Raw genomic sequence first — 57,671 nt, forward strand, 5'->3', positions numbered from 1 at the left:
CGCTATTCGAAAGCAGCAAAGCTCATCTTCAATCAGTTCCAGACCATGCCACGCAATGCAGTAGGTGGTTACTGGCACAAGCAGATCTATCCCAACCAGATGTGGCTCGATGGCGCTTATATGGGCGAACCGTTTCGCGCGGGTTATGCGAAGACCTTTCACGTCACGGGAGAGTTTGACGATATCGCGAAGCAGCTTTTGCTGATGGATGAACACATGCGCGATCCAAAGAGCGGATTGTTGCGCCACGGCTGGGACGCCAGCAAAGAACAACAGTGGGCTGATAAGACCACAGGGCTTTCGCAGGAAGTGTGGGCACGTGCGCTGGGTTGGTACGCAATGGCATTGGTCGATACCATCCCGTCATTTCCTGCGAACCATCCGCAACGAGAAAAGCTGATTGCGGTGTTGCAGCACGTTGCTGATGGCGCCGCGAAGTATCAAGACGGAGAGAACGGCACCTGGTGGGACGTGATGGACAAGGGCGGTCAGGCCGGCAACTTCCGTGAGGCATCGGCGAGTGCGATGTTCACCTATGCACTCGCAAAGGGAGTGCGCCTAGGCTATCTGCCGGAGAAGTATCGCGCGAATGCTGTGAAGGGCTGGCTCGGTATCGAGAAGGAGTTCATCACCACGGATAGCAACGGTAAGGTCACATTGCACGGAACAGTAAAAGTCAGCGGTCTTGGCGGCAAGCCTTATCGGGCTGGTGATTACAACTACTATGTACACGAAGCTGTAGGCGATAACGACGCAAAGGGCGTAGGTGCCTACCTTCTTGCAACAAGTGAAATTCAACAGATCGGAAAGAAAACGGCCCGCACGAAGTAAGTGCGGGGCCGTTTTCGAATCGTTAGTTCTGCTTACTTGAGATCGGCAATACTGACGCCGTCCATGTCGTCGTATGCCTGATTCTCGCCGCCCATGCTCCAGCAGAAGCCGTAAGCGCTGGTGCCCGCGCCTGCATGAATGCTCCATCCCGGTGAGACAGCTACTTCGCGATTGGCAACAACAAGATGCCGAGTTTCCTGTGGTGGTCCCATCAGGTGCAACACGCGGTGCGCTGGATCAACGTCGAAGTACATGTACACCTCAGAACGACGCATGTGCGTATGCGGTGGCATGGTGTTCAGGTTTGATCCTGCATCGAGCAACGTGAAGCCCATCACAAGCTCGCAGGAACGAATGCCGTCGCGATATATGGCCTTGTAGATGGTTCGTTTGTTGCACGTCTCGACCGTGCCAAGCTGCAATCCTTGCAGGTCTTTAAAGGCGACTGACTTCGTGGGATAGTCCGCGTGTGCGGGATAACTGAGTAGATAAAACGCAGCAGGAGCATCTGATTTTTCGCTCTCAAAAGAAACATTCTTGCTGCCGCGACCAACGTAGAGACAGCTTAGTTTCTCCATGGAATAACGCTCGCCATCAACGGTGATGAAACCAGCACCGCCGACATTGAGTACGCCAAGTTCTCTGCGTTCACAGAAGAAATCGGCACGTAATTCCGGCTGTGTTTCCAGCTGAAGAGGAGTTGCCATTGGGACGGCAGAGCCAATCACAGTACGGTCCAGATCGACATAGACCAGATCGATTGCGCCTGCGGTGAAGAGGTTTTCAAGCAGGAAGGTCTCGCGCAATTCTGCAGTGGTCATGCGGGGAAAGCGCACCGGATCGGACATTTGAAGCAGCTTCATGTGTGCAGTATAGCGAGCCGTAATGATGTAGCCGCAAGTGCAAACGCGCATGTATGCTTCACACACCATGGCTATGACATCCACTCGCCGCAGCTTTCTTTCCTCTGCATCGCTTACCGCACTGGCGCTTCCATTGCTGGAGACGCAGGCACAAGCGGTCCCGCATCCAGAGCCTTTTCAAGTGTTCTCTGACCAAAAGCTTGAAGCTTCTAAAAAGAATCTGAACGCTGCTCCGGGCAACGACAACCTGTTTAAGGGAGCAGCAGGTCTGACCATGGTGATGACCGTGGAAGAGAAGAAGGCGGCAAAGGAATTTGAATGGCATGAAGGCCGCGACCACATCCTCCAGGTGTTGGAAGGCTCTACGGTCTACGAACTTGGCGGTACTCCAAAAGAGGGTCGCAATGTGAAGCCAGGAGAATGGCTCGCTCCATCGGCAGACGGTGCAAGCCGTGTGGAGTTGAAGAAAGGCGATGTTCTGGTCATCCCGCGAGGGACTCTGCACAAGCGCACCACGGCTGACAAAGTGACGTTTTACCTGATCTCATCTGAGGGAACTGCCCACTAATTTCGCCGCGCTTTATCGAAACGTATTTGCAGAGCGTGGCTTTGGACGCATAGAGTGACATCCAGCTATGTCTACCTCTGTTTCTTCGCTCGATCTGTTTCGTTTGGATGGAAAGGTGGCACTGGTGACAGGCGCCGCCAGCGGCCTTGGTGCGGCCATTGCCATGGGGCTCGCTCAGGCTGGCGCAACCGTTGCAGTACATGGAAACCGTCGTCCAGCCGACGAAACTGCATCCGGTATCGGCGATAACGCTGCGTCATTTCAGGCTGATTTATCCGAAACGGACGGTGCGCGCACGCTCTTTGACCAGGTGAAGGCAAGGTTCGGTCATGTCGACATCCTGATCAACAACGCGGGGACGATTCATCGGAACGAAGCGGAGAACGTGCTGCTGGAGGACTGGCAACGCGTGCTGCAGGTGAATCTGACGAGCGTTTTTCAGCTGTCGCAACTCGTGGGGCGTGACCTGATCAACCGTAGTGCACGCGGCAAGATCGTGAACATTGCGTCGCTGCTTAGTTTTCAGGGTGGGATTCGCGTGCCTGCCTATGCAGCGTCGAAGGGCGGCGTGGCGCAACTGACAAAGGCGCTTGCGAACGAGTGGGCTGCCAAGCAGATTCAGGTGAATGCCGTTGCTCCGGGGTATTTCGCAACGACGAACACGGAAGCGTTGCAAGCTGACGAAACACGCAACCGGCAGATTCTGGAGCGTATTCCGGCAGGCCGTTGGGGGCAGCCTTCGGATCTGGTGGGTGCAACGCTCTTTTTATCGTCTGCGGCAAGCGACTATGTGACCGGAACCGTCCTGACCGTGGACGGGGGATGGATGGCACGATGAAAAATAATCTTGCTCGTTTGGCGCTTTTGTCTGCACTCACGCTATCGGCATTACATGCCCAAGTGGAGTCACCGAGTGCCGCACAGAAGCCCGCGATTGTTGGCATTGCCCATGTGGCGATGCGTGTGGCCGACTTGCGGGCATCTCGGGCGTTTTATGAAAAGCTCGGATTCGCGCAGCCGTTCGAAATCACGAAGGATGGCAAGGTGACGGAGGCATTCATCAAGCTGAATGATCGCCAGTATCTTGAGCTATATCCAGCGGATACCGGGCAGACGGCGGCGTTTTTGCATGTTTGCTTCGAGGCGGTGAACCTGCCAGGTTTGTATCCCATTTACACAGCGAATGGCATTGTTGCGCCGCCAGTGCGCAAGGCCGGAGCAGGGAACATGCTGCTGGCATGGAAGGGGCCTGAGGGGCAGACCGAAGAGATCACCGAATACCTCCCGGGTTCCAAGCACAGCAACGATTTCGGCCAACATCTGGGCACTGACCGCATCGCAACGCATCTCGCGGCCGCTGTCGTTCCCATGAAAGATCCGGCGGTAACCGCTGAGTATTTCATCCAGAAGATGAACTTCGTGGACGGTGGAATACGGGAAGGCGCCCGCGTGACATCTCCTGCTGGTGAGAAGGACAGTTCATTCGCGTTTCTTCCAGAGGCTTCGCCGGAGAAGCTCGTGCTGGTTTTTACCGGTGTGAGAGAAAACGAAACGTTGCGAAAACTAAAAGAACGTGGACTCACTGCCGTCGTGCAACAGCACCGAGTTCTCGTTCGCGATCCGGACGGAAATCTAATCGTGTTCACTTTGCGTTAGACGGCGGTACGTCAGAATACGAAACGTTTCGATAATCATTGACGACAGTTAATGCGGCCTCCTATAGTTGCGGTGCATCGATCGAATCCGCATCCAGACTGGAATCCTTGTGAAACGTTACGCAACCGCGGCGGTTTTGTTGTTTGGCTCGCCTCTTTTCCTCTCCGCGCAGGACACGCGGCATGTCACAGAGCCGACGATTCCTCCCGCCTGTACGATTCTCAAAGCGCAGCTTAAGGCTACGAACAATGCGTTGCGCGACGAAGACGAGAAGAAACTCGACTCTGGCCGCATTCAAGATGCGATGGATCATTGCGGTGAAGGCAAGGCCGTGGTGCTCAGAGCGGACGGCGCGTCCAACGCGTTTCTCAGTGGGCCACTGGACCTGCGAAGCGGTGTGATACTGCTGATTGAAAAGGGCGTGACGCTGTACGCATCACGCGATCCGCGGCTCTTTGATTCGACGCCTGAGACTTGCGGCGTCACGGGGCCACAGGCAAAGAACTGCCTTGCACTAATCAACGTCCGGGATGTGAAGAACGCCGCCGTAATGGGCGATGGCGTCATTGATGGGCGCGGCGACAAACAGATCCTCAGTAAGTCGTTTACGTGGTGGCAGCAGTCACGCGCCATGGAACCGACGAACACCAAATATTCAGCACCGAGACTGATCGTTGCGAATCATGCAGACGGATTGATCCTGTATCGCATTCGTCTACATAACTCGCCGAACTTCCATGTGACCGTGAGCAATACAAATGGCTTTACTGCGTGGGGTGTGCACCTGCTGACACCTACGGTGCGAGGCACGGATGCGCGCAACACTGATGGCATCGATCCAGGTTCCTCAGAGAACGTAACCGTCGCCAAAAGCTGGATTGATAACGGTGATGACAACATTGCAATTAAAGCCAGCGTGCACCACATGAGCGTGCTGGATAACCACTTCTATAGCGGTCATGGGATGTCCATGGGGTCCGAGGCACGCGATGAGTCGGACATTTACGTGGACACATTGACGCTTGACCACACCACCAGCGGTATTCGCATTAAGAGCAACGTGCAGCGCGGTGGCATGGTGCGCGGTGTGGCCTATCGCAATGTGTGTATGCGTGATGTGGCTATGCCCATTTCCATTTCGCCGTTCTACACCGGACAGACAACCGATGGCATTGAAGACACCGGTCTGAAGGGTGATATGACGCCGGATTACAAGGGGATTCGCATCGAAGATGTTTTGAGCGTTACTCCCGGCATTGTGCAGGTTGCGGGCTTGAACAAAGACCACGTCAGCGAAGTGACGCTGAATGGTGTGGAAGTACGCGGCATTCAACCTGCTCAAATGCGTGCGCGATTCGCTGCATTCACTTATGGGACGAAGGGTGCGAATATGAGCTTCTCTGGCGAGGGGGTAACGAGCAATCCAGCGACGACGCCTGCAGTGAAATCGGTAATTTCTTGCGATGGCAAGTTTGTTCCTTATGAGGATTAACGCGATCATGTCGTTGCATAAGCATTCCCTCTCTGTAGCGCTTCTGGTTGCAGGCACGATGAGTGCATTCGGACAAGATGCGTATGTTGGCAACAATCCCGCGCAGCGTAAGCCTGGTACTTCTATACGTGTCGAGCTGATCGGCGACTCTACGCAAACCGACAATGCTGGATATGGTCGCGGCTTCTGCGCGAACCTGATGCCGCAGATCGACTGCCTGAACATGGCAAAAGGCGGTGCAAGCACCAAGACGTACCGTGAGCTTGGATTGTGGGATCGCGCTCTCGCTACCAAGCCGGATTACATGTTGATTCAGTTTGGCCACAATGACATGGAATCGGCCGAGCACAATGATCGCCAGGTTCCTATCGACGTTTATGAGCAGAATCTGCGGAATTTTGTCACCGAAGCTCGAAGCCACAGCATCAAGCCGGTGTTAGTGACTCCTTTAACGCGCCGTTACTTTCAGGCGGATGGAAAGATTCATAGTGATCTGCTGAATCACGCCGCAGTGATGAAGCGTGTCGCTACAGATATGCATGTATCGTTGATCGATCTGCAGAGCGAAAGCATAGCGTATCTGGATAGCATCGGCGAGACCGCGGGTAGCAAGCTTGGTATTGCGAAGAAGGACGCGCAAGGAAAGACTGTTCCTGACAAGACACACTTGAACTGGCAGGGGAGCTACGTCTTTGGGCGGATGGTCGCAGTAGATCTTGGAGATGTAGTTCCTGCGTTGAAGAAGTTTGTTCGGCCGCAAGCCGCAACTCTTCCTGCGGAAGGGCAGCTTGCCATGCGTGTCATCCAGCAGCAGCCATTCAAGATAGTCCTCACAGGAGACTCCACTGTTGCCACAGAAGGTGGCTGGGGACCAGGCTTCTGCGCCACGCTGACTTCTAACGTCGCGTGCGTGGATGTAGCCATGAACGGCCGCAGCACGAAGAGCTACATCGACGAAGGCTTGTGGCAAAAGGCATTGAACGAGAAAGGGAATTACTACTTCATCCAGTTTGGCCATAACGATCAGAAGCCAGATCCCAAACGCCATGCGGATGCCGATGGGCTCTATGCGGAGAATCTGCGACGTTTCATTCACGATGTCCGTGCCATTGGTGCGATTCCCATTCTGGTGACTCCTCTGTCTCGCCGCAACTACAAGGACGGGGTGTTAGTGAAGGATGGCCTGGAAGAGTACGCGGCCTCCGTTCGCAAAGTAGCAGCCGAAGAGAAGGTGACTGTTGTTGATTTGTTTAGTGTGTCGCAGAAGTATCTCAGCGGCATCTCGCAGGAACAGGCAGACACTTATGACATGGTTGGCCATCCGGACGAGAAGGCAGAAAATGCCAGCGCAGCTAAGCCGGACCGCACGCATTTGAACGACAAAGGCAAAGCTCTCTTTGGTCGCATGGTTGCCGACAACGTGATCCGCATACAGGTGGAGCTGGGACCGAATGTGAACGGGCTTCCGGACGGTGCGATGGCCGTATTGCAGGCTTCTCCCACCGATGGGCACTAAGACTTACTGACTGATCTTCGAAAAAGGATTTGCCGTGCGCCGAGTTCCTCTTGCATTGCTTGCTGCTCTAACTTGCGTGACGACCTGCCATGCGCAGGTATTGAAGCGTGTCACCGTATCTCATGAAGGGAAGTCCGACTTCCATACGCTGCAGGAGGCGGTTGATCATGCGCCTGCCGATGGAGAAGAGATCCGCGTTGCACCGGGGACGTACCGGGAAAAGATTCACATTAGTACTCCAAACATCCATCTGATTGGCACCGGAAAGAAGCCGCAGGATGTGGTGCTGAGCTGGAATGATTCCGCGAAGAGCGCTGGCGGCACCGGCAAGAGTGGCAGCGTGAGCGTTGATGCCGATGGCTTCATGGCGGAGAATCTGACCATCGAAAACACCTGGGAGCTGGAACACACCCGCACCGAAGAGGGTTCGCAGGCGGTGGCGCTATTGATGAGCAGCGACCGCGCAGTGCTAGACAATGTGCGTCTGATCGCAGCGCAGGATACGCTGTACGCCAACAGCCGCACCTGTCACGAGAATCTGCCGAAGGATGGCAGTCCGCCTCCTCCGGGACGCGCGGCATGTCAGGCGTCAAGACAGTACTTTCGCAACTGTTACATCGAAGGCCACGTGGACTTCATCTTTGGTGACGCTAAGGCTGTCTTCGATCACTGTGAACTGCACGCGCGACACAACAACAACGTGATGTTCACGGCGCAAAGTCGCCAGTTTCCGGAAGAGGATTCGGGCTATTACTTTCTTCACTCTCGTATCACCGGAAACCCGCAGCCCGGCGACAAGCTGGTTCTCGGAAGACCCTGGCGCACGTACGCGACGGTGTTGTTTTATGACACGGATATCCAGCCGAAGCTTTCGGCTGATGGCTGGTCAGAGTGGGGCGGCCGGCTGAAGACCAGCACCTATCGCGAATACCGATCGCATGGGCCCGGGGTGAACGGCGGACAGCGCATCGTGACGTATCCGCCGCTGTCCCGAGAAGAAGAAAAACGGCTTACGCCCCGAGCGCTTCTTGCGGGAAGCGATGGATGGGATCCCATCCATGCGGCCGATGGGCTTCGATCCAGGCGGTGATCAAAACCGCCACCTTCTAACGCTCCAGTCCCTGACCTTCAGGGTGCTTCGTCGCGTATGGCGAGAAGCTAGCGCAGTTGTTGAGAGAAATCGAAACGGTTCGGTGAAACGTCTCAAACGCGCAAATGCCCAAAAAAACGGCGAAATATAAGGGCCATATTGTGTTGTTTTCCTCTGATTTTCACGGCCTCGTAAAAAGGGTTTGACGAAAGTATTTCTTACCGACTAGTATTCGCCCGTTCTCGCTAAAAACCGAGATGCACCGTACAGGTATGGCAAAGGGAGCCTTCCCGGCGGTAGAAATCGAAACCTTTCGAAACTCTTGAGGAGTGACCATGACGTTCCGTAACCCACTTTCCCGCATGACCCTAGGGGCAGGTCTACTTCACCCCATGCGCATTGCGGCGCCACTTGCCCTGGTGGCAACTATGACGCTTTCCGCAGGCGCGCAGCTTGCAGGAAAGGGCGCCATCAATGGCCGCGTCGTGGACAACACCGGCGCCGCCGTCCCTGATGCAACGGTGACCATCAAGGACAACGCGACCAATAAGCAGCAGAGCCTCAAGTCCAGTGGGTCGGGCGAGTACAGCTTCTCCCTTGATCCGGGCAAGTACACCATCACGGTCTCCCACGATGGCTTCAAGTCCGTGACGCAGGAGAATGTAAACGTCAATGCGTTGCAGACGTTCTCTGTCGATCTGACGTTGCCCACCGGCGAAACGACGGAATCAGTTACGGTCGTCGACACACCGCCGACCCTCGAGACTTCCAATGCGGCCCTGGGCGTCACCATTGAACAGGAGCAGTACTCGGCCCTGCCGCTGATCCAGGACGGCGGCGGTCAGCGCCGCGCGACCGACTTCGCCGCGTTGCTGCCGGGTGTTAACTCGCAGACAACGAACGGAAACCAGACCACGAATGCAGGTTCGGTCAACGGCTCTGGTAGCCGTGGTGCGGTATCGGCGATCTACATCAATGGTGTGCCCATCACTTCAGTAGCAGGTGAAGGCGATCCACGCTTCGTTTGGACGTCCATGGCCGTCGACGCAATTGAGCAGTTCCAGGTGCAGACTGTTGGCTATTCGGCAATCTACGAAGGCCAGGGCGTTCAGAACTACGTGGTGAAGCGTGGTACGAACAACATCCATGGCGCCGCGTATGACTACTTCCGCGATACCGGGCTGGATACCTGGGGCTTCCAGCAGACGATCAATCCAGTGACGGGTCGCGCGCAGAAGCCGACCGAACATCAGCACGAGTATGGCCTGTTTGCCGGTCTTCCCATCATCAAAGACAAGCTCTTCGTCTTTGGCGGTTACGAAGGCTACCGCTTCTCCCGGCAGGTGCCGTATCAGCTTGAAACCATCCCCACGCTTCGTATGCGTCAGGGTGATTTCGGTGAGTTTGTGTCCAACCCGGCGAGCTGCGGCACCGCGGCCACCACACAAGCAGTCGCTGGCTGCATCTACGATCCGGACAGCACAAAGCTGGTGACGATCAACGTAAACGGTAAGGCGACGCAGGCCTATCAGCGTACGCCGTTTGCCAACAACATCATTCCTATGTCGCGTCTGTCTCCTGTGGCGCAGCGCATGCAGTCCTATCTGCCCGCACCCACCAACGGCAACGTGAACAATAACTACCTGGTCAACTACAAGACCGGCTTGAACAACTGGACCACCACGAATCGCTTCGATTGGACGATCAATCAGAAGCAGGCAGCATCGGTAGTGCTGGCGTGGGGACGCCAGGCAACGACCGCTCCTGCGGCTGTAACTGTCTCCTCCACATCGAACGGTTTGCCGGCACCGTATATCTCGTCGCAACAGTTTTCGCCAAAGACGAAGGTCTTCCTGTTTGAGCATACGTATGCCATCACCCCGCACATCACAAACCAGTTGAAGTACGGTTATGGTCGCTATGATGGCCCCGGCTACAACCAGGATATCGGTGGTAACTATGGCGCGGCCGCGAACGGTATCCAGGGTCTGCCTGCGGGCCAGGCACAGGATTCGTTCCCGACCGTCACCTTCAGCGGCAACACCAACATCAACCGTTGGGCTGGTTACTCCAGCAATCGCCCAGTTGCGAATGGTTATGTGTTGCTCGACAACCTGCAGTGGGTGAAGGGAAGCCACACGTTCACTTTCGGCTTCCAGATCGCCTGGATGCAGTACAACTTCTTGAACAATGCAACGGGTGTTAATCCGCTGCAGCTGACGTTCACCAATGCACTGACAGCTGGCTATAGCAACAACACCACGGCGCTTTCAACCTCAGGTCAGGGCTACGCCAGCTACATGTTGGGCGCGGCCAATTCCGGTGGCTTTACGTTGTCTTCCGTGCCCGAGACGGGTGGTCGCTTCCGTCCGCAGTCGCCCTATTTCCAGGACAATTGGAAGGTCACCTCGAAGCTGACGCTCGATTACGGCTTGCGTTGGGATTATTTCCCAACGTATCGCGAAGTGAAGAACCGCTTCGCCTACTTTGATCCGAATGCAACGAATCCGCTTACGGGATCGAAGGGTGCACTTGCCTTCGGTGGTTACGGTAACGGTCTCTGCAACTGCAGCAGCCCGGTTCATGACTACATGAAGAACTTCGGACCCCGTGTTGGATTTGCCTACCAGGCTGATCCAAAGACGGTATTCCGTGGAAGCTTCAGCGTGATCTACACCCACGGCAACGCGAATGGCGGTTCAGCGACCAGCCGTCAGGGCTCCGGTCTGCAGGGCTACAGCGTGAGCCCAAGTACCACGGTGGTTCAACCGACGGCCAGCCAGACGGGAACACAGTACTGGAAGATCGACAACCCGTATCCGGCCTACACCTTGCCGCCAACGCTTGATCCAGGCCTGGGTACGTCCTACACAACAGCAACGACTGCCTCGTCGCAGACACCCACGTACGCCGATCCCTACTACGGTGGACGTGCGCCCCAGTTCCTAAACTGGAACTTTGGCCTGCAGCGTGAGATCAGCCCAAGCACCACGTTGACAATCAGCTACGTCGGATCGCAGGGACACTTCCTGCAACCTGACAGCTTGAATGGTCGCGGCATTGCCAGCAATCAGCTCGATCCCAAATACCTGGGGCTGGGCACGCAGTTGTCGAACACCGCCACCGCGGCGAATCTGGCAGCGGCAGGCGTAACGGTGCCGTATGCAAGCTTTGGCGGATCGCAGAATCCCTCCATTGCTCAGGCTCTGAAGCCATACGCGCAGTACGGCAGCATCAGCGACGCATATGGATTTGTTGGCAACACCCGCTTCCACGCGTTGCAGCTGTACATGACGAAGCGTCTGACGCACGGCCTCACCTTCATGACGAACTATCAGTGGGCGAAGTCGATCGACAACAATGGAACGTTCCGTTCCGGTTACGACATTCCGGCAGCGTATGCGTCTGATGGACACTTCCATGCGGCGCGTTCACTGGACAAGAGCCTGTCGCTCGGTGATCAGCGCCACAAGTTCGTTGTAACCGGCGCTTACAATCTGCCTTTCGGCACCGGCGTTTTAGGTGGCGGCAATGCGTTCACACGAACTGCGTTCGGTGGCTTTAAGCTGTCTGGCATCTTTACGGCGTTCTCTGGCGCACCCCTGTCCATCACGATGAACTCGTGCAACACGAACCCGTCGCAGAACGTTTGCTACCCGTTCCTGAACCCGAACTATTCGGGTAACGGACAGATTCAGGGCAGCACACGTCCAAAGACCTCGGCCGATCTGGGAACCACGCAGTACTTGGATTCCAACGCCTTCCTAAGCACCGCGAACACGCCAAACTACATGTTCAGCACCACGGCGCGTTCGGCTGCTCTGCCGGGATTGTTCCAGCCGGGCAACTACAACCTGGACATGAGCCTTCGCCGGTCGATTGACATCCCCACCGGTGGGCTGCATGAAGGTACCAAGCTGGTACTTGAGGCGGACTACTTCAACGTGACGAACCATACTCGGTTTGTCTACAGCCAGTCGAATGCCGTTATCAGCACGTTTGGAACCTCCAGCTATGGCACCAAGGTTCGCGACACAACCGTTCCGTATATCCGCGCGTTGCAGCTTGCTGCTCGTATCGAGTTCTAACTCTTAACCTCACAAAGACAAGACCACCGATTAATATGATCGGTGGTCTTGTCTTCTTCCTTCTTATGCGAATCTCATCTTGTCTCTCCGTTGCCGTATTGATTGCCGTTTCCACCTCCACAAACCTGCAAGCGCAGGTGGCAGCAGGTGGTGGTGGCGTGCCGCGCCCTGACCAGTTCTTTTCTGTGCAGGCGCCGTTCAACAGCGGAATCTTTGTTAAACCGGGCAAAGAACTTTCTGCCGCACAGATCAAGAAGCGCGATGAAGCGTGGCGTGCTGAGATACGCAAACAGCTTTTCGTGCCAGATCCTCTACCTGCTTTGCAGGCGAAGGTGTGGTCGACGTTCTCACCCACGCCCGGCGTTTTGGCGGACCGTGTCACATACTCCACGGCCAACGGCATGCGTGTGCCGGCCATCGTCTATCGGCCTGATCCCCGGACCACGCACTGGAAGGGCAAGCTGCCCGGCGTCGTCGTTGTGAATGGACACGGCAATGACAAGTTCGGCTGGTATGCCTTTTACAGCGGCATCCTGTTTGCCAAGGCTGGAGCCGTTGCCGTCACGTACGACCAGATTGGCGAAGGCGAACGCAATGCGCACAAAGCCAGCCGCCAGTCTCCGGCAGAGCATGATAAGGTCGTCGATTTGCCGCATTGGGGGCAGCGTCTCGCAGGATTAATGCAGGTGGATGCGATGCAGGGAGTCAGCTACCTGCGTTCGCTTCCACAAGTAGACCCGCAGCGTATCGGCATGGTGGGATACTCGCTGGGGTCCTTGATCGCGGGTATTACAGGCGCCATTGATCTTCGCATTCATGCGATTGTGCTGAGTGGAGGCGGGGTCTATGACGGACCTCACGAGTATTACGACAGCAATAAGCTGCCATGCCAAACGCCGCCATATCTGTCGTTGGGTGTTCTTGGGGATCGCGGAGCCATCCTGTATGCGCTCAACGCCGCTCGTGGACCGTTGTACGTGATGAACGGCGAGAGCGACACTGTGATGAAGATGGCGGATCATCCGCAGCCGTGGTTCGATGCTGTGCGTGCGCGAGCAATTGCGCTGAACGGCAATGATCGGAACATGTTTACAAACATCATGTACCCCGGCATTAGTCATCGGACAAGCTGGGTGAATCTGGACGGAATGCTCTGGCTGAACCAGCAACTTCACTTCGCGCTTTGGGATGAAGCAGCGATCCGGGCCGCAGGGACAACCCATATCTCCAAATGGATCAGCGCCAATAACGTCGATATTTCGCCCACGTACTTCCGCGAAGACCGCGAAGGTGGCCTGGACGCCGTGGGACAGGGTTTCCCCGCGATTCCTCGTAAAGATTTAATGGTGCTTCCTGATGCCGAGTGGGAGCAGCAGAAGAATACGCTGATTTACGATGCCTGGGCTGCTAAGGCCCGCGCGCTGGAGGAAGGAAAGGCTCAGTGATGCCGATGCGCGTAAGCGTTACTTTTATGCGAGTCCGCAGCCCCTTTCAGGGCTGAAGAATGTATAAGTTTTACAACGCAATTGTTGGTTTCAACGTGTCACCTGCTTTGCCTTCTCAGGAGATCTAAACTTGTCCGTTACTCGAAAACCGGATGCACGTAAGAAGAACCGCTCCGGCCGAATCAAAATTCAGGACGTCGCCCGGCTGGCGCAGGTATCGCTCAGCACCGTTTCTGGCGTGCTGAACGAAAAGGACAATATCCGTCCGGAGACACGGCAGCGCGTGCTGGACGTGATTGCACAGCTTGGCTATACGCCGAACATGTTTGCCAGCAATCTGGCGCGTCGTCGGACCAAACTGATCGGCATTATCGTTTCGGATCTATTGAATCCGTTCTTTGCAGAGATTGCGCGTGCGCTCGACATCGAAGCTCGGAAGCATGGCTACGAGACATTTCTGGCCTCTACGAACTTCAACATGGAGCAACAGGGAGAAGCCGTTCGCCAGATGCTATCCCTTCGTGTGGCTGGCATTGCCATGATGACCTCTGAAAACGACCCGGAGGCATTCTTTCAGCTCAAAGCCAGCGGCACGCCTGCGGTCTATCTGGACAACAATCACTCTGCACCAACCATCGGTACGGTACGCGTGGACAAGCGCCACGGAATGTACGTGGCTGTAAAGCATCTGCTGGAGCTTGGACACAGGCGCATTCTGCTGATCAAGAATTCGCAGCGTGATTCCAACGCTCCGCCGATGTTCTCGCATATGGAGCGACAAATCGGCTTTGAAGAAGCCCTGCACCAGTACAACGCCGCTGATATGGATGTTCACATCATCGATGAACCAGGCGAGCCAGCGGCAGCCGGGCTGAGTGCCGTTGAACGGGCGTTGAAGCATTATCGTTTTACTGCTGTGGTGGCCATCAACGACCTTGTGGCGTTGGGTGCATTCCGGGCACTGCAAGCTGCCGGTCGAACGATTCCCAATGATGTTTCAGTTGTGGGATTCGATGACACGTATCTGTGCCGCTTCCTGCATCCTCCATTAACGACGGTGGCAACCCCTCGCAACGAACTGGCGCACAGCGTTTTGGATATGCTGTTCCGCTACGTCGATGGCGAAGAGCACGTGAACGAACCGACGCTGTCGGCGAACATCGTCTTGCGTGAATCGACGGCTCCCCCCGCCAAAGAATAGACCGCACCACAGAGGAACGTTATGCGCCGCATCCTTGTCCTTTCATGTGTATTCATGGGGGGCGTTTGCCTTCCAGCGCAAACTCACACTCCCGCCTCGAGCGAGAGCGTGCTTTGGTACCGACAGCCTGCTCCAATATGGGACCATGCTTTGCCCATCGGCAACGGACGACTTGGTGCCATGGTCTTCGGAGGTGCAAACACCGGCGCGAACAATGGCGATCTGCAGGACGCTAAGGAAAACGCTGCGTTGATGGATGGTAGCCAGACCTCGGCTGCTGACGAACATCTGCAACTGAACGAAACCAGCGTGTGGCAGGGAAGTCGTGCAGATCGATTGAATCCCAAAGGGCGAGAATCGTTTCTTGAGGCACGCAAGCTACTGCTGGAATCGAAAGGCACTGACGGCGAAAAGATAGCCGCAGCGGAGAAGATCGCTCAGGAAGGCATGCTTGGCGTGCCCATCAAAATGCCTGGCTACAGCACACTAGGCGATCTCTATCTGCGCGCAACCAACGCCCAGCCAGTCAGCGACTATCGCCGCGAACTTGATCTGCAGACAGGCGTAGTCCGTGTCACCTACACGATGAATGGTGTGCACTACGCACGCGAAGTGTTCGCGTCGATTCCTCAGCAACTCATCGTTATGCGGATTTCGGCAGATAAGAAAGGCGCGATCAGTTTCCACGCCAGCATGGATAGGCCTGATGACTTTGCGACCCGCACGCAAGGCAATGACACGCTGGTGTTGCGGGAAGGCGCAAAACACGAAGGGCAGATTCACTTTGCTGGTGAGACAAAGTTCATTGCCTTTGGAGGCACTGTGAACGCGGACGGCAAAGAGATTGTCGTAGCGGGTGCAGACACTGTCACGGTGCTGATTGCTGCAGCGACGGACTTTAAGGGCGGCCCGTTTGCAGGTGGCGATCCGGAGCAGCAATGCCAGCAAGTATTCCGTAGAGCAGCCGACCTGACATTCCTTGCCATGTTTGGGGCTCAGCAAGCGGTGTATCAACCCGTTTACCGGCGTATGTCGCTTCAGTTGGGTTCGAGTGATGCCGCAATCGCATCGATACCTACGGATGAGCGAGTGAAGCGCGTTAGTGCTGGGGCCGACGATCTTGGATTGCAGCAGCTTTACTTTCAGTTCGGTCGTTATCTGTTGATCAGTTCCTCGCGCCCGGACGGCCTGCCTGCAAACCTGCAAGGACTTTGGGCGGCAGGCGTTAACAATCCGTGGGGATCGAAGTACACCATCAACGTGAACACGGAGATGAATTACTGGCTTGCCGAACCTGCCGGACTCTCAGACACGACCGTACCGTTGATCAACCTCATCGACATGGTGCGTACGCCATCGAGTGGAAGCGGAACCCAGGTTGCGCAGAAGTACTACAGCGCGCGTGGCTTTGTGGTTCATCACAATACTGATCTATGGGGCGATGCAGAACCCATCGATGGGTATCAATACGGCATCTGGCCGATGGGCGGCGCGTGGCTGGCGTTGCATGCTTGGGAGCACTACGCCTTCACGTTGGACAACGCATTTCTGAAGCAGCGTGCATGGCCCATCTTGCATGATGCGTCGCAGTTCTATCTGGACTACCTGACTAACGATGGCTCAGGACACCTGGTTACAGGGCCATCGTTATCGCCAGAGAACAAGTACAAACTGCCGGATGGTAAGTCGCATTCGTTGACCATGGGGCCAACCATGGACATGGAAATTGTTCGTGAACTCTTCACACGCACGTTAGATAGCGGACGTGTGCTGCATGAAGACCCTGCATTCCTGAAGCAGGTTGAAGATGCTCGAGCGAAACTACTGCCATTCCAGGTGGGCAAGTTGGGCCAGTTGCAGGAGTGGCCGTTGGACTACACAGAAGATGCTCCGGGGCATCGCCACATTTCGCATCTGTGGGCTTTGTTTCCGGGCACGCAGATTTCGTTAGCGCACACACCGGAACTTGCGAAAGCAGCGCGCGTCACGCTGGAACGTCGGCTTGCGAATGGCGGTGGGCAGACAGGATGGTCGCGCGCCTGGGTAGTCAATTACTGGGACCACCTGCACGAAGGTGAGAAGGCATACGAGAGCCTGCAGGTGCTGTTCCGGCAATCGACCTTCCCCAATCTGATGGACACGCATCCGCCAGGAGTCTTCCAGATTGACGGCAATCTTGGGGCAGCTAATGGAATGCTTGAAGCAATTCTGCAATCGCGCTGGATAGAGGATGGCGCAGAGTTGGAGTTGCTTCCTGCATTGCCGCGACAGTGGAGCTCCGGTTCAGTCAGCGGTCTGCGTGTACGGGGCGGTGCAAGCGTAGACATGCGTTGGGTCAACGGCAAGATCATCGCTTTGCGAATCCATGCAGACGGAGATACGAAGCTGCAACTGTTATTACCGACAGGAAGTACTGTTGCGGAAGTTATAAGTCAGGGTAGAAAAGTTGCTCTAACAGCAGGTGCACTGTCAGTGAAGAGAAATCAATCGTACGAAGTGAAAATTCAATAAACATAGACGAAGCCCCGCAAGGGGCTTCACTCTTTCGCATCTAACGAGACTTGCCGGTCGCGTACCGCTTGCTGCGCAATCGCACAAGGGAACGTATGCTGTTAGCAACGGATCGGCTGGTCCGTGTATGGTTCTGGCGGCGAACTATCTCCGCCCTTCGTAAACGGTCCCTTTTTCTGTGAAGGAGTTTCGAATGTCCGGTACCACCCCCAGCACTCCCCTTGAACAAGATGAACTGAGCAAGATTCATGCTTATTGGCTGGCCTGCAACTATCTTTCCGCAGGCATGATTTATTTGCGCGACAATCCATTGCTGCGCGAACCACTCAAGCCAGAACACATTAAGAACAGGTTGCTGGGACACTGGGGTTCTGATCCTGGTCAGTCATTCGTATGGGTTCATCTGAACCGGCTGATTCGCAAGTATGACCTGGATGTGATGTATGTTTCGGGCCCTGGGCATGGTGCTCCCGCAACACTGGCCAACAGCTATCTGGAAGGACATTACAGCGAGATCTATCCCGATCGCACGCTGGATGATGCGGGCATGAAGCGGTTCTTCTGCCAGTTCTCTTTTCCGGGAGGCATTGGTAGCCATTGCACGCCAGAAACACCGGGGTCAATTCATGAAGGCGGAGAACTGGGATACAGCTTGTCGCACGCTTATGGAGCGGCTTTCGATAATCCCGAGTTGATCGTTACGTGTGTTGTTGGCGACGGGGAAGCAGAGACAGGCCCGCTGGCAACGTCATGGCATTCGAACAAGTTCTTAAATCCCATTCGTGATGGCGCGGTACTTCCGATTCTTCATCTCAACGGATACAAGATTGCGAACCCCACGATCCTCGCGCGTATTCCGCACGAAGAGTTGGAGTGGCTCTTCCTCGGCTTGGGATACAAGCCTTACTTTGTCGAAGGTTCTGATCCCCTGGTGATGCATCAGGAGATGGCCGCAACACTTGAAAGGTGCGTGCTGGAGATCCGTGAGATTCAGGATGCCGCTCGTGCTGCAGGAACATTTGAACGTCCTCGTTGGCCTATGATCGTGCTGCGTTCCCCCAAAGGATGGACAGGCCCGAAGGAAGTAAATGGCCACAAGGTGGAGGACTTCTGGCGCGCACATCAAGTGCCGATTCTTGATCCGGTCACTAATCCGAAGAGCCTTGCGATGGTGGAAGAATGGCTGCGTAGCTATAAGCCGGAAGAGCTATTTGATGAAACAGGTCGACTGCGTGCGGAGCTACGTGCCACAGCGCCGGAAGGGTCTCGCCGCATCAGCGCAAACCCTCATGCCAATGGTGGCGTGCTTCGCCAGCCGTTGAGTCTTCCGGACTTCCGTGCCTACACGGTGGAAGTGAAAAAGCCTGGTGCGGAGTACATCTCACCAACTGCAACATTGGCATCGTTTCTGCGCGATGTCATGAAGCAGAACATGAAGACATTCCGCGTCTTTGGTCCGGACGAAACTGCATCCAACAAGCTTGATGGCATCTATGCCGCATCCGAAAAGACGTGGATAGCAGAGTACAAGCCAGAGGATGCCGACGGTACTGAGATCGCGCTCGATGGCCGCGTGATGGAAATGCTTAGCGAACACACGTTGGAAGGATGGTTTGAAGGATATGTCCTAACCGGACGACATGGATTCTTCTCAACTTACGAGGCCTTCGTTCATGTCATCGATTCCATGTTTAACCAACATGCGAAGTGGTTGGAGAAATCAAAGAACGAACTAAGCTGGCGTGCGCCCATCTCTTCTATCAACCTGCTGATTACATCGCTAGTGTGGAGACAGGACCACAACGGGTTCACGCATCAAGACCCCGGTTTCCTGGACATTGTTACGAACAAGAGCCCGGATGTTGTTCGCATCTACATGCCACCAGATGCGAACTGCTTGCTGAGTGTTGCGAACCATTGCCTCAAGTCGGTCGACTACTTCAATGTGATCGTCGCAGACAAGCAGCCTCATCTCACCTACCTCAGCATGGACGATGCCATAAAGCATTGCACGAAGGGCATCGGCATATGGGATTGGGCAAGCACTGATAACGGAGAAGAGCCGGATGCTGTTTTGGCCTGCGCGGGCGACGTTCCAACGATGGAAGCTCTTGCTGCTGCTGCCATTCTGAAAGAAAAGTTGCCAGATCTAAAACTGCGCTTTGTAAATGTGGTCGATCTGTTCCGCCTTACACCCAATGCAGAGCATCCGCATGGTTTGTCAGATCGTGATTTCGATTCCTTGTTCACTAAGAACAAGCCAGTTATCTTCGCGTTTCATAGCTACGCATCGCTGATACACAAACTCGCGTATCGCCGCGAGAATCATGAGAATATCCACGTTCGCGGTTACAAAGAAAAGGGCAACATCAACACGCCGCTGGAACTGGCCATCATCAACCAGATTGATCGTTTCAACCTTGCGATTGACGTCATTGATAGAGTGCCGCGTTTCCGCGACACGGCTGCGCACCTGAAAGACTGGCTTAAGAACGAAATTATCGAACACCTGAACTATGCCTATGCCGAAGGCATCGACAGCGAAGAGATTCGCAACTGGACATGGCCGGGCTAATGCGATGAGTGTGACGCATAAGACCATCCTCACGTTGAACAGTGGTTCCTCGTCGTTGAAGTTCGGAGTCTTTGCAAACTCAGACGACGATGAGGAACTGTTGTTGTCCGGCAGCGCGCAGGGAATCGGTCGTGACGACGGAACTCTTCAGATCCAGTCTGCGGATGGAACTGCGCTACTGCACCGCGAGGCGGTCCATGAATCGCAGTCTGAAGCACTCCAAGCGATCGCAGCTTCTTTGCAGGCGTATTTGCACACGACTCCCATCGCCGTTGGTCATCGCATTGTTCACGGTGGACCACACCTGCAAGAGCATCAGCGCATAACGCCGCAGTTATTACAAACGTTGGATGAGGCAGTTCATTTTGCGCCACTGCATATTCCATCGGCTTTGCAGCTTGTTCGTCAGGCGCAGGAGATATTTGCTGACGCAACCCATATCGCATGTTTCGATACGGCGTTCCATCGCACCATGCCACCAGTGGCAGCACAGCTTCCTCTGCCATCGCATTATTTTGAAGAAGGTGTGATGCGTTACGGCTTTCATGGCCTTTCGTACGAGTCCATCGTGCATCGCCTTGGCAGTAGTCTTCCGGAGCGAGTGGTGATGGCGCATCTTGGAAACGGTAGCAGCGTAACTGCAGTCTTCCGTGGCAAGTCCATCGACACCAGCATGGGGCTCACGCCAACCGGTGGTGTCGTAATGGGAACACGTACAGGCGACCTGGACCCCGGCGTGTTGCTGTACCTGATGCGCAAAGAGGCATTGAATGCAGATGCACTGGAAGCTCTGCTGAACCACAGGTGCGGACTTGCAGGCTATAGCGATGGTGAAAGCGACATGCGTGCGCTGTTACAACGCCGCGCAACAGGCGATGCATCTGCCTCACTTGCCATCGATGCATTCTGTCTTAGCGTTCGCAAGACCATTGGAGCGTACGCGGCGCTGATGGGAGGCGTCGATCTCTTGGTCTTCACAGGAGGCATTGGCGAGCACAGTGACGAAGTACGCGCCAAGATATGTGATGGCTTGGCATTTCTGGGCCTCACACCGGATCGCATCACTGTTGGTCCGGCGCAGGAAGAACTGCAGATGGCGCGGCATTGTCGCACCATTCTGCAATAGATCTTTCAGGTGTTTCGATACGAACGATTCGCTAATTCGGCGTTGGTTTTGAGACGCTATCCACCACGATCACATCCACCGGTATCTTGCCGGAGTCCAGCTTCAGTCCGAACTCCTCAGAAAGCGCTGTGATAAGGGGCGGCGGTGTGTCACTGCTGTCGGACTGCGGTGGAGCCTTCAGCCCCATCTTCATCAGTTGGTTGTCATCCATCTGGTACTTCAGCGTGCCGTTGTAGCGGGCAGCGCCCAGATTCGTCTGGTCAACGACAGGGTGGTCAAACATGTCAGATTGCAGAAAGCGCGCGAACTCCTGCATGGTTGCGTTATTGATGAATAGCCGTCCCGGAGGCAGACCGAATCCCGGAATATCGCCGGATCCCGCAGGCGACGGCTTCATCTTGATGCCGCTCTTAGCCACCGTCAATGAGTATGCCGTCATGGTGCGTTTCTCGGTGTGATATTTCAACCCATAACGATCCGTCATGAGTTTCGCGACCTCACTCATGAACTGTTTCAAGCTTGGCTGTCCGGGCGTGTCCGGTTTGGCATCGATGTCATATTTTTCCTGCGTGGCCCAGTCGGGGAGCCCCACAATCTGCACCGCATTCAAGCCCAATGAGATCGTCATCATCTTTTCAAGAGTGAGCCCCTTGCCGATGAAATTTCCGCGATTCAGCAGGAAGGCGAATCCCTTGTCACCAGGCGCCTGAGGCTTGATGGTAGCTACCTCAAACGATGGATTTGCGTTGGGATCCATTTTGGGCTGCGGCGGCGGAGGCTCTGGAATGGCCCATGCCGTCTCTGTCGTGGCGCGCGCGAAGATGAGCGGTACCTTACTATCGCCCTGAGTGCGGGTTCCGGAGATGGTGTCACCGTCCGGCGACATCTTGCCTTCATAGCTGATGAAGGCTCGCTCGATGTTGAGTTTCAGCGTTCCGTCAGCGAACTCAACCTTGTCGATGGGGATTGCCGGAGATCTCTGGTCGATGAACCACATGGTTCCTTTCCAGCCATTGTCCGCCTTCTCAATCTTCACGACCCACCGGTTGTCTTTGCCGTCGGGCTGACGCACTGCGCCCTGCCATGTGCCGTCGAGCTTTACCTGTGGTGCAGTTTGCGCCGCGGCAGCGGGAAGCGTGACCGACATAATCGGCAGCAACGAACCACAGGCGAGAACCACCGAACGAACCGGTACGGATAAGTGAAGGCGCATGTCGACCTCGCAGAACTTGTGGCGGGAAATTAGAACCATAGTACGGCGGTCCCTGACGGAACAGATGTGAAATCGCGAGCGTCATGACAGCTTATGGGATGTGACGGAAGGCCGAGCAAAGCGGAAGCTTACGGCAAACAAAAAAAGCCCCTATCGACAATGAAGCCGATAGGGGGGAGGCCAGTGACGCAACTTGTAGCGGCGGGATGTTGGCTCTACCGTCCGCAATCTTTCGGGCGCTCTCGCCCTCACACTGATTATGACGCAAAAATCTATGAGAAGTTGCATATTTTTGCTTTTAGGCTAAGAAATCTACATTTTTTAGTAGAACTGGCGTGGTTTGGCGTTTCTAAGGGCTATTTGGGTGGCTCGTTGGGCCGTTTTCGACCATAAAAAACGGAAGCCGCGATCTCTCACGGCTTCCGTTCTCCACTTTTTGGTAGGAAATGCGGCTACCAGCCGCGGGTCTGCATGAGTTCCTTTTCTTCGATGGCGAGGGCTGCGAGGCCCTTCATGCTTCCCAGAACCTGCGCGCTGACTTCCGCGAGGATCTTGGGGTCGTCGAAGTGGCGGGCGGCCTGAACGATGGCGGTGGCGCGACTGACGGCTTCTTCGCGCTCCTTGGCATTGTTCTCCACGTCCAGCGGGGTGGCGCGTTCCTTCATAAAGATGCCGCTGCCGACGAAAACCGTCTCCGCGCCGAGCTGCATCATCAGGGCTGCGTCTGCCGGGGTGGCGATGCCGCCAGCGGAGAAGTTCGGGACTGGCAGCTTGCCCAGTTCCTTGACCATGCGGACGAGTTCGTACGGCGCGCCATGGTTCTTGGCTGCGTGGTACAGCTCGTCGTCGCTCATGACGGTCAGCTGCTTGATCTCGCGTGTCATGGTGCGCATGTGCTGTACAGCGTGGATCACGTCGCCGGTACCGGGTTCGCCCTTGGTGCGGATCATGGCTGCGCCTTCCGCGATGCGGCGAAGCGCTTCACCCAGGTTGCGTGCACCGCAGACAAAGGGCGTGGTGAACGCGTGCTTGTCGATGTGGAAAGTGTCGTCGGCGGGTGTGAGGACTTCCGACTCGTCGATGAAGTCGACTCCCAGCTCCTGCAGGATCTGCGCTTCGACGAAGTGGCCGATGCGGGCCTTCGCCATCACGGGGATGGAGACGGAGCCGATGATTTCCTTGATGAGCTTGGTGTTCGCCATACGGGCCACGCCACCCTCGGCGCGGATCATGGCAGGGACGCGCTCAAGCGCCATGACGGAGACGGCGCCCGCTTCTTCAGCGATGCGAGCCTGCTCAACGTTCATGACGTCCATGATGACGCCGCCCTTGAGCATTTCCGCCAGACCGGTCTTGAGACGAAGGCCGTGCGGCGCGTAGTTGCCGTTGGAAGAGGACAGGTCAGCCATGGCGAAATGCTCCTTTTAATGACGAATGTTCCGGATGTTATGACGGAGATAGCTTCATTTTAGCAGCGATGTCGAGGTTTGTTTCGTGCGCATGAATCGCTGTTGCTTGTTTGGTCTCTGCGTTAGTCGCGGAGATAGGAAAGCGTCGAAGGCCGCATAGGTGTCGGGGTAAAGTTACGCGTTGCAGAGCTGTCTTTTTGTGGTGTTGGCTTCGCTTCCTTTGCGGGCGTGGGGACCGGAGCGGCCGCGGTTTCATGCAACGGGAGTTCGCCGTGGAGGACCGCTATGATCGCGTCGCCCCAACGGGCGGCTTTCGCAGCACCGATGCCGGATACGTCTTCCAGATCTTCCACGGAGCGGGGATTGTCGAGGACGATCTGGCGGAGGGTACGGTCGCCAAAGATGACGAAGGGCGGTTTCTTCATCTTCTTTGCTTCCTCAGTTCGCCAGGTGCGTAAAGCTGCGTCCGCAATCTTCTGATCTGCGGTGAGTGGCGTATTCTCCTGATCGCTCTTCTGCGATTTGGCGCGGCTCCCAGAAGAACCGTTCTTCGACTGGCTGCGTGACCGCTTGGATGGCAGAGCGGCTGTTTCTGTGATGTCGCGCATCTGGATGCCGATGATGGGCTCGCCGTCATTGGCTTCTCGGCCTTCGTGTGTGATGAGGGCGCGGCGATAGGTGATCTCCTTGCCTTCGGGACTGACGAAGCTCGCCGATTCCAGCGTGATGTAGCCGGCACGCCCCATGGCGTCGAGCAGGACGTCGAGTTCCTTGCGATCAAGTTCGTTACGCGAGTAAAGCTCAGTGTGCAGCTTGCCAGTGGATTTGCCGTGGGGGGCGTCAGCAAGTTCGCGGAGGATGCGATGGATCTCACGCAGCTCGGACGATGACGGATCGCGGAAGGTTTGCGAGGAGGCGCGTTCCGGTGAGCAAAAGTCGCAGAGGCCGCAGGCGCGATTGTCTGACATATCGCCGAAGTGACGGATGAGCGCAGACATGCGGCATTCGGCAGCGGAGGCAAAACGCATCATGGCATCAATCTGGCCGCGGCGGAAGCTGACCTGCGTGTTGTAACGAGCCATCCATGCGGGCGACGGATTGTCCGCACGGCTGACGTTGCCGCCCATATCGATCTGCGCGGCCCCCTGTGCGAGCAGTTTGTCGAGCGCAGGACCGAAGACGTCGAGATCGAGCCGCAACTTAATCCGGAGGTCATCAGCATGGATCGGCTCGGCTTGCAAGGCTGTGGCGATGCGCGAGAGCGTGTCCGTCGGCGGGTAGTCCCGCTCCAGGAAAAAGTCGTGCATGCGGCGGTCGGCGAAGCTGTACATCAGGACGGAGCGTGCGGGTTTGCCGTCGCGCCCGGCGCGACCGATCTCCTGATAGAAGCTTTCTACAGTTGAGGGCATGGCCATGTGGAGCACGGTGCGTACATTGGCTTTGTCGATTCCCATACCGAACGCAATGGTGGCGACGACGACTTCGAGTTGACCGTCAAGGAAGCCACGCTGCACCTTGTCGCGCGTAGCGGGTTCCAGGCCCGCGTGATACGTGGCGGTAGGGAATGCGCTGTTGAGTTCGGTGGCAAGCGTTTCCGCATCTTTTCGCGAGGGCGCGTAGATGATGGCAGGCCGACTCGTCGATTCGCTGAGAAGCTTGCGCGCCATCTCCGTACGGCGTGGCTTGGAAACTTCTACGACTTCTACAGCGAGGTTGGTGCGACGGAAGCCTTGAATGAATTCTGCGGCGTTGTTCAGCGCGAGTTCGGCGACGATGTCCTTCTGTACCTGCGGCGTCGCGGTTGCGGTCAACGCGATGATGGGCGCAGGGCGCAGGGCATCAAGATGTGCAGCAAGGTTGCGGTAGTCAGGCCGGAAGTCGTGGCCCCATTGCGAGATGCAGTGGGCTTCGTCAATCGCAATGAGTGAGGGCTTGCGTTTGGCGAGCATGGGGCCAAAGCCGGGCACTCGGAAGCGCTCGGGAGCAATGAAGAGGAACTGAAGTTTGCCGTCGAGATAGTCGCGACAGACCTGGCGGCTGGCTTCGCGGTCGAGGCCGGAGTGAATACGGCCCACGTTGAGGCCAAGCGATGTGAGCTTGTGCGCCTGATCGTCCATGAGCGCAATCAGCGGCGAGATAACCAACGCAGTGCCGCCGCGGGCGATGGCGGGAAGCTGATAGCAGAGGCTTTTGCCCGCGCCCGTAGGCATGACCAGGAGAACATCGCGACCCTTGGTAGCGGCTTCGCAGACGGCACGCTGGCTGGCTCGGAATTCGCGGAATCCGAAGACGCTGTGGAGGAGCGATTCGAGGTCCGGGGATGGGGTGGGCGACTGCATCAGGAGTGGTGCTATTTTCGCACAATCTTCTCCCTGTTTTCAGAATGCGGTTGGCTGGGTTAGGCTGGTGCGCAAAGGAACCCTGATGCGAATTGTTGCTGTGATGCTTGCCCTTGTTTCAGCAGTGGGTGTGGCGCAGACGGCTGCGCCGGTTGCTGCTCCTGCTCAGAATGCAGTGCCTCCGGGCTTTACTACGTCGTTTCCGCCTGATCCCGGTAAGACTTTGCTGCCGTTGCCTGAGGGGCATACATGGACGCCGCTTTGGCCGGATGGCGCGCCGGGACAGCAGGGGAATGAGGTTATCGACATTCCCGCTGTAAGTGTGTTCCTGCCAAAGGAAAACCCTACGCATTCCCTGGTGGTGGCACCCGGTGGTGGCTATGTTCACCTTGCCATCAAGCATGAAGGCTATGACATTGTGCAGTGGCTGAATCAGCACGGCGTGGCGGCAGTTCTGCTGCGCTATCGACTGGGGCCGAAATATCACCATCCGATTGAGTTGGGAGATGCGCAGCGAGCAATTCGTTTCGCACGGTCGCATGCATCGGAGTGGGGCGTGGATACGTCGCACATCGGCATGTGGGGATTCTCGGCGGGTGGCCATCTGACATCGTCGGCGGGAACCCATTTTGACGCGGGAAATGCATCAGCAACCGATCCGATCGATCGCGTGTCGAGCAGGCCGGACTTTTTGGTGCTGGCTTACCCGGTGATTTCGTGGGATCCGACGGTGATGCATGCGGGTTCAAAGAAGTATCTGTTGGGCGACAATCCTGATCCTGCACTGGTGACTCTGATGTCGAGCGAACTGCAGGTTACGGAGCAGACGCCTCCAACCTTCTTGTTCAGCACCACTGATGACAGGACTGTACCGATTGCTAACTCAATTCTTTTCTATTCAGCACTAGTAAAGGCAAAAGTGCCGGTTGAGATGCATATCTTTCGGCATGGGGCGCACGGAGCAGGATTGGCTACAGGGAATCCAGAGTTGAGTGTTTGGCCTGACCTGCTACTAAAGTGGCTAAAGGAAAACGGCTGGGCGCAGTAGAGCGTGCTCTTTCTCTACGTTTGCAGGGACCTGAAAAGGTCCCTGTTCTCATTTGCTGCACTTAGGCTGCGATACTGCTAGACGATGCGCTTTGAGCTTTTTATTGCTGCCCGTTACCTGCGCGCCAAGCGGCGGCAAGCGGTCATTGGTGTGATTACAGCGATTTCCGTGGCTGGTGTGGCTGCTGGTGTTGCGTCGCTGATTATCGCGCTTGCGATTACGAACGGGATGCGGCGCGATTTGCAGTCGCGGTTGTTGGGATCAACGGCGCATGTGGACCTGATGCGTGTGGCTGGAGACGGTATACGCGACTGGCGCCCGCTGCTGGAGCGGCTTCGGCAATCACCACATGTAACTGCCGCGGCTCCTGGGCTGTATGGACAGGTTCTGATCTCGCGCGGCCCTCGGTCTGGTGGCGGCTTGATCAAAGGTGTGCTCCCGGCGGAAGAGAAGACCGTCAGCGATCTTCTGCAATCCATCAAGAAGGGCAACGCAACGGCGCTGGAGAGCAGTGGACCGATGGCGCTTCCGCCAATTGTGTTTGGCTCGGATTTAGCGGAGACGATTGGTGCGGGTGTGGGCGATACCGTGATGGTGACGAGCCCGCAGGGTGAACTGACACCGCTCGGGGTCGTGCCGAAGTATCAGCGCTTTCAGTTAGTCGGCATCTTTCATTCGGGGTTTTATCAGTACGACTCCAGCTACGCATTTACGCGGCTCGTCGATGCACAGCGATTGTTCAGCGAGCCCGACCTGATCTCCGTCATCTCGTTCAAAGTTGACGATATGTATCGGGCGAAAGAAATCGGCAAGACGATTGAAAAGGCTGCTGGACAAGGCTTTCAAGCGACAAACTGGATCGATCAGAATCGTGAATTGTTCCGTGCATTATCGCTGGAACGCATTGTGACGTTCATTGTGATCGCGTTGATTGTGTGCGTGGCCGCGTTGAATATTCTCATCGCTCTCACGATGCTGGTGATGGAGAAGACGCGTGACATCGCCGTGCTGATGAGCTTTGGTGTGAAGCCAGAGCAGGTGCGACGCATCTTCTTGGCGCAGGGATTGCTGATCTCATTGACCGGTACGGTGATTGGGCTGGTGCTCGGCTATTCGCTGTCGTGGATAGGTGGGCATTACCACTTCATCCAGCTTTCGGCGGAGGTGTATTCGATTGACTATCTGCCGTTCGCGCCGCGGGTATTGGATGGAGTGTTGGTCGCGACGGTGTCGTTAGCAGTCTCGTTGCTGGCTACACTTTATCCGAGTGGATCGGCAGCGAAGATTTTGCCTGCAGAGGCGTTGCGATACGAGTAGAGCCGAACCTTCAGCAAGAAAACACAAGGGCACGGGTTAACCGTGCCCTTGTGTTTTGCGTTCAGGAAACTTACTTTGCGATGGCCTTTACGCTGGTGGCGTTTCCGGCTCGGTCAGCGAGGCGGATGGCTATTGTGTGTTCGCCCGCGCCTGTTACTGGGAGTGTCAGATCGTAGTGTTCGGTGAGGCTATCGCTGAGCCCACCCATGGGTTCCATATATTCCCACTCGCCCGCGTCGAGCGAGTATTCCGCGCGAGCGATTGGGCTGGTGGCGTCTGTCGCTTCAAAGGCCGCATGCAGCTTGCCATTTGCCACCGAGGCTGTCAGAGGGCCGGGAACAGGCGGCGTGGTGTCCAGCGTGAAGGTGTCAGAGATGCGCTGGCCTGTGAGGGCATCAGCCGTGGTGTGTGCGGCAGCATCTGTAGCTGTAACGCGGAGCTCGTAGTTGCCATCAGGTAGCAGCGAGGAGTCGAAACTGTACACGCGTTCGCGGATGTCGGTCTTCAGTATGTGCCAGTTTGTATCGCGGACGTCGCGGTATTCCACCGTAAAGGTCAGCGGATCGTTATTGGGATCGTGCGCGAGCCAGCGTGCGGTAACGGCGTTGCGGTCGCGTGTCGCGATAATGGGCGGTGCGCCCGTTTCGGCAATGGAGAGTGATGGAGCTGCGGACGGTGCTCCCTTGAAGCCGACAGCAATACTGCCGCCGCCAGCGGATGTTGCCCCTGTGGAGTTGGGTACACGAGCGCCGGGTTGCACTGCGATGTCGTCGATCTGCGGTGGCAAATTGCGCTGGAGATAGTTCACAGCAACCGAGCGGAGTTGAGTGCCAGGGTGCAGGACCGCCTTCCACTGCACGTAACGCGCGGCAGGGATGGGAAGTGGCGTCTGCTCTGGCTTGACGGGCGTCCAGTCCGACCAGAGATGCGCGAGGGAATCGTGCGCATTTTCGACGTTGCCTGAACGGACGAAGAGATCAATACCAGAGGTACTCCCTTCGGTTTCTACACGACCAAAACGTGTGGTGGTAGAGGCGTCGAATACATCCGAGACGAAGGTGGAATTGGCCGCAACAATATCGGACACCTGCAGGATTTTGCCGCTATTCGCCGTGGCCAGGGCGAGCCCGGAAGCTGTCTGCGCGATGGCAGTTACCTGGCTAGCTTCGGTATGAGCGATGTCTGTGTACGTGTTGGCCTGCGCGGTGTCGATCCGATACACACGACCGCGATTGCCCGTGGCTGCAAAGAGCATGTTGTTGCGAACAGACAAGGCGTAGACCACATCCTGCTGAAGCGAGACGAGGCGCAGTGGCGTGCCGTCCGAAGCGATGCGATAGATTTCAGAGCCATCGGGAACGATGGAGTTATTTGTCGCGGAGATGGCCGAGCCGGGCTGAAGAATCGTAATGGCCATGCCAGCGGCTGGCTGACCAGATGCAGGAAGCGGTGGCAATGCAGGCGGTTTGCGATCGCCAACGGCTGCTGCGTAGAGGTTTCCAGCGGCGTCGAGCGCCAGCGAGGTGATCTCGTGTTTAGGCGCAGCGTACAGTGCGAAGGGCTTGCCTTCGGGCGAGATGCGATAGATGAGGCCCGCGCCGTCCGAACCCGCGTAGATCGTGCCGTCCGGGGCTACTGCGAGTGAGCGGATGTGCTGGTCGCCGCTGCGAAAGAGAAGTTGTGGCTTCGCATTTGATGATTGCAATGGTACTCGGAAGATGGTTGCGGGGGCACCGGCGGCAATGAGTAGATCGCCATTCTTTGCCAGTGCAAGTGACCAGAGATACTTAGGCTTCTCCGTTGTTTGTGTCGGGTCGAAAACGACTTGTGGTGTGGTGTTGCCGGGCGTGACGCGATAGACCTTGCCATCAGGCGACGTTGCGGCGAGGATGCTGTCATCGGCCAACGCAAGGGCGGCCTGCACATTCAATTCTTTGAACGATGCAGCAGTGGTGACTGCACCTTTCGGATCGATCTTTAGAAGCTGTGATCCGCCCGAAGGAGCTCCGGTTCCGGCATAAAGATCAGAGCCAGTGGCAGCGAGTGACCACAGGAACGTTGCTGGTGTTGCAGCGATGTTGCGAAGTGCGGGTGCTGGTTCCAGGCGGCCGTCGTTCCGCATGGCGACATTCGTCGGAGTGCCACGCTCGAATTCGTCGTAGCGGCTTTCCGTCCACTGGCGAGTGCCTTGTGCCGTTGCAGTGAGAGCGGTGGTGGCGAGCAGAATGGCGGCGGCGTGTCGGATGGCGTGCCTCTAACGGATTCGAATGGTGAGAACTTCCGCGCCGGAGAGTTGGGCTTCCGCAGGTGCGGAACCGGCTTCGGCGGCGGTCTCAGAGGTGAAAGTGATCTGACGTGTGCCGCGCATGGGTTGCAACACGTTGGCAATGGAAGGTGGCAGCGACGGCAACGCGGCTGCGGCGGTAACGGCCTGCGTCTGGTGGTCAAGAAGTGTGACGTAGAGTCGGTCGTTGCTATGGGTGCGGTTAAGTTGCGCGACCGTATCCTGCAAGCCCAGATTCACGCTGCCTGCAGCGGGTGGCGGCGTAAGCAGGCGGTCAAGCGAAGGGCCGTCGCTAACGAAGATACGCAGCGGGCCGGGTGTCAGCGTCGTCGGCAAGGTGATGGGGATGCGCACCACGCGAGATTCACGCTGGAAGGGCCGGATAGTGGCTTCCACCTGAATGGTGTCGCCTGGCTGTGCTTCGTTGGTGCTGAGGCGCGCGGTTTCCAGTTCCGCGGATTCGCGGCGAGGCACAGCAACAGCGTGGAGCTGAACACTGGTGATTTTGGGTTGTGCGAGATCGTTGCCGAAAACAGCGAGAAACTTCTGCGCAAAGGAAACGGTGGCAAGCTGTGCAGCGGGTTGATTGTCAGAAGCGGCAAAAGTACTGGTGAGGTGCACCGTGCCTGGGCGACCATCGGCATCTTCAAGCGCAATGTCGCCAGTGAGGCGAAGGCTCATTTGGTTCGCCGCGGTGTTGTTCTGGTTGAGCGATTGATACACGGCGGCAAGCATCACCTGCGGTGTGAGCTGGCGGTTGTCCAACACTTCAAAGTGCAGCGATTGCGCAGGAAGGCCGCTGCCAGGTTCCGGTGTAATGTCGACAGCGACAGGGATCATACGCGCGGTTCGACCGAATGTTCCAGCCACGGCGTTGGCGCGGTCCTGCGTAAACGAACCGACGGTCTCCGTAGAGTTGACGATCTTGAAGGCGTTCATCGGGGAGGCGAGTGTGGCGATCACCTCCGACTTCGTCATGGGAATGGAAATGTTGCCGTACTGCGTCATGGGATGGCCGCAGGCAAGGAGCTGCTTCTCATCGACGTAAGTGACCGTGCAGGTGGCGGCTACGTTAAGGTCGCCGCGCGCCATGATCGCGGAGACTGCGGAACCCGGAACGATGGGTTGCGGCTGGTGGGTATCCGGAGACGCGGAACCGATGCCGCTAACAGGTTCAAGCCCGAGGTTGCGGAAGTTATCGGCGTATCTGGTGATGGTGTCCTGCGAGAATCCGCTGAAGACCAACGGCGTGTCGATGGCGTGAATTTCCGGACTGGTTTCGCCAACAGAGGCTTTGCTCAACGGCGTGGCAATCGCAGGCGGCGCGAGCGTAGGCAGATCGCGCACCTGGAACATGCTGCCGATGGGTGTAATGCCGCAGATAGGTTCTTTGCTGAACTGGCCGATACGGAAGGCCAGCGCTCCGAGGAGTTTGCCGTCGATGTACACCGGCGAGCCACTCATGCCTGCGACGACGCCGGTAAACTCCGGCTTGGCGCCGTGGAGGCGTGCGAGGATCATGTCCTGGCCTGGGCCGATAGCGTCCTTTAGACGGCCCAGAATCTCGACGTCCATGGGTTCGGGGTCGGTCCCTTCAAAGACGGTCCAGGCAGTACCGTGGAGGCCGCGGTGAACCTCTGAGAGAGGGAACGGATCGGCGTGCAGGGGCGGCTGCGCGGCGTTTTGTGCCGCAGCGTTCGCCAACGGCAAAACGGCAGCCAGTGCAGCCGTTGCCAGCGTAGCCTTTCGGGGAAGAATCACGTCTACCAGAGTAGGGCCAAGCGTACCCTGTGCCAAGTTTCGCCTTATTGCCATACACGTGATGGACGTGACGCGGCGGGTTTAGGCTAGGGGATACCGCCAACGGATCCGGGAGACGAAGTCTTGAGCAGAACGAAGCACACACTGGCCGCAATGGTTGCCGCGACGATGCTGCTGCCAGTAGCAGCCATGGCACAGCAGACCCAGACCAAGCCCGCTACGCCCGCGCAGACCGACGATGCCGGGCCGCAGCAGCAAGACACTCCCGTCATTCTGAAGAAAAAGCGTGCTAACGCACAGGAAGACGAACCACCACCGCCTGCTCCGGATCAGGAGAAGGTAAAGAATCCGAAGGAACTGGAAAACTACTCCATCCGCGTGGATGTGCCGGTGGTCACGGTGGATGTCAGTGTCCAGCTGCAGAAGACGGGGCAGTTTGTACCGGGGCTAAAGGCGGAAAACTTCCGTGTCACGGAAGATGGTGTGCCGCAAAAGCTGACCGATCTTCGAATGCAGCAGAAGCCGATTACTGCGGTCATGTTGCTGGAGTTTGCTGCGAATAGCTGGGCATTCATTCGCGATATGCAGCAGGCTTCGTACGTGTTCTTTAGACAGTTGAAGCCGGAAGATTACGTTGCCGTGGTCACGTACGACCTGAAGACTCACATCCTGACGGACTTTACGCAGGACAAGCAACTGACGGCGGAAGCGTTGCAATCGCTGACTATTCCGGGCTTCAGCGATACGAACGAGTTCGATGCATTGTCGGAAACGCTGGACCGTTTGAGCCGTATTGAAGGGCGCAAATACATCATCTTGGTTTCCAGCGGACGCGACACTTTTTCAAAGTTGAATCTGGATCAGATTTACAAGAAGGTTCGCGAATCCAAGGACATTACGATCTACACCGTAAGTACCGGCGGACTGGCGCGTGAGTTGTCGGATTCGCGCGGAGGTATGGGTGCGATCGCGCGCATGGATTATCTGCAGGCAGATAACCAGATGAAAACCATGTCTGCGATGACAGGCGGGCAGAGCTATTTCCCGATTTTTCAGGGTGCGTTTCCCGAGGTCTTCGCTTCCATCAATAACTCCATCCGCAACCAGTATGTGTTGACGTATCACCCTACCAACACGGCACAGGATGGAACGTACCGGAAGATCAAGGTGGAACTGGTGGATCGTGAAGGTCAACCGCTGACGATGGTGGATGAGAAGAACAAGAAGCTGAAGTACTCCGTGATGGCGCGTGATGGATACCGTTCGCGCATGCCAGTGGAGTAATGGAGGCAACAGCTAGACTGGCAGCATGGTTCCACGTACTGCCAGTCTGCTTGCTCTTGCGGTTGCGATCGGCGCAGAGACTTCTGCGACCACTGCACTCAAGGCCTCACAAGGTTTCACGCGGTTGTGGCCTTCCGTCATCGTTGTGATCGGTTACGCCATTGCGTTCTATTCCATGACCATTGCACTTCGGACCATGCCCGTGGGAGTGGTGTATGCCATCTGGTCTGGCGTTGGCATTACGCTGATTTCGCTCTTGGGATGGCTGGTCTATCGCGAACGCTTGGATGCTCCCGCAGTGCTTGGCATTGTTCTGATCTGCTCCGGCGTGTTGGTCATCCAGATCTTTTCAAAGTCGCAGGCACACTAAAACGGCGATTATTCTTCGTCGTCCAGGTCGAAGACACGCTTGGGCGGCGCTGTGGTGATGCGTTCACGCAGACCAGCTTCGCAACCAATGAGCACTGCAAGTCCGATGCCGAGGAAGAGCACCGTGCTTTCCACACGTGTCGACCACTGGTGACGCGCGTCGAAGTCCTTGCGCAGTGGAGAGTCCGGAAGCAGGATGCTGATATTGCCGCCAGCGAGTGCACGGTCATGTTCCATGGGCAGAACAATGGCCCGGTTCGAGACAAACGTAAGCACCAGCATGAGCAGGATAAGAATGCCCTGCCATAGCGGTTTGAAAGCGCGATTGTTCAAGAAACGCAATGCGACGAGCATGACGATGCCGCAATAGATACCGATCATGTGCAGCATCAGGATGGAGCGGCCAATGAAGTCGGCGAATCGTTCCGTCGTGCCAAAGATAGCGGCTGCACCGGGCGCTACGACTGCTCCGAAATAGACGATTCCACCAAGCCAGACAGCGAGAGCCAGCAGACGAAAAATGCGCGCGGCGATGATCATATTGCCAGTGTACTTGTGGCTTAGAGAGCGGCGTTGTTTATGGGATTTGGCGCTTTGGTTGGTTGATACGTGGTGCCCGGAGGGGGACTTGAACCCCCACGACCTTACGGTCTGCGGATTTTAAGTCCGCTGTGTCTGCCGATTTCACCATCCGGGCTTGATGTCTATTGTAGAGTCCGTCGCGCCGTTGTGGTGTGGAAGGACTGAGCCGCTGTGATGGCGTTAGTGGTACAGCGTCGCATCTTTTATCTCGGCGCTTTCACCCGCGTATTTCATGTGTTCTATGAGGAGCGCTTTCAGTTCCTTCGCCTTTTCGCGAGACTCCTTGCGCCCGGCAAGATTCACCAACTCGTGCGGATCATTGCGCTGGTCGTACATTTGCCATTCCATGTATTGCGGGCTTGCGGCGTTCTTGGCACCGGAGATATCGGCCACGCAATAGGTCCAGTCCTGCGTGCGCAAGGCGCGTGCGGTCATGGATTCGCTGATCTGCACCAGTTGTTGGTCCGGCCATGCAGTACGCGCGTTTCCATCCTGCAGCAACGGAAGAAAACTGTGGCCCTTCCATGACGAGGGAACCGGAACGCCTGCAGCCTTCAGCAGTGTGGGAGCCAGGTCGATGATGCCCACTAACTGGCTGATCTGTTGAGCTCCATTGAAGCCTGGGCCGTCGATGAGCATGGGCACACGGATGCTGCTGTTGTGCGTGGAGCGTTTGTACTCGGTGTTGCGCGTCATGAAGTGGCAACCGTGATCAGAGAAGAAGATGAAGATGGTGTCCTCATCCTGCCCGGTTTCCTTCAGCACGTTGTGCAGCCGCCCCACGGACGCATCGATGCTTTCGCAAGCACCGTAATAGTCCGGCAACTGCTGGTGCCAGTCGCCAGGAAAGGCGCGTAGATCAGGAGGGACGTGGGCGTTGATGAAGCGTTCGGCAGAGCCCTTGGGGCCGACCATGCGATTCAAATCGTTCTGCTGATGCGGTTCCAGTTGCGAGACAAAGAGGAAGAAGGGCTTGTCATGCTTTTGGCGCAGAAACTGTTCAGCGCGATCGGTCAGGAAGTCCACGCGGTAGCGGTCTTTGTAGGTGATCTCCTTGCCGTCGCGATCATAGAGGGTGCCTTCGTAGGGATGACTGGTGTGCTCCAGGGCATTTGCGCCCTCCCACAGGTCGTCAAAACCACCTCGCCATGCCGGGGCAACAGCTCCTGGGCCACCTTGCTGGGGATTTCCGGGTGCAAGATGCCATTTCCCAATCAGATTCGCGGTGTAGCCAGCTTTTCGTAGTTCGCCAGCCAGGGTGGGGAGGTCCTGCCGCATTCCTGGGCCGTTTTGCCATACGCCGGTTTCCGTGGCGTAGCGACTGGTGAACAGAACTGAGCGCGAGGGCGCGCAGACCGGCTGATTGGTGATGGCGTGGGTGAAATTGGTCCCACGACGCGCCATGGCATCCAGATTGGGCGTCCGAGTGGAGCTATTGGCACCGTTTGCCCCCACAAAATCCCAGCGAAACTGGTCTGAAAGGTACAGGATGATATTCGGCCTGCGGCGGGGAGGCTGCTGGGCTGGTATTTCGCTGCTGGCGGTCAGTGCGGCGGCTGCGATTCCACTTTTACGAAGAAAATCCCGGCGATCCAATCGGCACTCCTTATTCTCGGTAGCCATCTTAGCCTGCCGCAGCTGGTGGGAGGGTGCTTCGACTTGGAATAAGGCCAAAATCGAGGTATACTAAGGTGTTGACTGCGGGTTCGCGAAATGCGCTGAGCAGCGGTCTACGAATTGACGTGAGGGAGCGTGCATGGCAAAGCGTCGTGGCAATCCGAACTGGGGCAAGCCGGAGCCGATTGGGCCGGTCGTCCCGACGGTGACATCGTTTGAGCTGATTGTGAAGGAATACAAGCTGACCCCGGATCAGTATGTCCGGTCCACGCGGTTGCGTGAGTGGGCCCGCCGTAACAAGAACTCGAAGTATATTCCCGAGGCGCTGTTGGAAGCGTGGGGATTTGAGATCGAGTCCACCTTGTAAGCAATTCAAATCAGGAATCAAGGGGCTTTGTCTTCGGACAAAGCCCCTTTGCTTTTTCGAAGCCTTTCTTTCCGTGAAGCATCCGACAGAAGGGAAGACTACACTGGAGGCGTATGCCTGAGAGCCCGTTTGTTGATGTGCCGGAAGCGCTGCGACAGTTTGCCGCAGGGAAGATGATCGTTGTGGTGGACGATGAAGACCGCGAAAACGAGGGCGATCTGACCCTTGCTGCGGAACACGTCACTCCTGAAGCGATCAACTTCATGGCGAAGTATGGCCGTGGCCTGATCTGCCTGACGCTGACCGAGGAGCGCGCAGATTATCTGCGTCTGCTGCCCATGGCGAGCGAAAACACCTCGCGTTTTGGTACGGCGTTTACGGAAAGCATTGAAGCACGCGAAGGTGTCACGACAGGAATTTCCGCCGCAGATCGTGCGCATACGATTCTTACTGCTGTGAATCCGGGGAGTACCGCTGCTGATCTCGCGCGTCCCGGTCACGTGTTTCCCTTACGTGCACGCAAAGGCGGCGTGCTGGTCCGCGCAGGGCAGACGGAGGCGTCCGTTGACCTGGCGCGCATGTCGGGATTGATTCCTGCGGGTGTCATCTGCGAAATCATGAATGAAGACGGCACCATGGCGCGCGTTCCGGATCTGATTACGTTCTGCCGAGAGCACGATATGGCAATGCTGACGGTCGCGGAATTGATCCGCTACCGTTTGCAGCATGAGCGCTACATCCATCGCGAGGCAGAGACGCTGCTGAACACTCCCTGGGGTGAGTTCCGCACGATCGCGTATGCAAGCGACGTGGAAGAGGGCGAAAGCCATCTTGCGCTGGTTATGGGAGATGTGACGGCTGCTGGTGGCGCGGAAGCACCACTGGTTCGCGTGCACACGCATTGCCTGGCCGGCGGCGTTTTCTGCCATGACAGATGTGATTGCAAGCAGAGCATTGAAACGGCCTTGCGTCGCATTGGAGAAGAGGGACGAGGCGCGCTGGTCTATCTGCACAACGGCAGTCGAGGCTTCGGTATCGACCGTACAATAACGCCTCCACGTATGGTCCTGCACCGTGATGGTGTGACACGCGGGAAGGACCAGACCCAAACGCTGCGTCACACCGGTATTGGTGGTCAGATCCTCTCCGATCTGGGTATTCATCGGTTGCGCTTGCTTGTGTCGCGCCCCACGCACGTTCCAGCATTGCAGGGATTCGGCGTTGAGATTACAGAGCAAATCCCGATGGGTGAAGTCGTCAAGACTGCCTAATCCAAAGGAATTCGTGCTCGCGACCTCTTCGCATAGTTAGCGCTATGCGGAAACGATGCTTTCTGGCTCGAGAAGATAGCTGAAGCCACGCGAGCGCATCTCCGCAATGAAATCATCGTGATTTTCGTAGACAATGGCCTGCATCCCGAATGCCTCCGCAGCTTCGGTATTTTCCGGCTTGTCGTCGATGAAGAGGATGTCTGCAGGCGGGGTCTTCAGCCCTTCTGCCGCGACGGCGTAAATCTCCGGCTGTGGCTTTCGCAACTTCAATGCGTAAGACCACACCGTGTGATGGAAATTCGCAATCCAATCGAACTGCGCGACGATGCCCTCGGCCATTGCGTCTGGCATGTTGGAGAGAATGCCTGTACGGAAACCGTGCTGGTGCAGGGCAGCCACCCATTGCAGCATGGGTTGATTCATCTGCGTCCAAAGTGCGACGTCAGCAGCCTTTAAATCACGAAGCACATCGGCTGAGATGGATTCGCCAGCGATCAACCTCCAGTACTCATCACCTGTAAGGATTCCTGCGTCATAGTCATCACGGTATTTCCAATAGCCGTCGTGGAGTTCCTCTTCGGATAAGTGCGAGATAGTCCGCATCTGTTCCCATACACGCGGATCAGGAGCAAGAGTCAAAACTTTTCCGAAGTCGAAGAGGACTGCACGAATCTGAGGCATGCGGTTGATTGTAGATGCAAGCCCTTTCGATAGCATGAGTGCTATGCACTTTGCCTCGCGCACAGAGTTTGGCTATGAATTGTCGCCCTTTGGGGACGCTCTGCAGCGCGCAAAGCAGCATTCAGAATTTATTGACCTAACAGTCTCAAACCCGACAAGGTGTCGCTTCGACTATTCCGCTATTCCTCTCAACACACTAGCCAGCGAGGCGTCGCTTCATTACGATGCGAACGCGCTCGGCATGCTGTCAGCGCGCATCGCTGTTGCCGGTTTATATAGCGGTATTGATGCAGAACGTATCCTTCTGACCGCAAGCACGAGCGAGGCGTACGGCTTTCTCTTTAAGCTCCTGTGCGAACCGGGGGATGCGATTCTCGTACCTTCGCCGAGTTATCCCTTGTTTGATCTGTTGGCACGTTTGCATGACGTGGAGCTCATTAAGTACCCGCTCGTTTATCACGATGGCTGGCAGATCGATCCCGCCTCTCTGGAAGCAGCGGTAACGGAACGCACGCGGGCAATCATTGCAATCCATCCGAACAATCCAACAGGTCACTACTGTAGCGGGATGGATCGTGCCGTACTGGACGATGTAGCGCAGAGATACGGACTTCCGCTCATCGTCGACGAAGTTTTTCTGGACTACAGCGTTGAAGATTCTGCACCCAGTTTCGCCAAAGCGGATGCACCTGTGCTGACGTTTGTTATGGGAGGACTGAGCAAGCTGCTTGCACTGCCGCAGATGAAATTGGCATGGACGGTTGTTTGCGGATCCGATCAGGAGGTTACAAATGCATTGCAGCGGTTGGAGATCATCACAGATACGTTCCTTTCTGTAGCCACACCAGTGCAGGCCGCACTTCCCGCATGGCTGTCCGTACGCGCTCAGATTCAGCAGCAGATATTGGAGCGTGTAACGGCGAATCTTATCGCGTTGGATAACCTCATTCGTGGGACTGTGGTCAGTCGACTCAGGGTGGAAGGCGGATGGTGTGTTGTATTGCGAGTACCCGCCGTTATGGACGACGTTGCCCTGGCGATCAGCCTATTGGACCAGGCGCATGTAGCCGTGCATCCGGGTTCGTTCTACGGCTTTCCCTCGAAAGGCTGGCTGGTAGTCAGTCTCCTGGGTAATCCTGCGCAATTTGCTGAGGGTCTGCAGCGGATGTTGCAACTGCTCTAATTTGTACCTCGTTTTCCGCAGCCTCGTACCACATGCTTCAAGTCCTAGAATCAAACTATGGCGGATCGCGAATTTACCCATCTCCACCTTCACACCGATTACAGCCTGCTGGACGGCGCTTGCGACGTTGATAAGCTCGCCTCGCACCTGAGCAAACTGGGCCAGAAGGCCGCCGCGATGACCGATCACGGCAACATCTATGGTGCTGTGCACTTTGCCGCAGCAATGGAGAAGAAGGGCATCAAGCCCATCATCGGTTGTGAGCTATATCTGTCGCAGACTGCGGATCACCGCGAGATGAGCGGCGGTTACAACCACTTCCTGTTGATCGCAGAGAATGATGAAGGTTATCGCAACCTTGTTCGTCTGACGAGCGAAGCCGCAGTACATGGTTTCTATCGCAAGCCGCGCGTCTCGAAAGAGTTTCTGTCGAAGCACACGGAAGGTCTTATCGCATTCAGCGGATGCCTTGCAGGTGAAGTGAATCAGCACCTGATGGCTGGCAAGTATGAAGAGGCCAAGAAGTCCGCGGGCATGTTCCAGGACATGTTCGGCAAGAACAACTTTTTCCTTGAAATCCAGGATCACAATCTGGAGCCCGACAAAGGCGTTTGCGAAGCGCTGTATCGCATGGAGAAGGATCTCGATATCCCTCTGATCGCCACGAATGATGCGCATTATGTTGCGGGCGACGACAGCCGCGCTCACGAGATTTTGCTCTGCGTGCAGACAGCCGGTTCGATGAATGATCCGAACCGTTTCAAGTTCGACACGCAAGAGTTCTATATCAAGTCCGCAGAGGAGATGTATCGCACCTTCCAAGGCCATGAAGAGGTTTGCGATCGAACGAATCAGTTTGTCGACCGCTGCAATGTAAAGCTGACAAAGGTCAAGAATCCATTCCCTCGTTTCCCCACACCAGACGGAATGGATCTTGAAGATTACTTCGAACACGTTTGCCGCGAAGGCATGAAGAAGCGTCTCGATACAGCGGTGGCACATCTGCGCTCCCGTGGTCTGCTGCGCTACGAAATTGCAGACTATGAAGCGCGCCTGAACCGCGAGATTGACACCATCAAGAGCATGAAGTTCCCCGGCTACTTCATGATCGTGTGGGACTTTATTCGCTATGCGAAGGAGCAGAACATCCCCGTAGGTCCGGGCCGTGGTTCGGCTGCAGGTTCTCTCGTCGCATACGTGATGGAGATTACGGACGTTGATCCGTTGCAGAACGAACTGCTGTTCGAGCGATTCCTGAATCCAGAACGTATCAGCATGCCGGATATTGATATCGACTTCTGCATGAATCGTCGTGGCGAAGTCATCGAGTATGTGAAGCGTAAGTACGGTGCTGATCAGGTAGCGCAGATCATTACGTTCAACACGATGGCTGCAAAGGCCGCCATCAAGGACGTCGGCCGCGCGCTTGAAATGCCTTACGGTGAAGTGGATCGCATCGCGAAGATGATCCCCGCCACCATCGGCATCACCATTGATCAAGCATTGAAGGATTCGCCGCCGCTAGCACAGGCGTACGAGAGCAATCCGCAGGTTCGAGAGATCATCGACAACGCTTTGCGGCTTGAAGGACTGGTGCGTGGCGCTGGTGTTCATGCTGCCGGTGTTGTGATTGCGCCGCAACCTTTGACAGAGCTCGTTCCTGTCACGCTGACTAAGACCGACGATCTGGTCACCGCGTATGACATGAAGGCTGTCGAAAAGATGGGGCTGCTCAAGATGGACTTTCTTGGGCTCACCACTCTTACCGTCATCGACGACTGCCTGAAGCTGATCAAGAGCAATCGTGGCGACACCGTCGAGATGGATAAGATTCCGCTGGATGATGAGCCAACGTACGAAAAGGTCTTCCATAAGGCGCTGACCAGTGGTGTCTTCCAGTTCGAATCGGGTGGTATGCGTGACGTTCTGCGCCGCTATAAGCCAACGACAGTAGAAGATCTAACCGCTCTCAACGCGCTGTATCGTCCTGGCCCAATTCAGGGCGGCATGATCGATGACTTCATCGAACGCAAGTGGGGTCGTCGCCCTGTTGAGTATCTGCTGGATGGTCTGGAACCGCTTCTGAAGGAGACGCTGGGAGTCATCGTCTACCAGGAACAGGTTATGCAGATCTCGTCAGTCATCGCCGGCTACTCGCTCGGTGGGGCTGATCTGCTGCGTCGAGCAATGGGGAAGAAAGACCCTGCGGCGATGGCGGAGCAGAAAGACATCTTCATGAAGGGCGCTGCCGAACGTAAGCACCCGAAGGAAAAAGCTGGCGCGCTGTTTGATCTGATCCTGCAGTTCGCGGGATACGGCTTCAACAAGTCACACTCATCAGCGTATGCATTGCTTGCCTATCACACGGCTTATCTGAAGACGCACTACCCGGTTGAGTTCATGGCAGCGCTCCTGACCAGCGAAACTTCCAAGCCTGAAAACGTAGTGAAATACATTCAGGAATGCCGCGAAATGGGCATCACTGTATTGCCGCCGGATGTCCAAATCTCCGATGCGAATTTCACGCCAAGCGGTGACGCAATTCGGTTCGGACTGGCAGCCATTAAGAATGTCGGTGGCAATGCCATTGAAACCATCGTTAGTTCGCGAAACAAGCTGAAGCAGGAAGGGAAGTCGGGGTTCAGCTCGCTGTGGGATTTCTGCGAACAGGTAGAGCTTCGTCTACTGAACAAGCGTGTGCTTGAATCGCTGATTAAGGCTGGCGCCATGGATAGCTTCGGCCCTCGTGCTCGCGTATTTGCAGCAGTGGACAAAGCGATGGAGCGTGCGCAGAAGTCGCAGCGTGACGCAGCTAGCGGACAAAGCGGTCTGTTTGGCTTGTTCGATGCATCACCATTTGGCGATGCTACCGCTGCTCCAGACGACGATCTGCCGAAGGTGCCTGAGTGGGATGAGCATGAGCGGCTTCAGAACGAGAAGGAAGTGCTCGGCTTCTTCGTCAGCGGTCATCCGATGGATAAGTATCGCGAGAAGCTGCGCAACATCAAGGGTGTTCTCGATACAGCAACAGCCTGCGAAATGAAGCCCGAGCCTGTGGTGTTTCAACGTGGCCAGCGCGAACCGCAGAATGAAATTCAGATTGCGGGTGTGATCTCCGGTCTGAAGGTGGCAAAGAGCAAGCGCAGTGGTGAAATGTACGCTTCGGCCATTTTGGAAGATACCGTTGGCAAGATTGATCTGATCGCGTTCCCCAAGGACTACGAGAAACTTCAGGAGAAGCTGAAGATCGATGTCCCAGTGCTGGTGCGCGGTTCCTTACGTGGCGAAGAAGACTCAGCCCCAAAGCTCTCTCTGACTGGAATTACGGCGTTGGAGGATGTGCAGATCAAGTTGCCGGAAGCGCTCCGTATCCGGGTGCCATTGCATCACCCTGACGCGGCGTTGCTGGAGAAGCTGGCGACGCTGTTTCAGGAACGTCCGGGACCGGGCAAGCTGCTGCTTGATCTGGAAGAGCCTGGAGAGTTCTGTGCTGTACTAGAGCCGCAAGGATTCAGTGTTTGCGCAGACAGGCTTTTCATTGATCAGGTAGAAGACCTGATCGGCGCAGGAGCCGTTAAGGTTATTAACTAACCAAAAGAGAAATGGGGCACGGCATGAATTGCTGTGCCCCATTCTGTCGCTTTAACGAACTTTGTGAACATCTGGCATCTTGTCGAAGATTTTGTCTACGGCTTTCTCACCCTTCTTTGCGTTCTTATCAGGGTTCTTTGAAAGATCATCGACAGCCGTTCCGCGAAAGATCAACTGATGTGTCCGTGCGTCATACACGTCCACAGCAAGGGTTCCTACGGGAATGTTGTAGACCGTTGTCGTGGCTGGCCCTCCACCGCCCCAGCGCCCCCAGCCATACCATCCGCCCCAGCCTCCATAACCCCAGCCGGGACCAAAGCCGTTATAGAACGTGGTGTACTCCTGACGATTGCGGACTCCGCCAATCGCAGTAACGGCAAGATCGCCACCTTGCGGCACTTCACGGAATCCGCGTTCCGTCAGAGAGGCAACGATATTGCTCCGCAGTCGCTTCTCAACGATGCCATCGGAAGCATGAACGCGATACACAGAGAAGGTGTGGTACTGCTGAAAGTTCGCGTCGTGGTCATAGTCTGTGCGGACATCCTGAGCCACGGCAAAGCTCAATGATCCAGCTAATGCAAACGAAAGAGCAAAACGAAGTATCCATGCGGGTCTGCTCATGGGCAAACACCTCCATAATGGTTAGGACGCGCGTTATGTCCTTATGGGTGTTGAAGAATCACGCCACCGCGCATCTGAAATAGCATAGGTCTTCGTCTCACAAAGAAGAGGGAATCCGAATGTTGCGTGACCATAAAGCAGTTGCGTACGCGATCATGCGTCTGGCTCTTGGAATGAACATCTTTGGCCATGGCTTTTTCCGCATTCTCAGCGGTGTAGGCAACTTCGCGAGTGGGATGGCGCAGGGAATGGACAAGGGGCCGTTGCCACACGTGTTGACGCTGAGCTTCGGCTACTGCATTCCATGGATCGAACTGACGGTTGGATTGTTAATCATCCTGGGCCTGTTCACGCGGTTCGCCCTGGCCTCGGGTGCTCTATTGATGGTGGCGCTGACCTTTGGCACAACGTCCGTTCAGAACTGGAATGGGGCAGGCACGCAATTGATGTACAGCTTTATCTTCTTTGCCATGCTGTGGTTGGTGGAGGCAAATACCTTTTCAGTAGATGGTTTGCTGTCGCGCCGCAAGTGAGAAGCAGCCGGTATAATCGGCAGGAGCCCTTGCGGGCGTTTGGATAAGACCCTGATGGCAGAGATTGAAGCAAAGCCCGTTGCCGCTCCAGTGCCGGAGGCGTGGCGTAAGACTGAGGTAGCACGGGACCCGCAGCGCCTCCATCCCATGAACTTCATTGACGCGATCTTTACCGATCAGAGCGAAATCCACGGTGACCGCAGCTTTGGCGACGATGCGGCGATGTTTACCGGTATGGCTCGCTTTAACGGTGATGAAGTTCTGGTCGTCTGCAATCGCAAAGGCCGCAACGTAAAGGAGCGCATGCAGTATCGCTTCGGTTCTCCGGAACCGGAGGGCTATCGCAAGGCTCTGCGCGCCATGAAGATTGCTGAGAAGTTTGGCAAACCTGTGTTCAGCTTCCTTGACCTTGCCGGTGCCTATCCCGGTCTGGGCGCAGAAGAACGCGGGCAGGGCGAAGCAATTGCCCGCAATCTGATCGAGATGTCTCGACTACGCGTTCCGACGATCACTGTCATTACCGGTGAAGGTGGCTCAGGTGGAGCGCTTGCTCTGGCCGTTGCGGACCGCGTGCTGATGTTGGAGAACGCGATCTATTCCGTCATCTCCCCCGAAGGATGCGCTTCCATCATGTGGAAGGACGCCTCTAAGCGGCAGCAAGCAGCGGAAGCCTTGAAGTACACCGCTCCAGACGTCTCGCGACTGGGCTGCGTGGATGGTGTGATTGCCGAGCCCGCAGGTGGCGCACAAGCGAACCAGGACGAAGCGATTGCGTTGGTCCGTGAAGCGCTGGAGAAGAATTACGCGGAACTGCGGTCTCAATCGGTGGACGAACTACTTGCAGCACGCTACAACAAGTTCCGCAATATTGCTGCGTTTTACGCGACGGCCTGAGGCTGCCTTCGTCTAATACCGGAACCCCTCTGGGAAGGCGTACGGATGCCATTTGCAAAACACTCTCTGCACAAACCATCACGTCCAGCGGCGACATTTCTTTTGTCAGCCGCATGGACCGTGCTTTCGCTGCTTTCTGCAAGCGAATTGTCGCAGCTTGTGCCAGTGATATGGGCCGATTTTGCACGCGAGGTGATTGCTGCGCTTCTGATGCTTGGCGGGTTCTATGCCATGGCACGATTCTGGGTGCCTGACCTGCGACCGCTCAGCAGTCTGGGATTTGTACGCAGACCAGGTATCGAAGGAGAGTTTGGGCGCGGCATTGCGCTGGGGTGGGGCATTGCGATTGCGTTGGTCCTGCCAGCGCTTCTGACAGGCAATCTGTCCATGCAGTTTTCTTTCGATGGACAAACACTGCTGCGGACGTTGTTGAGCATCGCTGTTCTGACCGCATTTGCGCTGGTGGTGCAACTGGTGCTCTCTGGTTTGCCGCTCCGTATGCTGGTCAAGGCTTCGAGTCCTGGCTGGGCTGCTGCAGCGGTCATCTTCGTTGTAACCATGCTGGCCATCACCGGCACTGCATCTCAGGGAAGAACGCTACCGGTTATGGTGCTCGCCGCATCGATTTTCGTGGTAGGGTTTCTGCGGACACGTGCCCTCTGGTTTTCGCTGGGTGTTCAGCTCGGTTGGTCCATTGTGCTGCAGATACTGTTCGGTTCCAGCTCACCATATACACCGGTCACCTTCGGAGTGGTTCAAAGCGGTGCGGAGGGCCCCATCTGGTTTACTGGTGGCCCGTTTGGACCCGAAGCATCCCTGATTACAGTTCTGGTTCTGATCGTCGCGCTCGTGGGAGCGTTTCGCCTCACCAAGGACTACGCCTGGCATTACACATGGCAGCCGCTTGAGGGTGCTGGACATCCGATGGATGTAGCGCCGCCGGCAGAACATCTCCGCGAGGAGAAGCGCCAGGCAGCTGCTGCGCCACTGATTCAGATTGGCGGATTGCAAACGCCACAGGCTCCCTATAACGAACGTAGTGACCCCGCGTAGCTCTTTTTAGACCACCCGGCGCACCGGACTTGCATATTGGCATGTATTAGGTCTAGAGTGCGTGTCATCGGGGTGCCGCGTCATGCGTCACAGAATTGCCGCCGTCTTGCTTGGTATCACTGCCGCGAGCAGTTGCGCTCTTTTTGCGCAACAGACACAAACCGTGGGACCGCTACCGCAGCGAGATGTGTTTGTGGTTGGTCCGGACACTTCAGTGGGCGACCCACTTCGAGACTTCAAGCCCACGCGCGTTGAATACACGCAAGACCCCATGGACATTGGGGGCAAGCGGGAACTTGTGCGCATGCTGCTGATGGAGCAGGGATTCGCACACCGCTCGTTGCCACTGGGTGCGCCGGGGCTGGTTCTCCATGCAAACGGACGCCTCACGGTCGACAACGACAGCCTGAAAAAGCGCATGTTTAAAGACGGCATGAGCGCGGCTGCAGGCGATCGCATCATGGTCACCGACATCAACATCCTCGGAGATCGCATTGACATCGATATCAACGGCGGCCCCTATCTGTCGCATCGTTTCTTGCGCCATATCTCCATCAACGACGTACCGCTGGCGGGCGACGGCGTCATGGGTGAACGGCCCACGGGAACGCGCATCACGTTGTTATTCGAAGGTAAAACCCCGCGTGTATCCGCAGCAGAAGTGAAGGCGCTGTTGGAACCTCTTCTGGACTTTGGCTTGAAGACTTCAGAGCAGGCTTACGCGGATACGCTTCCTGATCCCATCCGCAACGCCATCCTCGAACACGAAGTTTTAGTCGGGATGAATAGGCGCATGGTGCTGGCATCGCTGGGACAGCCGGACAGCAAACTGCGTGAGCGTGCCGCGGAAAGCAGCGACGGAGAAGTCTTTGAGGAATGGATTTACGGTAAAACACCGCAATCGATTCGATTCGTACGTTTCCGTGGTGACCGCGTCGTCCTGATGAAACTGGCTGCGCTCGGCAAGCCGATTGAAGTGCATGATAAGGAAGAGCTTGCAGGATATCGCGACCCCGCCCTTACGCATGAAGTATCGCTCGGCGATGCAAAGGCGGGAAGTGAGGAAACGGAATCCAAGCCAAAGGGTCCTTCCTTACGACTTCCTTCTGAGAGGCCTGCGGATCAGACTGCTCCGACTCCCGCAAAACCCAAAGCAGATAAGGTTGCAGTGAATGATGCGCCTCATCTGCAATAGCTTCCTGCTGAGATAGAATGAAAAAGTTGCGCGACAGGGCCTGCGATCTCCACGTGGCTGCCCGCAGACCGACTCATTGTCAGTCGGGACCACTCGCGAATCACATTTTCCGGCGTAAGGAAGACGCCAAAGTGAAGGGAACTACCCATGGCGAAGATTGCCAAGACCGGTGATCGCAAGAAGGCGATGGACACCACCAAGAGCACGGATTGCCCGAAGTGCGGCAAGCCGACCCGTATCGTGAAGCGCGTGAAGGACCGCGATCGCGGCACTCCGGGCGGCATGTATATCTCCTGCTCTGCGTGTGACTTCTTCGAGCGTCTCTAAACAAGCGCTTGAACACAGAAGGTAAAAGCCCGGTTCTCACCGGGCTTTTCTGTTTTTGGATCGTGGGCTAGGCCGTCTCAATTTCTTTTAGGATGGCTGCTGCCGCTGCTGCAGGATCAGCCGCTTTGGTGATGGGGCGGCCTACCACCAGCATGCTCGCACCCCGGCGAATCGCATCGCCCGGCGTAGCAATGCGGCTCTGATCATCTGCCAACGTTGTGTCTGCTGGTCGGATACCCGGCACCACTAGCAGCGCATCCTTGGCTTTGCTGACACGAAGAATCCCAACCTCTTCTGGAGAGCAGACCAGACCATCAATGCCCGCAGCCGTGGCCATCTCGCCCAGCAAAAGCACTTGGCTTGCAGGCGACGCATCAATACCGGTGGCCGTTAGTTGATGCTTGTCCATGCTCGTCAATACGGTAACCGCGAGCAGGCGAGGCGCATAGTCCAGTTCGTCGGCAGCACGTCTAGCTGCTGCAAGCATGGCGGGCCCGCCCGATGCGTGCAGTGTCAGTAATCCAGCGCCACTCGCGGCGGCGGAGCGCACCGCACCCGCAACCGTATTCGGAATATCGTGAAGTTTTAGATCCAGAAACACCTCATGCCCACGGGCACGAATCGCTTCCACGATGGAGAGACCTTCCGCCAGATACAGTTCCAAACCGACCTTGAACCAGCGGATTTGGCCGTTGAGTCGTTCGACCATATCCAACGCTTGCGTGCGATTCGGGAAATCAAGGGCCACAATGAGGTGATCGGCTGGCTTCATGCCTTCAGTGTAGCGGCTATCCTGAAAAGGATGAATACTCTGCCACAGAAGACGGCCCTTACCATTGCGGGTTTTGATCCGTCGTCTGGTGCAGGGATTACTGCAGACCTGCAGGTATTCGCCGCACATGATGTTTTCGGCATATCTGCTATCAGCGCCCTCACTGTTCAATCAACATTGGGCGTGCGGAGGGTCGAGCCAGTAAATGCTTTGTTCTTACGCGAAACGCTAGAAACGTTGCATGCAGATCTGCCAGCGGACGGTATCAAGATCGGCATGTTAGGCGGGGCGGAGCAGGTAGCCGAGGTTGTTCGCTATCTCAGCAGCTACGAAGGGAAGCCACCGGCGGTTGTTCTCGACCCAGTCATCCGCTCATCCTCTGGTGCGCCGCTACTGGACGTGGATGGCCTGCGGCTGCTGCGAGACGAACTCCTGCCTCTGGTGCAGGTTATTACGCCCAATGTTGGGGAACTTGAGCTCCTGACTGATTCGTCGTGTGATGATGACGCCGGAATTCAATCCGCCGCAGAACAACTTGCGCAGCGGTTCGGGTGCGCCGTCGTTGTGACCGGAGGAGATCGAGAAAAGCCTGACGATCTTGTCTTGGCTGATGGCGTTTGGACACGATTGAGTGGAGAGCGTATTGAGACACGCGCAACGCACGGAACTGGATGCGCATTTTCTTCTTCAATGCTTTGTCATTTACTGCATGGCTCGTCCGCAGTCGATGCAGCGCGCAAGGCGAAAACGTTCGTAACGGAAGCCATGCGTTCAGCAACACCGCGCGGCGGGGGACGGGGTCCCATGAACCTGCTGTGGCCTATTTTGCGACACGCACCTCACTCATAAATCATCGCTGCGTGCCGATGAGAGTGACATGTCTAGCGCTGCCAATATTCTCGCCGCCCCCATGCTTCCGTGCCCCCAGTTTGCACCGAAGCTGCCATCGCAGCAGCCACAGCGTTCTTCGCCCGAACGCCGCAGGCCGTCACCGTCGCAAGGACGCGCATTGGAAATCCTGAGTCATGCCATTGAATACCTGGTGGATTCGCGGCTTTACGAGACTTGGGATTCGCCCGCCGATGCAAATGCGGTTCACATGCTCATGGCATGTTCTCGTGCTGTTTTTTCGGATTGCGAAGAAGTCATGAACTGGCAGCAACGCCTCCAGCGTACGCTGATCCGACGCCTACATTCCGTGCCCAACCCCACTCGCTAGGCAAGCGTCAGCTTGGTAAGCTGAAAGCATGTCGGAGCCGATTGTTGTTACGCTCAACGGGAGCGAACGCCACCTCACCGAATTGGGCCAACAGCCAACGGTTGCAGAACTCATCGCTTTCCTTGGGTTCCGTGCAGATCGCGTCGCATTAGAGCGCAATGGCGACATTGTGCCGCGCTCCACATGGGCAGATACGCATCTGATCACTGGTGACAGGATTGAGCTGGTTCATTTCGTTGGTGGTGGGTGCTAACGCCTTCCAGCGAGACTGTTTTGCAGCAATGTCTCCCAACGATCTCCGTAGGTTTCCCATCCACCGATATGCTTGACCCGCTCCAGTCCAGCGGCCCGCAATCGCTGCTGTAAAGCAGGATCCTGCGCGATTCGTTCCATTCGGTTCGTCAGCGCATCCACGTCGCGGATAGGGACGATAAATCCTTCCACTTCGTCGTGAAACAAATCTTCGCCGCCAGTATTTGTGGTGGCTAAGACAGGGCATCCGCACGCAAGTGCCTGGCCTTGAACCAACGCCAGACCTTCTTCAATGCTTGGCAACACTAGCAGATGACTGCGACTCATCATCTCTGCCACCTGCTGCTGAGGAAGGATGCCTGTGAATTCAACGTGCTCTTTAGGTAACCGCTCCAACACCGACGGAAACTCACGGCTCATCCCGCCGACTATACGCAGCCGTTTGTTCGGGTGACGTAACCGCGCGAAGGCCTCCAGCAGGTAGGGCACACCTTTGCGTAAGCCCACATTGCCGACGAAAAGAATCTCCAGGCGATCTTTAGGTGGGTCGCCTGTGGGCTGGAAGCGTTCCAATCGCACGCCGTAGGGGATGGTGTGAACTTTGGAAGCGGGTATGCCCATCTCCACGAAGGATCGCGCCGCGAAGCTGGATGGCACCGTAATGCCATCTGCCATGGCATAAATCTCTTCCTCACGCGCTGTATCGCGCGGGTCGCTCACCGGTGTATGGACGCCCCAGCGCCGAAATTCAGCGGAGACAATTTGTTCCTGGTACCGCTGGTGCGACGAGCCGCGGTCGCAAAAGAACATTCCGCCACGCTGTTGCAGCAGACGGCCAGCCTTCAAAGACGAGCCCGAAATGCCAATTAGCGCATCACAGTCAGGCAAAGTACGAGTCGTGTATTCGTCGAAGCTTAAGGCATTCAGATAGCCGGTTATATCTTCCACGGGGCGCGGTAGGAGGCCCGCACGCTTCATCAGGAATTCGGGAGTATGAACCCAAGGAAAGGTCCGAACCTTGTCGTGCGGCAAGCCTTCACGTTGAATCCGCTGCCAGGGCCAGGTGGAGTAGATTCGCTCTAAATGTCCTCGGCGATGAAGTTCGCGAGCTAGATCAAAGTGGTGAAAGACACCAAAAACTGTTTGGACAATTCGCATGCAGGCTTCACCGGATGGTAGCAGAGCTATCGGCGATGCAGTGTTCTAAGGGGTCGGGGAACGGTAGGAGTAGCGATCCGGGAGGCCGAAAGCCGCGCACCGCCATTAGGACGCAAGCCAACTATACAGAATATGCATTATCGGACGTAGTATATGTAAACGGCTTTTTTACCTAGACTTCCAGGCTCGCGTATTTCTAAGACCCCCCCGATTGCTATCACAATCCATCAAGGCACGAGCCCCTCGTCGGAAAACGACTCATCCAACATTGCGCCGCCGCGAAACCTGTAGAGCCATCGAAACGTATGTCACCGCAGAGATGCTGTTACAGGAAAATCTCATACCGGCTTGTGCCTCCTCGGATATCATTCGCATAGTGGAACATCTACTCAATCTGTTGTGGTTTACCGTCGTGAGCGTCCTCTTCGCTTGCACGGTTCTGTGCAACCGTCGAGGGATGTTGCGGTGTTCGCTTCCTGTGGCGCTTGGCGTTGTAGGGCTGCTGGCAATTGTGCTGTTTCCAGCTGTGTCCATGACGGACGACCTTCAGCGCGCCAAAATGGCTGCGGAAACTTCCTGGCAACAGGCGGATGGAGACATCTTTCCCGGATTACGTCCGGGAGGCGCCGCCGTTGCTGTCGCATTGCTTCCCTTCCTGCTTCTGGCAATGTTATTTGGCGCTGTCATGCGCCGGATGGAATCGCTGTTTCGCCGGCGTCAAGACTGGCCGATTTATGAGCTTGTTGCCATCCGCCCGCAGTCGCCGCGCCCGCCTCCTTCTGTCTGCATCGCGTAGCAGCATTTCGAATCTCATTTTTCCCATCTGGAAGTAGAAGCATCCGCAATCGTTGTTAAGCGCGGAGGAATCGATATATCTATGAAACGAATCTTGCTGTCTGCGGGACTGGTTTTGCTGTATCCCGCAGTGTATGCACAGGTGGCGGCATCTCCTCCAGCCCCGCCACAACCTCTCACACTGCAGCAGGCAGTGGACTATGCGCGTTTGCATAGCCCCGGCTTGCTGGGTGCTCAGGCACATCTATCCGCCATCCAAGCGAATGAAATCACCGCTGGACTTCGCCTGAATCCGAACCTTGTGGCAGAAGGCACACAGATGAGCCTGTCCAATAACGACCCGAATGGGCCGCCCTTTTATGGGGTTGGGTTGCAGCGGACTTTCGAAGTCGGTGGCAAACGCTCCCTTCGCATTGCGGCTGCAAAGGCCAACACCGGCGTTGCTTCTGCGCAGGTTGACGACCAGAAGCGCGGTCTTGACCTCGCAGTAAAGCAGGCGTTCACCGGAATGCTGCAAGCAAAGCTTGCGCTTACGATTGCCAACGATAATCTTGCTGACTACCACAAGACGGTAGACCTGATGAAGGTTCGTCTGGATGCTGGCGATGTAGACCGCACCGATTTCGAGCGCGTGGAACTTCAACTTGCTGGTTTTGAAAACGATCAGACGAATGCGCAGCTAAATCTGACGCAGGCCAGCGAACAGCTGCAAGTGCTGCTGGGCGAGCCGTCGGTACTTTCGACTTTCGACATCAGCGGTTCACTCGATCTTCCCGCGCTTGGCAGCACCGTGGAGCAACTGGAAAATGCAGCGCTGGCCGCCCGGCCGGATCTGGTTGCGGCTCAGCGTCAAGTGAACGCGAACGAAGCCGCGATTCACCTTGCCGACGCCATGGGTAAGACCGATCCGCAGTTCGGTGTGGAGTATGAACATAGCGGCACAGCCAACACCCTAGGCGCGAACCTGCAGATTCCGTTGCGCATCTTCGATCGCAATCAGGGCGAGAAGGAACGTACGCGCCGCGAGGCTGACTCGAGCCGACTGCTGCTTCAGCAAGCGCGCAATCAGGTCATCAGCGACGTCGATCAGTCTTATGCCGCGTACCAGGCGGCTGTGCAGCAGAATGCGCGCTACCAGCAGAAGTATCTAGCGGAAGCCGCGCACGTCCGAGACAACATTCAATTCGCCTATCGCAACGGAAACGCCACGCTGCTGGACTATCTGTCCGCATTGCAGGACTACCGTCAGACAAATCTTGCCGCGCTAAATGCGCAGGCCAACGCGCAGAATGCGCTACACCAGCTCTCATACGCTACGGCGACCGAGGTGAATCCATGATGAGGACGCGAAGCGTCGCCCTGCTGTTGTCTGCCACTTTAATGGTGACCGGCTGCAAGAAGAAAGAAACTCCTGAGGCAGATCTTCCTGCCTCAAACATCGTCACCACCACGGCGCGCAGCACCACGCTGAATGATTCGCTCGCGGTGCCGGCGCATATCGAAGCGAACCCCACGCAGACGGTGCATATCTATCCGCCGCTGTCAGGACGTATCGTCGAAATGAAAGTGGTTGCGGGACAAGAAGTTCATAAAGGACAGGTTGTTGCTCTGCTTCAGAGCGGCGATGTTGCCTCCGCGCGTTCTGACTTCGAAAAGGCAAAGACCGAATCGGATCGTGCTGATCGTGCATTAGCACGCGGCAAAATCCTGTTGGATCATGAAGTTCTTTCGCAAGCCGCATACCTCGAACTGCAAGCTACCGCGGCATCTGGCCATGCCGAGTTGGAGCGCACCCGCCAACGTCTGCACGAGCTCGGGTTTAGTGAGAACGGAACGTCAGATGTTGCGCCCATCACCTCCCCCATTTCCGGCACTGTGATCGATGTAGGCACGGCCAATGGTGAGTTGCAGAAATCGGTGGACAACGCGACGAACGGCATTGTCACCATCGCAAATCTCGACTCCGTCTGGATCGTCGGCGAAGTCTTTGAACGCGACATCGCGTTGCTCAAGCAATCAGAGAACGTTGATGTCACCGTACAGGCGTATCCCAACGAAACGTTCCACGGCAGGGTTGCCAACGTGGGCGATACTTTCGATCCAACAACGCACACTTTGCGTGCGCGTGTTGTCCTGCCAAACCCTGGCCATCGCCTGAAGCCCGCGATGTTTGCGAGTCTTAAGATTGCACGTCCATCGCAAAACGCAGTAGTCGTGCCAAACACCGCAGTGATTCACGATGGTGAAAGTACTGGCGTCTATGTGAAGGGCGCAGATGGCAAGTTCAATCTGCGACAAGTGAAGGTGGGCGCTGCACACGGCGACGACGTTGAGATCCTCAGCGGTCTGCAGGGCGGCGAAACCATCGTGAAGACGGGTGCCAGCTTCCTGCGCGCACCGGCGACAGGAGACTAACGCGATGTCTGCTCTCATTCGCATTCTTCTGCGCATGCGCGCGCTGGTTCTGATTGTGCTGGCATGCATGCTGGTCGCAGGAACCTTTGGCGCCATGCAGCTTGACGTCGAGGCGTATCCCGACCCCTCGCCACCGCTGGTTGAAATCATCACGCAGAATCCTGCCTGGTCCGCCGAGGAGATGGAACAGCAGGTTACGGCGCCCGTCGAAACTGCGCTGTACGGCGTGCAGCATCTCGATGGAATCCGCTCTATCTCCATCTTTGGCCTCTCCGATGTGAAGCTGTACTTCACCTTTACGAGTGACTATTTTCACGACAAGCAGGAAGTGCTGGATCGTCTGCAACTGTTGCAGCTTCCCAATGGCTTGCAGCCGCAGCTTTCGCCATGGTCACCCATCGGCGAAATTTATCGTTATCAGCTAACCGGCCCGTACACGTTGTACGACCTCACAGCCACGCAGGACTGGCTCGTGACGCGTGAGATGAAGCAGGTTCCCGGCATCATCGACGTCACCACCTTCGGCGGCGATGTCAAGCAGTACCAGATTGAAGCCGACCCTCAGAAGCTACTGGCACACGGTGTAACGTTGCCCCAGGTTACGGCTGCGGTGCAGAACTCCAACGCCAACGCGGGTGGCAACTACATCTCACTTGGCGAACAGAGTGTCAATGTACGCGCTGTCGGCCAGTTGCATACGGTGGACGACATCAAACAGGTCGTCGTCGCCAGCAATCGCGGCGTACCTGTTCTTGTTGGCGATGTTGCGGATGTGAAGATCGGTTCGCAACAGCGCATGGGCAAGATCGGTCGCAACCATGATCCTGATGCGGTGGAAGGCATCGTTCTGCTCAACAAGAACGAAGAGTCAATCCCCGCTCTGGAAGCTCTTAAGGTTAAGATTCACGATCTGAATCATGGCCTGCTGCCACCGGGCATGCACATCGACACCATTAGCGATCGAACCAATCTGATCGATCGCACCGAACACACGGTGAAGCATGTCATCATTACGGGCCTCGTGCTCGTGACTTTGATCCTGCTTTTCATGCTCGGCGATGTACGCACGACTATCATCGCTGCGGCAACGATTCCCTTCGCCGTGTTGTTTGCGTTTTCGATGATGGCCATGACAGGCCATTCCGCAAACCTGATCTCCATCGGCGCGATTGACTTCGGCATCCTTGTCGACGCTTCGATCGTGGTGCTGGAAAACATCCATCGCAAACTGTCGCGGCGATTGCCGGAAGACGATCTTGCCACCCTCATTATTGAGGGTGTGCAGGAGGCATCACGTCCTGTTCTCTTCTCCACTGTCATCATCCTGGTGGCATTCATTCCGCTGTTCACCATGGAAGGTGTACCGGGCAAGATCTTCGCGCCCATGTCGGTCACGTACGGCTTTGCATTGATCGGAGCGCTACTCTTCGGTCTGGTCTTTGCACCGGTGCTTGCAATGGTGCTGGCTCCGAAGGGACCACCGCCAGCACGTCCGGAAGAAGACGATGCACATGCTGGTGAAGGTACATGGCTGTCGAACTTCTTCCGTCATCACTACAACCGCATCTTCTCGCTCACCCTGCGTCGCTCCAAGTTTGTGTGGGGAGTCGCGATCATTGCACTCATCATCTCGGGCTTCATCTTTGTCTACGGAGTTGGTGGCGAATTTATGCCTCCTCTCGAAGAAGGCAACCTGTGGGTGCGTGCAACGTTGCCGCAGGATGTCTCCTTTGATGTGGCTTCCACCACAGTCGACAGTCTTCGCGAAGACTTCCAGCGTTTCCCTGAAGTGAAGCAGGTAGTCTCGCAACTTGGCCGTCCGAACGACGGAACAGACGTCACCACCTTCAACAACCTGGAATTCCTCGTTGATCTAAAGGACGAAAGCACCTGGCCTGCAGATGTCCATGGCAGCAAGGAGAAGTTGATTGAGCAGATGCAACACGCGCTCAGCAAATATCCCGGTGTCGTGTTCGGCTTCTCTCAGCAGATTCAGGACAACGTGGAAGAAGCCATGTCCGGCGTGAAGGGCGAGAACTCACTGAAGATCTTCGGTGACGATCTCGACCAACTCTCGAAGCAGGCTGTCGCCGTACAGAACGTGATGGAGAAGGTGCAGGGTGTACAGGACGTTGGCATCTTCAAGGTCGATGGCCAGCCGTCGTTGGTCATTCGCGTTGATCGTGCTAAGGCCGCACGCTACAACATTGCTCCTGCAGATGTGAACGCTGCGGTGCAGGCTGCCGTGGGCGGGTCGGCTGTCACGCAATTGATCGAAGGTGACCGTCGCTTCGATATCACCGTTCGTTATCCCAAGAGCTATCGCGATAATCCTGACTCGGTAGGCAAGATTCTTCTTCCCGCCGGCGATGGATCTTCCGTGCCGCTCAGCGAGGTCGCAGACATTGGCGTGCGCCAAGGCAGCTTCCAAATCTTCCGTGAAGCGGGCCGTCGCTACATTCCCATCAAGTTCAGCGTTCGCGGACGCGATCTTGCTGCGACAATCACCGATCTGCAAGCGCAGTTGAAACAAAAGATTCAGCTTCCCAATGGCTATACCTACGCATGGGCTGGTGAATTCGACTCGTTGAAGAAGGAGCAGAAACGACTGTCAGTGATCATTCCGATCAGCCTGCTGGCGATTCTGATCCTTTTGTATACGCAGTTCAACACGTGGCTGGATGCGGTGATCGTGCTGGCGACCCTTCCCTTCGCAGCCATTGGCGGCATTCTGGCATTGCTCATCACACACACATCGTTTTCCATCTCGGCAGCGGTAGGGTTTACATCGCTGACAGGTGTGGCAACGTTGGGTGCTGTGGTGTTCCTGTCCGGCATCCGTCGGGCACAGAAACGTCATGGTGCACGTCATGGCCTCCGTGAAGGTTGTCTTGATGAAATGCGGCCGGTTCTGATGGCATGTATGTCGGCTGGCCTCGGTCTTCTGCCTGCTGCTATCAGCAACGGTATCGGAGCACAGGCACAACAGCCACTGGCTCGTGTGGTGGTGGGTGGCATGATCACCACTGTCTTCTCCATCCTGTGCCTTACCCCACTGATGGCTCGAAGGCTTCCAAAGAACTTCGAAGAAGAAACCGTTTAAACCATTTATCGTCCGGCAGGCGAAGTCTTAAACTTCCCTACCGGACGATTTTG

45 protein-coding genes and 1 tRNA gene (1 of these 46 only partly in view) are annotated in these 57,671 nt (G+C 56.3%); 33 read left to right on the forward strand and 13 right to left on the reverse strand.

Annotated elements, in window-relative coordinates:
• On the forward strand, positions 1-831 hold the 3' portion of the coding sequence (locus tag BLT38_RS07870) for a glycoside hydrolase family 88/105 protein (protein ID WP_083344674.1). It extends 417 nt beyond the left edge of the window; 831 of the gene's 1,248 nt are visible here — the last part of the coding sequence; its start codon lies beyond the left edge, outside the window; it ends in the stop codon at positions 829-831.
• A 32-nt stretch (positions 832-863) separates the two neighbouring features.
• On the opposite strand, the gene kduI is transcribed toward BLT38_RS07870, so the two are convergent.
• A complete protein-coding gene (gene kduI, locus BLT38_RS07875; protein ID WP_231966815.1) occupies positions 864-1,745 on the reverse strand; it encodes a 5-dehydro-4-deoxy-D-glucuronate isomerase in 882 nt (293 codons plus the stop codon).
• On the opposite strand from kduI, the gene BLT38_RS07880 reads away from it, so the two are divergent.
• From BLT38_RS07880 to BLT38_RS07935, 12 genes are all read left to right on the forward strand, one after another.
• On the forward strand, positions 1,744-2,262 hold the full coding sequence (locus BLT38_RS07880; RefSeq protein WP_231966816.1) for a cupin domain-containing protein: 519 nt from the start codon (positions 1,744-1,746) through the stop codon (positions 2,260-2,262). The genes kduI and BLT38_RS07880 overlap by 2 nt on opposite strands.
• Positions 2,263-2,329: 67 nt before the next feature.
• Positions 2,330-3,100: a glucose 1-dehydrogenase gene (locus BLT38_RS07885; RefSeq protein ID WP_172838183.1), complete on the forward strand. Its 771-nt coding sequence runs from the start codon at positions 2,330-2,332 to the stop codon at positions 3,098-3,100.
• A complete protein-coding gene (locus BLT38_RS07890; protein ID WP_172838184.1) occupies positions 3,097-3,918 on the forward strand; it encodes a VOC family protein in 822 nt (273 codons plus the stop codon). Before BLT38_RS07885 ends, BLT38_RS07890 begins: the two co-directional genes overlap by 4 nt.
• 109 nt (positions 3,919-4,027) lie before the next feature.
• Entirely contained in the window at positions 4,028-5,410 is a 1,383-nt protein-coding gene (locus tag BLT38_RS07895) for a glycoside hydrolase family 28 protein (RefSeq protein WP_083346989.1), read from the forward strand.
• Positions 5,411-5,417: 7 nt separating this feature from the next.
• Entirely contained in the window at positions 5,418-6,926 is a 1,509-nt protein-coding gene (locus tag BLT38_RS07900; protein ID WP_083344676.1) for a GDSL-type esterase/lipase family protein, read from the forward strand.
• A 34-nt stretch (positions 6,927-6,960) separates the two neighbouring features.
• A complete protein-coding gene (locus BLT38_RS07905) occupies positions 6,961-8,016 on the forward strand; it encodes a pectinesterase family protein (RefSeq protein WP_083344677.1) in 1,056 nt (351 codons plus the stop codon).
• Between the two features lie 335 nt (positions 8,017-8,351).
• Positions 8,352-12,104, forward strand: coding sequence for a TonB-dependent receptor (locus BLT38_RS07910; RefSeq protein ID WP_231966817.1), 3,753 nt, complete (start codon positions 8,352-8,354; stop codon positions 12,102-12,104).
• 35 nt (positions 12,105-12,139) lie between these two features.
• Complete coding sequence (locus BLT38_RS07915; RefSeq protein ID WP_083344678.1) at positions 12,140-13,549, forward strand: alpha/beta hydrolase family protein; 1,410 nt, start codon at positions 12,140-12,142, stop codon at positions 13,547-13,549.
• Positions 13,550-13,679: 130 nt separating this feature from the next.
• The gene (locus BLT38_RS07920) at positions 13,680-14,750 is read left to right on the forward strand and encodes a LacI family DNA-binding transcriptional regulator (RefSeq protein ID WP_083344679.1); all 1,071 of its coding nucleotides are present in this window, start codon (positions 13,680-13,682) and stop codon (positions 14,748-14,750) included.
• Between the two features lie 108 nt (positions 14,751-14,858).
• A complete protein-coding gene (locus BLT38_RS07925) occupies positions 14,859-17,261 on the forward strand; it encodes a glycosyl hydrolase family 95 catalytic domain-containing protein (protein WP_172838185.1) in 2,403 nt (800 codons plus the stop codon).
• 193 nt (positions 17,262-17,454) lie between these two features.
• Positions 17,455-19,836: a phosphoketolase gene (locus BLT38_RS07930; RefSeq protein WP_083344681.1), complete on the forward strand. Its 2,382-nt coding sequence runs from the start codon at positions 17,455-17,457 to the stop codon at positions 19,834-19,836.
• Between the two features lie 4 nt (positions 19,837-19,840).
• Positions 19,841-20,962, forward strand: coding sequence for an acetate/propionate family kinase (locus BLT38_RS07935; RefSeq protein ID WP_083344682.1), 1,122 nt, complete (start codon positions 19,841-19,843; stop codon positions 20,960-20,962).
• 31 nt (positions 20,963-20,993) lie between these two features.
• Here BLT38_RS07935 and BLT38_RS07940 read toward each other — a convergent pair whose 3' ends face one another.
• The 3 genes from BLT38_RS07940 to BLT38_RS07950 form a co-directional block, all read right to left on the reverse strand.
• Positions 20,994-22,175 (reverse strand): TIGR03435 family protein, encoded by a 1,182-nt coding sequence (locus BLT38_RS07940; protein WP_172838186.1) that lies wholly within the window; start codon positions 22,173-22,175, stop codon positions 20,994-20,996.
• Positions 22,176-22,627: 452 nt separating this feature from the next.
• Complete coding sequence (gene pdxS, locus BLT38_RS07945; protein WP_083344684.1) at positions 22,628-23,584, reverse strand: pyridoxal 5'-phosphate synthase lyase subunit PdxS; 957 nt, start codon at positions 23,582-23,584, stop codon at positions 22,628-22,630.
• 122 nt (positions 23,585-23,706) lie between these two features.
• Entirely contained in the window at positions 23,707-25,923 is a 2,217-nt protein-coding gene (locus BLT38_RS07950) for a RecQ family ATP-dependent DNA helicase (RefSeq protein WP_083344685.1), read from the reverse strand.
• Between the two features lie 85 nt (positions 25,924-26,008).
• Between BLT38_RS07950 and BLT38_RS07955 the strand changes: the two genes are divergently transcribed.
• The gene (locus tag BLT38_RS07955; protein ID WP_083344686.1) at positions 26,009-26,971 is read left to right on the forward strand and encodes an alpha/beta hydrolase; all 963 of its coding nucleotides are present in this window, start codon (positions 26,009-26,011) and stop codon (positions 26,969-26,971) included.
• An 84-nt stretch (positions 26,972-27,055) separates the two neighbouring features.
• Positions 27,056-28,288, forward strand: a complete 1,233-nt coding sequence (locus tag BLT38_RS07960; RefSeq protein ID WP_083344687.1) for an FtsX-like permease family protein — start codon at positions 27,056-27,058, stop codon at positions 28,286-28,288.
• Positions 28,289-28,358: 70 nt separating this feature from the next.
• Here BLT38_RS07960 and BLT38_RS07965 read toward each other — a convergent pair whose 3' ends face one another.
• Both BLT38_RS07965 and BLT38_RS07970 read right to left on the reverse strand, forming a co-directional pair.
• The gene (locus BLT38_RS07965) at positions 28,359-30,410 is read right to left on the reverse strand and encodes a fibronectin type III domain-containing protein (protein ID WP_231966818.1); all 2,052 of its coding nucleotides are present in this window, start codon (positions 30,408-30,410) and stop codon (positions 28,359-28,361) included.
• A 132-nt stretch (positions 30,411-30,542) separates the two neighbouring features.
• The gene (locus BLT38_RS07970; protein WP_231966819.1) at positions 30,543-32,333 is read right to left on the reverse strand and encodes a SpoIVB peptidase S55; all 1,791 of its coding nucleotides are present in this window, start codon (positions 32,331-32,333) and stop codon (positions 30,543-30,545) included.
• A gap of 123 nt (positions 32,334-32,456) precedes the next feature.
• Between BLT38_RS07970 and BLT38_RS07975 the strand changes: the two genes are divergently transcribed.
• The gene (locus BLT38_RS07975; protein ID WP_231966820.1) at positions 32,457-33,617 is read left to right on the forward strand and encodes a VWA domain-containing protein; all 1,161 of its coding nucleotides are present in this window, start codon (positions 32,457-32,459) and stop codon (positions 33,615-33,617) included.
• Between the two features lie 25 nt (positions 33,618-33,642).
• A complete protein-coding gene (locus BLT38_RS07980) occupies positions 33,643-33,987 on the forward strand; it encodes a DMT family transporter (protein ID WP_083344691.1) in 345 nt (114 codons plus the stop codon).
• An 8-nt stretch (positions 33,988-33,995) separates the two neighbouring features.
• Here the strand turns inward: BLT38_RS07980 and BLT38_RS07985 are convergent, their stop codons facing one another.
• The 3 genes from BLT38_RS07985 to BLT38_RS07995 form a co-directional block, all read right to left on the reverse strand.
• Positions 33,996-34,526: a DUF4149 domain-containing protein gene (locus BLT38_RS07985; RefSeq protein ID WP_083344692.1), complete on the reverse strand. Its 531-nt coding sequence runs from the start codon at positions 34,524-34,526 to the stop codon at positions 33,996-33,998.
• A 70-nt stretch (positions 34,527-34,596) separates the two neighbouring features.
• A tRNA-Leu gene (locus BLT38_RS07990) sits at positions 34,597-34,683 on the reverse strand.
• 65 nt (positions 34,684-34,748) lie between these two features.
• A complete protein-coding gene (locus tag BLT38_RS07995; RefSeq protein WP_231966821.1) occupies positions 34,749-36,191 on the reverse strand; it encodes a sulfatase-like hydrolase/transferase in 1,443 nt (480 codons plus the stop codon).
• Positions 36,192-36,324: 133 nt separating this feature from the next.
• Between BLT38_RS07995 and BLT38_RS08000 the strand changes: the two genes are divergently transcribed.
• Together BLT38_RS08000 and ribB are read left to right on the forward strand one after the other, a co-directional pair.
• Positions 36,325-36,552: a hypothetical protein gene (locus tag BLT38_RS08000; RefSeq protein WP_083344693.1), complete on the forward strand. Its 228-nt coding sequence runs from the start codon at positions 36,325-36,327 to the stop codon at positions 36,550-36,552.
• Between the two features lie 113 nt (positions 36,553-36,665).
• The gene (gene ribB, locus BLT38_RS08005) at positions 36,666-37,823 is read left to right on the forward strand and encodes a 3,4-dihydroxy-2-butanone-4-phosphate synthase (RefSeq protein ID WP_083344694.1); all 1,158 of its coding nucleotides are present in this window, start codon (positions 36,666-36,668) and stop codon (positions 37,821-37,823) included.
• Positions 37,824-37,865: 42 nt separating this feature from the next.
• Here ribB and BLT38_RS08010 read toward each other — a convergent pair whose 3' ends face one another.
• Positions 37,866-38,504 carry an HAD family hydrolase gene (locus BLT38_RS08010; RefSeq protein ID WP_083344695.1) on the reverse strand — a complete coding sequence of 213 codons (639 nt, stop codon included), beginning with the start codon at positions 38,502-38,504 and terminating at the stop codon, positions 37,866-37,868.
• Between BLT38_RS08010 and BLT38_RS08015 the strand changes: the two genes are divergently transcribed.
• Together BLT38_RS08015 and dnaE are read left to right on the forward strand one after the other, a co-directional pair.
• The gene (locus BLT38_RS08015; RefSeq protein WP_231966822.1) at positions 38,503-39,687 is read left to right on the forward strand and encodes a pyridoxal phosphate-dependent aminotransferase; all 1,185 of its coding nucleotides are present in this window, start codon (positions 38,503-38,505) and stop codon (positions 39,685-39,687) included. The genes BLT38_RS08010 and BLT38_RS08015 overlap by 2 nt on opposite strands.
• Positions 39,688-39,744: 57 nt before the next feature.
• Positions 39,745-43,278 carry a DNA polymerase III subunit alpha gene (dnaE, locus tag BLT38_RS08020; protein WP_083344696.1) on the forward strand — a complete coding sequence of 1,178 codons (3,534 nt, stop codon included), beginning with the start codon at positions 39,745-39,747 and terminating at the stop codon, positions 43,276-43,278.
• 51 nt (positions 43,279-43,329) lie between these two features.
• Here dnaE and BLT38_RS08025 read toward each other — a convergent pair whose 3' ends face one another.
• On the reverse strand, positions 43,330-43,902 hold the full coding sequence (locus BLT38_RS08025) for a DUF4136 domain-containing protein (RefSeq protein WP_083344697.1): 573 nt from the start codon (positions 43,900-43,902) through the stop codon (positions 43,330-43,332).
• 119 nt (positions 43,903-44,021) lie between these two features.
• On the opposite strand from BLT38_RS08025, the gene BLT38_RS08030 reads away from it, so the two are divergent.
• From BLT38_RS08030 to BLT38_RS08050, 5 genes are all read left to right on the forward strand, one after another.
• Entirely contained in the window at positions 44,022-44,435 is a 414-nt protein-coding gene (locus BLT38_RS08030; RefSeq protein ID WP_083344698.1) for a DoxX family protein, read from the forward strand.
• Positions 44,436-44,489: 54 nt separating this feature from the next.
• Positions 44,490-45,329 (forward strand): acetyl-CoA carboxylase carboxyltransferase subunit alpha, encoded by an 840-nt coding sequence (locus tag BLT38_RS08035; RefSeq protein ID WP_083344699.1) that lies wholly within the window; start codon positions 44,490-44,492, stop codon positions 45,327-45,329.
• 45 nt (positions 45,330-45,374) lie between these two features.
• Entirely contained in the window at positions 45,375-46,382 is a 1,008-nt protein-coding gene (locus tag BLT38_RS08040; protein ID WP_083344700.1) for a hypothetical protein, read from the forward strand.
• An 82-nt stretch (positions 46,383-46,464) separates the two neighbouring features.
• Entirely contained in the window at positions 46,465-47,577 is a 1,113-nt protein-coding gene (locus BLT38_RS08045) for a DUF2845 domain-containing protein (protein ID WP_231966823.1), read from the forward strand.
• A 147-nt stretch (positions 47,578-47,724) separates the two neighbouring features.
• A complete protein-coding gene (locus BLT38_RS08050) occupies positions 47,725-47,904 on the forward strand; it encodes a hypothetical protein (protein WP_047487345.1) in 180 nt (59 codons plus the stop codon).
• Between the two features lie 67 nt (positions 47,905-47,971).
• Here the strand turns inward: BLT38_RS08050 and pyrF are convergent, their stop codons facing one another.
• Positions 47,972-48,676, reverse strand: coding sequence for an orotidine-5'-phosphate decarboxylase (gene pyrF, locus BLT38_RS08055; protein ID WP_083344701.1), 705 nt, complete (start codon positions 48,674-48,676; stop codon positions 47,972-47,974).
• A gap of 30 nt (positions 48,677-48,706) precedes the next feature.
• Between pyrF and thiD the strand changes: the two genes are divergently transcribed.
• The 3 genes from thiD to thiS are packed head-to-tail and all read left to right on the forward strand — an operon-like array spanning position 48,707 to position 50,148.
• Positions 48,707-49,525, forward strand: coding sequence for a bifunctional hydroxymethylpyrimidine kinase/phosphomethylpyrimidine kinase (gene thiD / locus BLT38_RS08060; protein WP_083344702.1), 819 nt, complete (start codon positions 48,707-48,709; stop codon positions 49,523-49,525).
• 28 nt (positions 49,526-49,553) lie between these two features.
• Positions 49,554-49,895, forward strand: coding sequence for a hypothetical protein (locus tag BLT38_RS08065; RefSeq protein ID WP_083344703.1), 342 nt, complete (start codon positions 49,554-49,556; stop codon positions 49,893-49,895).
• Positions 49,896-49,923: 28 nt separating this feature from the next.
• A complete protein-coding gene (gene thiS, locus BLT38_RS08070; RefSeq protein WP_083344704.1) occupies positions 49,924-50,148 on the forward strand; it encodes a sulfur carrier protein ThiS in 225 nt (74 codons plus the stop codon).
• Here thiS and BLT38_RS08075 read toward each other — a convergent pair.
• Positions 50,145-51,305: a glycosyltransferase gene (locus BLT38_RS08075; protein WP_083344705.1), complete on the reverse strand. Its 1,161-nt coding sequence runs from the start codon at positions 51,303-51,305 to the stop codon at positions 50,145-50,147. The two genes, thiS and BLT38_RS08075, sit on opposite strands and share 4 nt — an antisense overlap.
• Before the next feature lie 268 nt (positions 51,306-51,573).
• On the opposite strand from BLT38_RS08075, the gene BLT38_RS08080 reads away from it, so the two are divergent.
• From BLT38_RS08080 to BLT38_RS08095, 4 genes are all read left to right on the forward strand, one after another.
• On the forward strand, positions 51,574-52,101 hold the full coding sequence (locus tag BLT38_RS08080) for a hypothetical protein (RefSeq protein ID WP_156785053.1): 528 nt from the start codon (positions 51,574-51,576) through the stop codon (positions 52,099-52,101).
• Between the two features lie 81 nt (positions 52,102-52,182).
• A complete protein-coding gene (locus BLT38_RS08085) occupies positions 52,183-53,439 on the forward strand; it encodes a TolC family protein (RefSeq protein ID WP_083344707.1) in 1,257 nt (418 codons plus the stop codon).
• Positions 53,436-54,515: an efflux RND transporter periplasmic adaptor subunit gene (locus BLT38_RS08090; RefSeq protein WP_083344708.1), complete on the forward strand. Its 1,080-nt coding sequence runs from the start codon at positions 53,436-53,438 to the stop codon at positions 54,513-54,515. Before BLT38_RS08085 ends, BLT38_RS08090 begins: the two co-directional genes overlap by 4 nt.
• A 4-nt stretch (positions 54,516-54,519) precedes the next feature.
• Complete coding sequence (locus BLT38_RS08095) at positions 54,520-57,618, forward strand: efflux RND transporter permease subunit (RefSeq protein ID WP_083344709.1); 3,099 nt, start codon at positions 54,520-54,522, stop codon at positions 57,616-57,618.
• The last annotated feature ends 53 nt before the right edge of the window (positions 57,619-57,671 follow it).

Origin of the sequence: Terriglobus roseus (assembly GCF_900102185.1) — a bacterium.
Lineage (GTDB): Bacteria > Acidobacteriota > Terriglobia > Terriglobales > Acidobacteriaceae > Terriglobus > Terriglobus roseus_A.

Excerpts from the sequence above, each read along its gene's own strand:
- BLT38_RS07880 (WP_231966816.1), top strand. The coding sequence starts at position 1,744 with ATGTATGCTTCACACACCATGGCTATGACATCCACTCGCCGCAGCTTT.
- kduI (WP_231966815.1), bottom strand. The coding sequence starts at position 1,745 with ATGCGCGTTTGCACTTGCGGCTACATCATTACGGCTCGCTATACTGCA.
- BLT38_RS07885 (WP_172838183.1), top strand. The coding sequence starts at position 2,330 with ATGTCTACCTCTGTTTCTTCGCTCGATCTGTTTCGTTTGGATGGAAAG.
- BLT38_RS07890 (WP_172838184.1), top strand. The coding sequence starts at position 3,097 with ATGAAAAATAATCTTGCTCGTTTGGCGCTTTTGTCTGCACTCACGCTA.
- BLT38_RS07900 (WP_083344676.1), top strand. The coding sequence starts at position 5,418 with ATGTCGTTGCATAAGCATTCCCTCTCTGTAGCGCTTCTGGTTGCAGGC.
- BLT38_RS07910 (WP_231966817.1), top strand. The coding sequence starts at position 8,352 with ATGACGTTCCGTAACCCACTTTCCCGCATGACCCTAGGGGCAGGTCTA.
- BLT38_RS07915 (WP_083344678.1), top strand. The coding sequence starts at position 12,140 with ATGATCGGTGGTCTTGTCTTCTTCCTTCTTATGCGAATCTCATCTTGT.
- BLT38_RS07930 (WP_083344681.1), top strand. The coding sequence starts at position 17,455 with ATGTCCGGTACCACCCCCAGCACTCCCCTTGAACAAGATGAACTGAGC.
- BLT38_RS07935 (WP_083344682.1), top strand. The coding sequence starts at position 19,841 with ATGAGTGTGACGCATAAGACCATCCTCACGTTGAACAGTGGTTCCTCG.
- BLT38_RS07940 (WP_172838186.1), bottom strand. The coding sequence starts at position 22,175 with ATGCGCCTTCACTTATCCGTACCGGTTCGTTCGGTGGTTCTCGCCTGT.
- pdxS (WP_083344684.1), bottom strand. The coding sequence starts at position 23,584 with ATGGCTGACCTGTCCTCTTCCAACGGCAACTACGCGCCGCACGGCCTT.
- BLT38_RS07950 (WP_083344685.1), bottom strand. The coding sequence starts at position 25,923 with ATGCAGTCGCCCACCCCATCCCCGGACCTCGAATCGCTCCTCCACAGC.
- BLT38_RS07955 (WP_083344686.1), top strand. The coding sequence starts at position 26,009 with ATGCGAATTGTTGCTGTGATGCTTGCCCTTGTTTCAGCAGTGGGTGTG.
- BLT38_RS07960 (WP_083344687.1), top strand. The coding sequence starts at position 27,056 with ATGCGCTTTGAGCTTTTTATTGCTGCCCGTTACCTGCGCGCCAAGCGG.
- BLT38_RS07965 (WP_231966818.1), bottom strand. The coding sequence starts at position 30,410 with ATGCGGAACGACGGCCGCCTGGAACCAGCACCCGCACTTCGCAACATC.
- BLT38_RS07980 (WP_083344691.1), top strand. The coding sequence starts at position 33,643 with ATGGTTCCACGTACTGCCAGTCTGCTTGCTCTTGCGGTTGCGATCGGC.
- BLT38_RS07985 (WP_083344692.1), bottom strand. The coding sequence starts at position 34,526 with ATGATCATCGCCGCGCGCATTTTTCGTCTGCTGGCTCTCGCTGTCTGG.
- BLT38_RS07995 (WP_231966821.1), bottom strand. The coding sequence starts at position 36,191 with ATGGCTACCGAGAATAAGGAGTGCCGATTGGATCGCCGGGATTTTCTT.
- BLT38_RS08000 (WP_083344693.1), top strand. The coding sequence starts at position 36,325 with ATGGCAAAGCGTCGTGGCAATCCGAACTGGGGCAAGCCGGAGCCGATT.
- ribB (WP_083344694.1), top strand. The coding sequence starts at position 36,666 with ATGCCTGAGAGCCCGTTTGTTGATGTGCCGGAAGCGCTGCGACAGTTT.
- BLT38_RS08015 (WP_231966822.1), top strand. The coding sequence starts at position 38,503 with ATGCGGTTGATTGTAGATGCAAGCCCTTTCGATAGCATGAGTGCTATG.
- BLT38_RS08010 (WP_083344695.1), bottom strand. The coding sequence starts at position 38,504 with ATGCCTCAGATTCGTGCAGTCCTCTTCGACTTCGGAAAAGTTTTGACT.
- dnaE (WP_083344696.1), top strand. The coding sequence starts at position 39,745 with ATGGCGGATCGCGAATTTACCCATCTCCACCTTCACACCGATTACAGC.
- BLT38_RS08025 (WP_083344697.1), bottom strand. The coding sequence starts at position 43,902 with ATGAGCAGACCCGCATGGATACTTCGTTTTGCTCTTTCGTTTGCATTA.
- BLT38_RS08030 (WP_083344698.1), top strand. The coding sequence starts at position 44,022 with ATGTTGCGTGACCATAAAGCAGTTGCGTACGCGATCATGCGTCTGGCT.
- BLT38_RS08035 (WP_083344699.1), top strand. The coding sequence starts at position 44,490 with ATGGCAGAGATTGAAGCAAAGCCCGTTGCCGCTCCAGTGCCGGAGGCG.
- BLT38_RS08040 (WP_083344700.1), top strand. The coding sequence starts at position 45,375 with ATGCCATTTGCAAAACACTCTCTGCACAAACCATCACGTCCAGCGGCG.
- BLT38_RS08045 (WP_231966823.1), top strand. The coding sequence starts at position 46,465 with ATGCGTCACAGAATTGCCGCCGTCTTGCTTGGTATCACTGCCGCGAGC.
- BLT38_RS08050 (WP_047487345.1), top strand. The coding sequence starts at position 47,725 with ATGGCGAAGATTGCCAAGACCGGTGATCGCAAGAAGGCGATGGACACC.
- pyrF (WP_083344701.1), bottom strand. The coding sequence starts at position 48,676 with ATGAAGCCAGCCGATCACCTCATTGTGGCCCTTGATTTCCCGAATCGC.
- thiD (WP_083344702.1), top strand. The coding sequence starts at position 48,707 with ATGAATACTCTGCCACAGAAGACGGCCCTTACCATTGCGGGTTTTGAT.
- BLT38_RS08065 (WP_083344703.1), top strand. The coding sequence starts at position 49,554 with ATGTCTAGCGCTGCCAATATTCTCGCCGCCCCCATGCTTCCGTGCCCC.
- thiS (WP_083344704.1), top strand. The coding sequence starts at position 49,924 with ATGTCGGAGCCGATTGTTGTTACGCTCAACGGGAGCGAACGCCACCTC.
- BLT38_RS08075 (WP_083344705.1), bottom strand. The coding sequence starts at position 51,305 with ATGCGAATTGTCCAAACAGTTTTTGGTGTCTTTCACCACTTTGATCTA.
- BLT38_RS08085 (WP_083344707.1), top strand. The coding sequence starts at position 52,183 with ATGAAACGAATCTTGCTGTCTGCGGGACTGGTTTTGCTGTATCCCGCA.
- BLT38_RS08090 (WP_083344708.1), top strand. The coding sequence starts at position 53,436 with ATGATGAGGACGCGAAGCGTCGCCCTGCTGTTGTCTGCCACTTTAATG.
- BLT38_RS08095 (WP_083344709.1), top strand. The coding sequence starts at position 54,520 with ATGTCTGCTCTCATTCGCATTCTTCTGCGCATGCGCGCGCTGGTTCTG.